The sequence below is a fragment of the Micromonospora sp. NPDC005707 genome (assembly GCF_040631005.1).
Classification (GTDB): Bacteria; Actinomycetota; Actinomycetes; order Mycobacteriales; family Micromonosporaceae; genus Micromonospora.
In genome coordinates, this window is record NZ_JBEXYR010000013.1 from 56,265 (window position 1) to 112,859 (window position 56,595).

Below are 56,595 nucleotides of genomic sequence, written 5' to 3' on the forward strand. Positions count from 1 at the left end.
GCCGCCCGGACGCGTTCCGCCCGCCGACGCGCACGCCCCGCCCGAGCTGACCTGGCCCGGCGGACCGGAGCCACGAGCCCGGAACTGGCCGCTCCCACCGCGGCGCCCGCTGGCTAGCGTCGGCCCATGAGCATCGACCGCGCAGAGCTGTCCCGGCGGTTCGCCGCGCTGACCACCGCCCACGTCGCCGACGCCTGCCTGCGGGCCGCCGTCCCGGTGCGCTGCGCACCGGCCGGCGTCCGGCCGGTGCTGGCCGGTGGTCGGCTGGCCGGGCGGGTGCTGCCGGCCCGGCACGTCGGCAGCGTCGACATCTTCCTGGAGGCGATCGGGCGGGCGGCTCCCGGCGACGTGCTGGTGGTGGACAACGACGGGCGCACCGACGAGGCGTGCGTCGGTGACCTCGTGGTGCTGGAGGCACGGGGCGCCGGCCTGGCCGGCCTGGTGGTCTGGGGCCTGCACCGGGACACCGGCGACATCCGGGCCGTCGGGCTGCCGGTGTTCAGCCTCGGCGCCACCCCCACTGGGCCGCGCCGGCTGGACCCGCGGCCGGTCGAGGCACTGGCCTCGGCGCGGGTCGGGCCCTGGACGGTCGACCCCGGCGACGTGGCCCTGGCCGACGACGACGGGGTGCTCTTCGTGCCGGCCGGCCGGGCCGACGAGCTGTTCGACCTCGCGGAGTCCATCCGGGACACCGAGCGGCGGCAGGCGGACCGGATCCGGGCCGGTGAGCCGCTGCGGGCGCAGGTCGGGTTCGGGGCGTACCTGGCGGGCCGGGCGGCGAACCCGGCGCTGACCTTCCGGGAGCACCTGCGCGCGGTGGGCGGCGCCATCGAGGAGTGAGGCCGGCCGGGCGCTCAGGCGCCGCGGGCCCACAGCGCCAGGCGCACCCGGTTGGGGCTGTCCGTCTTGGTCATGAGGCTGGTGATGTGGGTCTTGACCGTGGTGACGCCGATGTGCAGCCGGTCGGCGATCTCGGTGTTGGACAGGCCCTCGGCCACCAGGTTCAGCACGTCCCGCTCGCGCGTGGTCAGGCCGTGCACCGGCCGGGGCGCCTCGGCGCGCGCGTGCACCGCCCGCTGGACCAGCCGCCGCAGCACCTCCGGGCTGAACGGGCTGTCCCCGGCCGCCGCCCGGCGCACACCGTCGAGCAGGTCGGCGGGCGGTGCGTCCTTGAGCAGGAACCCGCAGGCGCCGGCGGTCAGCGCTGGGTAGAGGTGGTCGTCGTCGCCGAACGTGGTGAGCACCAGCACCCGGGTGGCGGGGCGTTCGGCGAGGATCCGGCTGGTCGCCGTGATGCCGTCGACGCCGGGCATCCGCAGGTCCATCACGACCACGTCGGGCAGCAGCCGCGCGGCCAGGCCGATCGCCTCCCGCCCGTTGTCGGCCTCGCCGACCACCTCCAGGTCGGGCTGGGCGTCGCAGAGCATGCGCAGGCCGGCGCGGATGAGGTGCTGGTCGTCGACCAGCAGGACGCGGATCACGCCGGCTCCGGCGCGTGCGGGCCGGCGGGCCGCGGGCGGGGCGCCGCCGGCTGGTGGGCCGGGGCGGCGGGCGGCCCGTCCGGTGCGGGGACCCCGGCCGGAAGGACGGTCCGGACCCGCCAGCCGGCGCCGGTGGGGCCGGCCTCCAGCCGCCCGCCGAGCACCTCGACCCGCTCCCGCATCCCGGTGAGGCCGTGCCCGCCGCCGGCCGGCACCACGGCCGGCGCCGAGCCCCGCCCGTCGTCCGACACCTCCCAGTGGACGGATCCGTCGACCACCGCCACGGCCAGCCGGGCCCGCGCCGCGGCGCCAGCGTGCTTGGCCACGTTGGTCAGTGCCTCCTGGGTCAGCCGCAGGACCGCCTGGCCCCGCACCGCGTCCAGCGTCCCGACCGCCGGGGCGACGTCGGCCTCCACGATGACGCCGGCCTGGCGGGCCCGGTCCACCGCCGCGTCCAGCGCCGCCGGGAGCGCCGACGGCTCGATCGCGGTCAGCGCGGCGTCGCGGACACCGTCGGGGTCGCGCAGGACCGCCACCAGGCGGCGCAGGTCGTTCAACGCCGCCGTCCCGGTGCCGTGCACGTCGTCGAACACCTCACCCACCCGCGGATCCAGGTCCGGCAGCACGTGCCGGGCCACGCCGACCCGCAGCACCATCGACGCGACGTGGTGCGCCACCACGTCGTGCAGCTCGCGGGCGATGGCGGTGCGCTCGTCGGCGCGGGCGGCGCGGCTCTCCGACTCCCGCCGGCGCTGCTCGGCCGCGGCCCGCTCCTCGGCCTGCCGCGCCAGCTCCCGGGTGGTCCGGATGACCAGGCCGAGCAGCAGCGGCAGGCCCACCTCGACGGTCAGGCCGAAGACACCGGAGAGCATCCGCCGGACCGGGTCACCGATCGAGTCGGTCAGGTCGACCGCGACCAGCAGCCCGGCGGCCAGCCAGACGGTCCGGGGCCGCTCGGCCCACATGGTCAGCTCCAGCAGCGCCCAGCTGGCCCCGACCTGGTTGATCGTCGTGTCGTCGACCAGCGGGAAGGCGACCGCCAGCAGCGCGGCCTGCGCCACCAGGTTCACCAGCGGCCGGCGGTGGAACACCAGCGCGGCGGCGAACGCGAGCAGGGCCAGCGCCCACTGCGTGGCCGTCGGCGAATGGTGGCCCTGGGCGCCGAAGACCAGGTAGCCGAGGCCGCTGAGGTCCAGCAGCAGCATCCGCGCGAGCGTGTCCCGCGCGTCGAAGAGGCGCCCCACCCAGCCCACGACGCCAGCCTAGGCGGTGGGGCCGGCAGCCGGGGTGACGGCCGGCCGGCCACGGCCGGGAGACGGGGTCACGGCCGGCCGGCCCCACGCGGCGCGCAGCCCCAGGTGGACGGCCAGGCCGAGCGGTCCGAGCAGGATGGTCAGGACCAGCACCGGCGCCATGAGCAGCGCCGGCATGCCGCGATCCCGGCTGTCCCGCCACATCCACCGGCCGGCGAACAGGTCGAACCCGACCAGGTGGGCCCAGGCCGCGGCCGCGCCGTCCACACTGCCCAGCAGGTCCCGGACGCCGGCCAGGGTCGGTGCGGTGACCACCGGCAGCACCCGGCCGAACGCCGGGAGGACCAGGATCGCGTAGATCAGCAGAACGGGGAGCACGATGAGCGGCGAGCCGACGATCCGGGCCGTCCACGACCAGCGCGGGGCCAGGATCATCAGCGCCCAGAACGGCGCGGCGACCGCGAACGTCAGGCTGAACAGCGTCCCGGTCACGCGGCCACCACCGTCTCCGGGCGGCGCTGGCCGCGGGCCAGGACCGCACCGGCGGCGGTCGCCGTGGCTGCCACCAGGGCCGCCGCGACGGCCAGGGTGAGCGCGTCCGGGCGCAGCAGCGGCTGCCCGCGCAGCGCCTGCCAGGTGAGCAGCAGCGTGGCCGCGCCGTACGCCGCGCCGGCGACGAGCAGCAGGCGGGCCCGGGTCGGCTCGTCCAGCCGGGTGGCGAGGAACCGGTTGAGCAGGATGGCCAGCAGCGGCAGCACCTGGAGGGCGTGCAGCCCGACGAAGTGCCCGATCCGCAGGTCACCGCCGGTGGTGCTCCAGCCGACCAGGGGCAGCCCTGGCCCGCCGTCGGCCACGCCGACGCTGTGCGCCCCGCTGATCTCCTCGGCCGCCGACTCGGGCGTGCGGGTCACCATGGGGACGGCGACCAGCATGCCGAGCAGGGACAGGCCGAGGCCCAGCCGGACGGCGTACCCGGCGACCCGGTCCGCCGCGCGTCGGATCAGCGCCACGATCCCGATGACCAGTTGGGCGACGAAGAGCACCATGATCGCGATGCCCATGGCCGAGAACAGGGCGGCGTTCAGCGGCGTGGTGCCGTTGAAGTGGCTGGTGGTGCCGCGCAGCACCTGCGTGACGATGATGGCCATCTCCACCACGGCCATCGCGACGATCAGGGTGGCCGCCCACTCGGCGACCCGGCTGCGGCGCGGCAGCAGGGTGAGCATCCAGGCGAGGGTGGTGCCGTAGAGCACGAACGAGATGGCGAACTTCAGCGGCTTGAGCCAGATCGGGGCACCGGTGAGCACCCGGGGGTCGGCCACGACGCCGATGGCCGCGACGACGGTGAGCACCGCCATCGCCGCGACGAACAGCATGAGGGGGCGGTGCCAGTGGGCCGCCCGGTTCAGCACGGTAGTCATGCCTGTAGATGCTCGTGACCGGGCCGCCCGGTCGCGCCCGACCAGCGGCCCCGATGCCGGCCGCAGGTCGGAGACGCCGCCTCCTACCGGGGGAGGAGGCGGCGCGCTCAGGTGGCGTCGGCCGGCAGGGGCTGGACGAGTTGGACGGGGTTGCCGTCGGGGTCGGCCGTCCAGGCGATGAGCAGCCGGTCCAGCCACACGTGCGGGGCGGCGAGAGCCGGCGCGCCGGCCGCGGTCAGCGTCGCGTACGCGGCCGCGGTGTCGTCGGTCCAGAGGATCACGGCGGCGCGCTGCCCGTTCGGCACCGGGTCGAGCCCGTGGTCGTCCCGGGTGGACGCCACCGAGGCGATGCCGATCCGGTAGCCGTCCAGCGTCAGGTCGACGTGGATGGGCGTGCCCTCGGCGGGCACCCGGAAGGTCTCGGTGAAGCCGAGCCCGGCGTAGAAGGCGACGGCCCGGGGCACGTCCTCGCTGAACAGGATCACCTGGGGAGCGCGGAACATCGACATCGGGGGACCGTACCGTCAGTCGGGCAGCATCGGCATCTCGAGTCCGGGGTCGCGCCCGACCAGCACCCCGCGGGTCAGCGCCCGCGACCCGAACCGGTCCCGCACCGCGTCCACGGCCTCGTCCAGCGCGGGCCCCGGGTCACGGGTGAAGGGCAGCGTGAGCTGCACGTGCCCGTCGTCCAGGTTGCCGACGGCGACCCCGATGAGGGTGACGCCCCGGGTCTCGATCTCCGGCAGCGCCGCCCGCAGCAGCGACCGGGCGGCGGCCCGCAGCGGCGCGGTCTGCGCGGTCGGCTTGTCCAGCGTGTGCGCTCGGGTGGCCCGGGCGTAGTCGGCGAAACGCAGCCGCAGGGTCACCGTGCGACCGGTGCGCCGGGCCGCCCGCAGCCGCCCGGTCACCCGGTCGACCAGCCCGGCCAGCACGGCGTCCAGCTCGGCGGGGGAGTGCGGCTCGCGGCCCAGCGCGTGCTGGGCGCCCATCGAGGAGCGCCGGCGGCCGACCTGCACGGCGCGCGGGTCGCGGTTGTGGGCGAGGGCGTGCAGGTGGCGGCCGGCGCCCGCGCCCAGCAGCGACACGAGGGTGGGCTCGTCGAGGCGGGCCACCTGCCCGACCGTGCGCAGGCCCCGCTCGCGCAGCTTCGCGGCGGTGACCGGGCCGACGCCCCAGAGCCGCTCCACCGGCAGCGGCTGCAGGAAGGCCAGCTCGCCCTCCGGCGCGACGACCAGCAGCCCGTCCGGCTTGGCCACCCCGCTGGCCACCTTGGCGAGGAACTTGGTCCGGGCCACCCCCACGGTGATCGGCAGGCCGACCTGCCGGCGTACCTCCCGGCGCAGCTCGGCCGCGATCCCGGCGGGCGGGCCGACCAGCCGGCGCAGCCCGCCGACGTCGAGGAACGCCTCGTCGATGCTGAGCCCCTCGACCAGCGGGGTGGTCCGCCGGAAGATCTCGAACACCGCCCGGCTGGCCGCCGTGTAGGCCGCCATCCGCGGTGGCACCACGACGGCGTCCGGGCAGAGCCGCCGGGCCTGCCGGCCGCCCATGGCGCTGTGCACCCCGCGTGCCTTGGCCTCGTAGCTGGCGGCGAGCACCACGCCGCCGCCGACGATCACCGGCCGGCCGCGCAGCCGGGGGTCGTCGCGCTGCTCGACCGAGGCGTAGAACGCGTCCAGGTCGGCGTGCAGGATGGTGGCCTCGCTCGACACGACCACATGTTCGCACAGATGTTCGAAGAATGTGCTGATCAGGGCATGCTGACCGCGAGCTTGCCCAGGGCGCCGCCGAACTCGGCCAGCGCCCGGGGCACCTCGGCCAGCTCGTAGCGGCGGTCGACGGGTATCCGGACGCGGCCGGCCAGCACGTCGTCGGCGAGCCGGTCGAGCGTCTTCCGCTCGGGCTTGCCGAGGATCGAGACGGCCGCGGGGTGCTGGTCGGGGCCGAATCCGATGGTGGAGGCCAGCCGCCCGTCGGCGGCGAGCAGCCCGGCCAGCGGCGCGCCGTCACCGGCCAGGTGCACCACCGCCGAGACGCCGTCGGGCGCGAGCGCGCGTACCTGCCCGGTCAGGTCGGCGGTGTAGTCGACCACCTCGGCGGCGCCCAGGTCCCGGACGAAGTCGGTGGCGGGCCCGGGGCGGGCGGTGGCGACGACCCGGGCGCCGGCGAGCCGGGCGTACTGGACGGCCAGCGTGCCGACCCCGCCGGTCGCCCCGGCCACCAGGACCGTGTCGCCGGGGCGGACGGCCAGCGCGTCGAGCGTGTCGAGCGCCGTGGCGCCGGCCAGGCCGAGCACGCCCGCCGTGGCGAGTTCGATGCCGTCGGGCACGCGGGCGACGCCGTCACCGCCGCCAACCGTCACGTACTCGGCCCACGTGCCGTCGCCGAGGTAGGAACGCATGAGCACCCCGAACACCGGGTCGCCGACCCGGAACTCGCTGGTGCCGCCGATCGCCTCGATCTCGCCGGCGAAGTCCTTGCCGAGCACCACCGGGTACCGGTAGTCCATGGCCCCCCGCATGGCCCCGTCCGCCGCCTTCCGGTCGAAGGCGTTGATCGAGGACGCCCGCACCCGCACCAGCACCTCGTCCGGGCCGGGGCTGGGACGCGCCAGGTCGTCCCGGGCGGTCGGCGCCGCCCCGTCCCGGTCGAGAGTGATCGCCTGCATCCGCTCGTCCCTTCTCCCGCGCCCGGCGGCGCCCGGCGGCCGCCGGGCCGGGGCGGGTTTCCCGGCGGGGCAGTGGCTACACCCGGCCCACGCGGCGGGTCAGGCGCCGCGGGCGCGGGGCCGGTGGGACAGCGAACTCGGCGCGTTCACGCCGGCGTCGTCGCTCACGCTCATCCCCAGCCGCTCGACCAGTTCGCCGCCGAGCCACCCGGTGAACCCGGCCAGCACGATGCCGGCGAAGCTGCAGATCAGCGCACCGGCGTTCGGGTCCCAGTTGTCCGCGCCCCGGCGCAGCAGCCAGCTCACCGCGAACAACACCAGCACGACCACGTTGCCGAGGCCGTGCGTCGCGCCGACCCGCTTGGCGCGGGTGCCGGCCGGGATGGCCCGCCAGTCGATCAGGCCGAACACCGCCGCGACCAGGCCGCCGATCACGCCGGCGGCGATGGTGTACGCGGCGGACACCTGGAAGCCCGTCCGGTCGGTGATCAGGTACAGGATGTCGAAGATCACCGAGGTGGCGAGCAGTCCGAGCGGAAACACGATCAGGATGGGGTGGATTGCGTGCCCCATCGACTTCGCGCGACTCTCCATGCCGATCCTTCCTTCTCGGCCCCCAGGCGCGGGCGGATTCCCCGTCCCGTGCCGGCTACACCTCCCGGCGGGCGAGGGTGACGGCCTGCCGGGGCGCGCGGCGGACCACCGCGAGCCGGTCGCCGCGTACCCGCACCGAGGTACGCCCGCCGCGCCGCCGCCGCACCGTGAGGTCCACCGTCGCGCCGCCCACCCGTACGCCCTCCAGGCGCAGGTCCGGCAGCCACTCGGGCAGGTGGGGGTCGACGAGGACCGCGCGCAGCGGCGCGGCCGGACGCAGCGCCAGCAGGGCCTGGACCAGCGCCACCACCGCGCTGGCCGACCAGGCCTGCGGGGAGCACGAGTTCGGGTAGACGCCCGGGTGCGGGTGGGCCGCGTCGCGGGGCAGGCCGCTGAGCACCTCGGGCAGCCGGTGCTCGGCGAAGAGCGCCGCCGCGCCGAACATGCCCTCGGCCAGCCGGTGCAGGTGCGGCCAGCAGCCGTACCGGGCCAGCCCCACGCCGATGGTGCCCGCCTCCACCGGCCAGACGCTGCCCCGGTGGTAGCTGAACGGGTTGTAGGCCGGGTGCTCCGCCGACAGGGTGCGCACCCCCCAGCCGCTGAACATGTCCGGCGCCAGCAGCCGGTCGGCCACCCGCTCGGCGACCCGGGCGGGCACGATGCCGGTGGCGAGCAGGTGACCGTCGTTGGAGTTGGTCGAGCGGACCGGCCGCTTGTCCGGCCCCAGCGCCATGGCGTAGCAGCCCCGGTCCGGCAGCCAGTACGCCCGGTGGAACCGCCGGCGCAGCGCCCGGGCGCGGGCCAGCAGGGCGGCGCCCCGGGCCGGGTGGCCGGTCACGGTGAACACGACGGCGGCGTGGCGCAGGGCGGCGTACCAGTAGCCCTGCAGCTCGCTGCTGGCGATCGGGTTCGGCACCACCTCGCCCCGCTCGTCGACGATCGCCGTGTCCGAGTCCTTCCAGCCCTGGTTCTTCAGCCCGCCCGGGGAGCGGCAGTGGTAGTCGAGGAAGCCGTCGCCGTCCGGGTCGCCGTACCGGTCGATCCACGCCAGCGCCCGGCCCGCCGTGGGCAGCAGCTCCCGCACGGTGTCCAGGTCGCCGGTCCAGGCCAGGTACTGGCCGAGGAACACCAGGAAGTCCGGCGCGGTGGACCAGTCGCCGTAGTAGGCCGTGAAGGGGTTCAGCCCGAGCTCGGAGACCGGCCCCTGCCGGGCCTCGTGCAGCGGCTTGCCGGGTTCCTCGTCCCGCCAGTCGTCCAGCCGCCGGCCCAGGTGCTCGGCGTTGAGCCGGAGGCTGTCGGCCAGCATGGTGGGGCCGGCCAGCAGCGCCTGCCAGGAGGCGGTCATCGTGTCCCGGCCGAAGATCTCCTGGTAGATGGGCAGGCCGGCGATCGGCGCGGTCGGGCCGGCCGGCTCGCCCAGCGGCAGCACGGCCAGGTCGCGCACGGCGCACCGCCAGGCCGCCGTGACGTCGAAGTTGCTGCTGGACAGGCGGGCCAGCTCGGCGTCCAGCCGCGCCCGGGCCCGGGCGGCCGGGTCGTCGGGCTCGGCGTAGGTGGCCGGGGGCGCGGGCAGCCGGGTCCCGTCGAAGACCGGCTCGACGAGCAGGTCCACGCCGGCGCTGCCGCCCGGCGGCACGGCCAGGTCGACGGTGAACCCGCCGTCGGCGTACGCCACCGGGGCGTCGGCGCGCAGCCGGACGGCCACCGCCCGGTCCAGGCCCTCGTGCCGGTAGCCGAGCAGCAGCTCGGCCGCGTCCGGATCCCACCGGGCGCGCACCTCGCCGACCTGGAGCCGGCGGCCCGCCTCGGCCTCGCTGGTGTCGGCGAAGTCCGCCTCGACCGCCATCGCCAGCCGGAACCGCAGCGGCTCGGCGGCGTAGCTGACCACGGTGAACCGGCTGCGCAGCCCGGGGCCGACGAACCGCTCGACGGTCAGGTACGCGGCCCGCGACGGCAGCACCTCCCCGTCGCCCAGCTCCGCGTAGGAGAGCTGGGCGTGCCCCCGCACGTTGGCGGTGGCGAACGGCACCGGCTCGCGGCCGTCCACGGTGATCCGCTCCCGGTTGAGCACCCGGGTGTTGCGGGCGAAGAAGCCCTGCGGGTCCGTCCCGGTGATCCGGCCGCGCACGTCGGTGACGAGCGTGCTCCACCCGCTCGCCACGTAGAGCAGGTCGGGCCGGACGCGCAGGTTGCCCACCCAGGTCATCCGCCCGCCGTTACCCGTTGGCGCCCCCGCTACACCGCGGGGTCAGGGCGCGGTGCGGGCCCGGTCACGGACGAGCAGCTCGACGGCCACCGCGATGGCCACCGCCTCCACGGCCAGCAGGGTGAGCAGGATCAGCAGCTGGGTGGCTCCGGCGCGGACCGGACCGGCGCCGCCGAGCAGCACGCCGACGAACGCGCCGGGCAGGGTGACCAGCCCGACCGTGCGGGTCTGGTCGAGCGCCGGGACGAGGGCCTGCCCGGCGGCCGGGCGGCAGATCTCCAGCGCGGCGTCGCGGGGGAGCAGCCCCAGGGCCAGCCCGGCCTCGTACTCGCCGTGCCGGGTGCGCAGCTCGTCGAGGGTCCGCCGGCCGGCCAGGCTGGTCGCGGTCATCGCCCCGCCGATCAGGATGCCGGCGGTCGGCAGCACCACGAGCGGGGTCGCCGGCAGGGCCCGGCTCGCCAGGAGCACGGCCAGGCTGGGCGCCACCCCGGCGGCGATGGCCAGCGGAGCGACCCGGGCCGGCCCCTCGGCGCCGATCCGCCGGCGCGCGGTGAGCGCGGCGACGGCGTACATGAGCAGCACGAACGCGGCGGTGCTCCACCAGGCGCGGAGCACCGCCACGATGACCACCGAGACGGCGCCGAGCTGGACCGTGGCCCGGGCCGCCGCGGTGAGCACCGTCCGGGCCCGGCCGAGCCCGGTGAGCCGCAGCACGGCGGCGCCGGCCAGGGTGAGCGCGGTGAGCGCGACGACCAGCGCCGGGCCGATCGGTACGGTGCCACCGCTCACCCGGTGATCGTAGGCCGGTGGCCGGCCGGCGGGTGCGGTCCCGCCGGCCGGCCGGCCGGTGTCACCGACCGTAGACCTCGAACTCGTAGAGCGAGAAGCCGTACGAGGTGGCCCGCTTGACCCCGTACATCCGCACGTAGCGGGCGCTGACCGGGGCCAGGGTGACGTTGTCCGTCCCGCCGTTGCCGGCCGTGGTGCTGAACACCGGCTGCCAGGCGCTGCCGTCCGCGGACACCTCGATCCGGTACGCGCTGCCGTACGCGGCCTCCCAGCGCAGCACCACCCGGCCCACGGTGCGGGCCGAGCCGAGGTCGACCCGGATCCACTGGTTGTCGTTGTAGCTGCTGGCCCAGCGGCTGCCCAGGCTGCCGTCGACCGCCTTGTCCGGGGTGTGGCTGGTGAGGAACTGGGTGCTCGACGCGGTCGCTGCGCGCCCCTGGGCCAGGTTGGTGACGTCGTCGCCGCGGCGCGCCGGGAACGAGACGACCTGCTGGTAGGTGGGGCGGTTCTGCCAGGCGATCAGCGGGTGGGTGATGCCGCCGAGCCCGGACTGGGCGATGGCGTCGGCGCACCACTGGTCGCCCGCTCCGCACGACTTGTCGCCCGGGTAGACCGTGGTGGCCGGCGCCGCGGCCGCCTGCGCGAGGGTGTCGAGCAGGCTCTGCCGGCAGGCCCCGAGGTTGCCGTTGCCGCAGTACGGCCGGCCCAGCCCACCGGCCACCGGGTCGCCGAGCACGGTGCGGATGTCCTTGTCGACGTAACCCCACCAGCCGTACTGGAAGGAGGAGCCCTTGTGCGGCTGGCCCGCAAGGGCCCAGACGGCGCTGCCGTCGCGGCCGCCGTTCTGGCCGCCGGACGGCGCCTCGTTGACCTCGATGGCGTCCACCAGCGCGGCGTACAGGTCGGGGCCGAGGCCGGGCCGGAACTCCGCGGCGGCCAGCAGCGGCCACCAGGCGTCGAAGATCCGGATGGCGTCGGCGTGCTGGTAGACCTTGGATCCGGGAGCGGTCTCCACCCGGCGGGCGCCGGCCTGCTGCCAGGCCCGCAGCTTGGCCACCGCGTCGGCCAGCCCCGGGTCGGTGACCGGCGCGCTGCCGAGCACCCGGAGCAGGTCGCCGAGGACCTGCTGGCCCCGCAGGTCGGTGACCGCGGCGTCGGCCATGATCCGCACCACGTCGGCCCGGCCCAGCTTGCGCTGGGCGATCGCGGCGCGCACCGGGCCGTCCAGGAGTTGCGCCCGGTGCACGGCCCCGAAGCTGAAGTTGCCGTCGGCGGCGCCGAAGTCCCGGGCCTGCTTGTTGTTCCAGCTGACGTAGTAGTCCTGGTTCATCGACTGCGGGTGGGCGGCGGCCGGGGTGTAGGTGGCCGTGTTGGTGTCCGCGTTCCAGCCGACCCACTCGTTGGCCGCCTCGGCCCGGGTGGGCAGGTTGGGGTCGGCCGTGGACGGCCGGACCGGGTTGGCTCCGGAGTTGAAGTAGGCGGCCTCGGTCGAGTTGACGTAGAACCAGTTGAACGCGTAGCCGACGTTCGCGGCGGACTGCTGGAACGCGGCCGCCGAGCCCATCGCGGCCGGGTCGTTGTACGCCTGGAAGCCGATCGCCGAGTCGGCCTCGTGCCGGTAGGTCGAGCGCAGCTTCGTGAACGCGGTCGGCTGCCCGTTCACCAGCCCCCGGTAGGCGACGAGCCCGTAGCGGGTGCGCAGGGCGCGCAGCGTGTACGAGCCGGCCGGCGTGGAGTCGGCCAGCGTCGGCGACCACGAGTTGCGGTGTTCGATGACCTCCATGGCCACGCACTGCCCGTGCCACAGGTAGCGGGTCGACGCGAGCGTCGGGGCGCTGCCGTCGGTGGTGCACAGCGGCACCGCGTACGTGTCGGTCAGGTCCTGGGCGGCGGAGGTGGCGCTCCACGCGTAGTCCTGGCCCCGGCCGAGCAGCACGTACAGGTTCAGCCCGGCGAAGGCGGCGCCGCGGGCGCTCACCCCCGGCCCCTGCAGTTCCTGGAGCATGAGCAGTTGCGGCGCGAAGTAGCCGGTCTGCGGGCCGAACACGGCGATCGGGTTGCCGGTGGTGGTGTGCCGGCCGGAGACCACCACGGCGTTGGACATCCCGTGGGACCGCAGCCCGGTGAGGCCGCTGAGCAGGCCCTCCGTGCTGGCGCTGCCGCCGCCGGCCCGGGCGGTGGTCGCCCCACCGGTCGGGTCGTAGGCGAGCGGCTCGGCCACGACGCTGCCGGCGTCGGGGAGCACGGCGCCGGTCGCGCCCGGCGGGGTGGCGCCGTACGGGAAGCTCTGCCCGTCGTGGAGGGTCAGCACGGTCTCCGGGTCGTTCTGGGACCGGAACGCCTGCCAGACCCGGTCGCCCTCGGTGGCGCCGTACTTCGCCCGGGCGGCCACCCGGACCAGGGCGGACTGGATCTCGGATCCGCCGCCCCCGCCGAACAGGCCGCCGACGACGCCGGCCGTGGCGATCAGGTCGGTCATGGTGAAGTGCGTCGGCTTGCCGGCGCCGGCCAGGACGTACTCGCCGGGGTAGTTGTCGTCGGCGATGGACTTGTCGACGTAGGCGTTGACACCGGCGATGTAGTCGATGACGTCGTCGTAGAGCTGCTGGCCCCGGGCGCCCTTCTGGCGCAGCGCGTCGACCTGGGCCTGCAGGTCCGCCTCGGTGTAGGGCGAGTTGGCCCAGATGCTCTGCTCCAGCTCGCGGTTGCCGGGAGCGCCGCCGGCGAAGGAGGTGAGCGTGCCCCGGCCGGCGTGCCGCAGCAGGTCCATCACCCAGAGCCGGTCCTGGGCCCCGGCGTAGCCGGCGCCGAACATGGTGCCCGAGCGGGTGGTGCCGGTGACGTGCGGGACGCCGGTCGCCTTGTCGCGCACGATGGTGACGTCGGCGCGGGGCCGCACGGTGCTCTCGACCTGCCCGTCGGGCACGCCGAAGGAGGCGTCGTTGTAGAACTGCGCGATCTGCTCGTCGGTGAGCCCGGCGTAGCCGTAGACCAGGTTCGCGTACTCGTCGAGCTGGTCGCTGGAGTGCGCGGGGCGGGTGCCGAGCGCCTGGTGGGCGAGGATCGCGGCGAGGGTGGCGTTGCCGTTCTCGCCGGGCGGCAGGATGTCGGCGCACTGGCCGAGGCAGTAGTCGCCGGGGGCGAAGGTGGTGGCGGCGAGCGCCGGTGACGGTGGGACGACCGTCAGGGCGCTCGCCGCCGCGGTGAGGGTCGCGACCAGGGCCGCGAGCCGGGCACGGGTGGTGGGACGGGGCATGCGGATCCTCCGGTGTGCGGAGTCGGGCCGGGGCTGCGCCCGGCTACCGCTTGCCGACGTCTCGCCCTCCGTGCCCGGGCGTCACACCCGGAGGTGAGAGTGACTCATGTCTACCTCCGGGTAATGATTGATGGCGTTCCATGCCTCGGGATAGGTGCCGTTCACCAGGCGCGAATGCCGACGTTTCGGATCAACTACGGCAGGGCGAGCACGGCCTGGTGTCCCAGGTGGTCGGACGGCCACCGGCCGGCGGGGGTCTGCCGCTCGGTGCCGAAGACCTCGCTGGACACCGGCACCACCGTGCCGCGGACCAGCACCATGTCGATCCGGTGCTCGACGTCGTCGGCCGGCTCGGTCAGGTCGTCGCCCAGGCCGGAGGTATTGCCGGGATCGCCCGGGTGCAGGATCGGCCAGGTGTCGACCATCCCGCCGGCGACCAGGGCGAGGTATGCCAGCCGGTTGTTCGGGTCGGGCAGGTCTGGCCCGCTGTTCAGGTCACCGAGGAGGATCAGCCGGCCGGGCACGCTCAGCGGGCCGCGCAGCAGCTCCTGGGCCTGCAGCAGGCGTACGCCGGGGTGGAACGCCTCCAGGTGGGTGTTGACGAACCGGAAGGCGCGGTTGCCCAGCGTGGCGTCCACGGCCGTCCAGCCGCGGGTGCTCGTGGCCGTGCCGCCGGTGGCGGCGAGCGGGAAGACCAGGTTGTTGACGAAGTTGCCCGACGAGGTGGCGTTCACCTTGATCCGGCCGCCGTGCCGCACCAGGATCACGTCCCGCATGGTGAGGCGGACGTCCCGCAGGTGCGGCGCCCCGGCCGGGGCTTCCAGGTCCGCCTCGTCCCGCACCACGACGACGTCGTACCGGTGGCCGGACCCGGCCAGCTGCGCCATCAGCAGGGCCAGGTAGTCGTAGCGGACCTCGGTGGCCGGGGCCGGGTCGCCGAGCGGCCCGGTGCGCCAGAGGGCCACCTCCTGGAGGCCGACCAGGTCGGGCTTGCGCTCGCGGATCTCGTCGGCGATCAGGGCCGCCCGGGCCGGGAAGTCGACCAGGTCCACGTGGCTCAGCAGGGCGGCGTTCGCGGCCAGGAACGCCGGCAGGGTCGGCGCCCCGATCGACGGCGTGAGATCGCCGCCCAGGTAGAGGTTGCGGGTCAGCACCGAGACCTTGGGCCCGGCTTCCGCGTGTGCGGGCGGGGCGACGAGGCCCAGGCCGGCCACCGCGAGGGCGGCCGCGGTGGCCAGCCTGGCGAGGCGTCGGAGGTGTGCGCGAAGGCTGCCGTCCATGACTGTCGTCCTTCCCGGCGGGATCCTTGATCGGCGTACGCTAACGCCGGTCACGCCACCGTGGACACCGCCGTTCGGGCCACCTCAGCCCGGCGGTCAGGCCTGGGGCTGACCGATGTCCACCATCCAGGACATGCCGAACCGGTCCACGCACATGCCGAACTCGTCGCCCCACATCTGCTTCTCCAGCGGCATGGTGACGGTGCCGCCCTCGGCGAGCTGCTCCCACCAGCGGCGCAGGTCGTCCGCGTCGTCGCCGCTCAGGCTGATCGCCATGTTGGTGCCCGGGGTGGATTCCATCCCGGGCGGCGTGTCGGAGGCCATCAGCGTGAAACCGCTGGGCGTCTCCAGTTGCGCGTGCATGATCCGGTCGGCCAACTGCGGGTCCGGGTTGCCGAACTCGCCGAAGGTGTTCATCCGCAGGTCGCCGCCGAACACCCGCTGGTAGTACTCCATCGCCTCCCGGGCGTTGTCCCGGAAGCTCAGGTACGGATTCAGTCTGGACGTCATCGTCTCGCCTCCTCGGTGTCGTGACCTGGGCATCGTCGCAGAGGGACGGGCCGCGGCCTACGAGGCGCGACGGGCGAGTGTGGACGGCAACGGTGGGGGTGGCGCCGTTGCCACCCCCACCGTCTTCCCCGCCGGTGCGCCGTCAGTTCTTCTGGAACGACTGACGCACCACACCCCCCACCAGGGCGCACCAGGTGGTGGTGCTGACCTTGCCGTTCGGCGCCAGTCCGTGCAGGCGCTGCAGGTCCTGGAGGGCCTTCTTGGTCGGGTGGTCGTACACGCCGGTGACCGTCACGTCGGCGTAGCCCTTGAGGTTGAGCATGAACTGCACGGCCTGCACCGGGATGCCGGTGGCGTCCTTGTCCAGCTCGGGCGCGAGGGTCTCCCACGTCGGGGCCGTGAGGGTGGCGTCGATGTCGACCGGGATGCCGTTGCGCGCCTGCCAGTCCGCCACGGCCGCCACGGTGGCCGCGTCGAACACGCCGGTGACCGGGACGGTGTAGCCGCGGAAGGTGAGCAGGTACTGCGCCACCTGCACCACCGGGCCGCCGACGAAGCGCCAGATGTCCGGCCAGCGGCGGGCCGGCACGTCGGCCAGGTGGGTGCCGAGCTTGCGGAAGACCCGGCGGCGCAGGGCCGGGAACTCCCGGTAGAACATCGCGCCCGGGCACTGCGTCGCCCGGAAGTCCCAGTGGCCGAAGATGTCGTGCGCGTGCAGGCCGTACTGCCGGCAGATGGCGGTGCAGAGTTTCACCAGCGAGTCGAACAGCTCCTCGGGCGGCGTCTCGGTGACGTAGGTGCCCTCGTTCTCGATGCCGATGGCCCGGCCGTTCTCGCCGGGGCAGTGCGCCGAGATCATCTGCCGGTCGCCGGCCTGCAGGCGCTCCAGGCTGCCGTGCCGTCCCTCCAGGACGTGGCCGCCCCGGCTGACCGTGAAGTGCTGGCCGGTGTCCGACCAGCGGTTGGTGTCCATGTGCAGGTCCTGGCAGTCGCGGGCGAGCTGCTTGGCGTGTTCCTCGGAGTAGTCCGTGCTGTTCGGGAACGCCATGTGGTGCACGATGATCTTGTTGGTCGCGATCGCGCTGATCGACAGCGGGTCCGCCGGCGGGCGGGCGCCCCATTCGTCGCAGCTGATGATCCAGTCGAGGTCCGCGCCCGGCGCGGCCTGCGCGGCGGCGGGGAGGGCGAGTTCGCTCCCGACGACCGCCACCGCGGCGGCGCCGAGGCCGGCCCGCAGCAGGGTACGACGGTCCAGCTCGGGGTGGTCGAAGTGCATGGCATCTCCTCAATGGCCCGACGGGTGTGCGGGCATGTAAAGGAACTCCAACTGCTGCGCGCGAAGTGGAGAATATTGCCAGAATCGGCCGGCGCGCCAGAGGACAAATGCGACTATCGCTGATCGCGGGACCTTCTCTCCTACCGCGGGAGTAGGCGATGTCACGTCCGGTGGCTGGGACGGCGAGCCCTCCGCCGCCGGTCGCCGTGGCAGCCTGGAGCCGTGCAGCCGCCCCGCCTGACCGGTGTCCTGGTGCTCGTCGCGGTGCTCGCGACCGCCGCCGCCTTCGGCTGGTGGCGACGCCGCCGCGACGGCCGGCTGCGGGCCGTGTCCCCGGCCGGCCACGCGCCGCACCGGGCCGCGCTGGCCGCTCTCGGGGTCCGCCCCGGTGTGGTCACGCTGGTCCAGTTCTCCGCCCCGGTCTGCGCGCCCTGCCGGGCCGCCCGCCGGGTGCTCGAGGACGTCGCAGCGCGGCTCGACGGCGTCACCCTGCTGGAGGTGGGCGTCGAGGAGCACCTCGACCGGGCCCGCGAGCTGGACGTCTGGCGTACCCCGACGGTGCTGCTGGTGGACGGCGGCGGCCGGATCGTCCGGCGGGCCGCGGGCGTCCCGGACCGGGCGGACCTGCTCGCCGCGCTCGCGCCGCTCACCGCCGGGGCGGGGGCGTGACCGGGGTCCGGTTGATCCGGCGGCGGGTCGTGGACCACGGGCGGCTCGCGGCGAGCCTCTGTGCGCCGATCGCCACCGCCTGACCGACCCCCACGCCACCGAACGGAAGCCCTCATGCTGCTCGACCCTCGCGGGCCGCGGTTCGCCGCCGCCGTCACCACCGTCGTCCTCGCCGTCGCCCTGGTCACCGGCTCCGGCTGGCTCGTCCTGGCCCAGGCCGTCGTCTTCGCGCTGACCGCCGCCCACCCGCGGACCGGCCCGTACGGCCTGCTCTTCCGTGCCCTGGTCGCGCCCCGGCTGGCCCCGCCGGCCGAGCTGGAGCCGGCCGCCCCGGTCCGCTTCGCCCAGCTCGTCGGCCTCGCCTTCGCCACGGCCGGCGCGATCGGCTGGCTGGCCGGCGTGCCGCTGCTCGGGCTGGTCGCCACCGCGGCGGCGCTCGCCGCGGCGTTCCTCAACGCGGCGTTCAGGCTCTGCCTCGGCTGCGAGGCCTACCTGGCGATCCGCCGCCTCACCGGCCGCCCGCTCGCCGCCCACACCCCGGCAGCCCGACGCTGACTTGCCGCCATCTCGCCGAGCTGGCGGGGTCGGGGCCGGCGGGATGCCGCTACCTCGGCGACCTGAAGTGGACCTAGCTAGGCCAGCACTGTTGGAAACGTTTTCGTAACGAGCCCTTGACCTCGTCGTTCCGTTGGGCGCAGACTCCCGGAAACGTTTACAGCAAGCAGCTGGAGGTGCGGGGCGTGGGTCGTAAACGTTTACAGGAGTCGGCCGACGGCCGGCCCACCGTCCACACCGTCGCCGCCCGCGCCGGTGTCTCCATCGCCTCCGCCTCGCGCGTGCTCAACGGCGTCGGCGGAAGCCCGGAGACCATCCGTAAGGTGCGCGAGGCCGCGGCCGAGGTCGGGTACGTGCCCAACGCCATCGCCCGCTCCCTCCAGTCGCAGCGCACCGGCCTCGTGGCGCTCGCCGTCGAGGACATCGGCAACCCGGTGTACGTCGAGATGATGCGGGCCATCGAGTCCGTGGTCGCCGCGTCCGGCCGGCAGCTCCTGGTGCACGCCACCGGCGGGCGGATCGACAACGAGACCGCCCTGCTGCGCCGGCTGGCCCACCGCTACGTCGACGGGATGATCGTCTCGCCGATCCGGGTCACCGACGACCACCTCGCCGCGCTGGTCGACAGCCCGGTGCCGGTGGTCGTGGTCGGGCAGCTCGCCGCCGACGCGCCCGTCGACAACGTCCGCACCGACTCGCGTACCGGCGTGGGGTTGGCCGTCGACCACCTGGTCGCCGCCGGACGGCGGCGGATCGGATTCGTCAACGGCCCGCTCGACACCGTCCCGGGCGCGGCCCGCGACGCCGGCTTCCGGGCCGCCCTCGCCCGGCACGGCATCGCGCTCGACGAGCGCCTCGTCGAGGTCGGCGACTTCCGCTACGCGGCCGGTCGGGCCGCCACCGAACGCCTCCTCGCCCGGGCCGCCCCCGACGCGCTGGTCTGCGCCAACGACCTCATCGCCGTCGGCGCGCTGCACGCCCTGCTCGCCGCCGGCCGGCGCGTCCCCGACGACGTGGCGCTGGTCGGCATGGACGACACCGAGCTGGCCCGGATGACGTTCCCGCAGCTCTCCAGCGTCTCCCTCGGCTCGGCCGAGCGCGGTCGCCGCGCCGCCGAACTGCTGCTGTCGCGCATCGCCGACCCGGCCCTGCCGCCGCGCCGCGAGCAGGTCGCCCCCAGCCTCGCCGTGCGCGCCTCCAGCGCAACGGCACCGCTGTCCGTTCCCGCGCCGGCCGAGCCGGCGCCCGCGCCGCGTACCCCGGAGGTGACGGCATGACCACGGTGGCCGAACGGCCCGACGTCGCCCGCGCCGACGGGCCCCGCAAGGCCCGGTCCCGCTCCGACCGGCTCGGCATCTACCTGCTGCTGCTCCCGTCCCTGCTGCCCATCGTGGTGCTGTCGGTCTTCCCGCTGGTGCGGGGCATCTACCTCGGCTTCACCGACGCCCGGGCGGGCCGCAACGTCGAGATCAGCTTCACCGGGCTGGCCAACTACCGGGAGCTGCTCGGCGACGAGCTGTTCTGGAACTCGTTCAAGATCGGCCTGCTCTGGGCGGTCGGGGTGACCGTGCTCCAGTTCGTGCTCGCCCTGGGCCTGGCGCTGCTGCTCAACCAGCAACTGCGCTTCCGCGGCCTGGCCCGGGTGCTGGCCGTGGTGCCGTGGGCGATGCCCCCGGTGGTGGTCGGGATCCTGTGGAAGCTGGTCTACCACCCGGACGCCGGCCTGCTGAACGAGTTCTTCCACCGGGTCGGCGCGGACGGGCTGCGCACCAACTGGCTCGGCGACTTCAGCACGGCGCTGCCCGCGGTCATCCTCGTCGGCGTCTGGGCCGGCATGCCGCAGACCACCGTGGTGCTCCTCGCCGGCTTGCAGGGCGTGCCGCGCGAGCTGCACGAGGCGGCCGCCGTGGACGGCGCGAGCACCTGGCACCGGTTCCGCAACGTCACCCTGCCCGCCATCGCGCCCGTCGTCGTGGCGATCACCTCGCTGGACTTCATCTGGAACTTCAACTCGTTCGGCCTGGTCTACGTGCTCACCGCGGGCGGGCCGGGCGGCAAGACCATGCTGCCGATGCTCTTCGCCTACGAGGAGGCGTTCCGCTACGGCAACTACGGCTACGCCGCCGCCCTCGGCAACGTCATGGTCGTGATCATCGTCGCGCTGCTCGCGGTCTACCTGCGGCGCCGACTCCGGGAGGCGAACTGACATGTTCGGAAAGCCGAGCCGCACCGGGCGGACCCTCCAGTACGTCGCGCTGACCGGCTACCTGATCTTCCTCGGGTTCCCGCTGGTCTGGCTGCTCTCCACCGCGTTCAAGCCGCCGCGCGAGCTGGTGCGGCTGCACCCCACGCTCATCCCGAGCAACCCCACCGTGCAGAACTTCGTGCAGGCGTTCACCGAGCAGCAGCTCGGCCGGGCCGCGCTGAACAGCCTTCAGGTGTCGCTCGCCTCGGCGGTGCTCACCGTGCTGGTCGCGCTGCCCGCCTCGTACGCCCTCGCGCGGTTCCGGACCAGGCTCGGCACCGTCGCGCTGGGCTGGGTGCTGCTGTCGCAGCTCTTCCCGTTCGTGCTGCTGATCATCCCGATCTTCCTGATCCTGCGGCAGGTCGGGCTGGCCAACACCCACGCCGGGCTGGTGCTGATCTACGTGGTCTGGGCGCTGCCGTTCGCCCTGTGGATGCTCCAGGGCTTCGTCCGCAACATCCCGCGCGAGCTGGAGGAGGCGGCCAGCGTCGACGGCGCCAGCCGGCTCCAGGTGCTGCGCCGGGTGGTCTTCCCGCTGCTCGCGCCGGGCATCGTGGCGACCGCGCTGTTCTCCTTCATCTCCGCCTGGAACGAGTTCTTCTTCGCGCTGGTGCTGGTCAAGACACCCGAGCTGGCGACCCTACCGGTCGCCCTGGCCCGGTTCGTCGGCATCGAGGGCACCGCCCGCCTGGGCCCCCTGGCGGCCGGTTCGCTGCTGGCCACCCTGCCGAGCCTGATCTTCTTCGCGGTCATGCAACGCCGCCTCTCGTCCGGGTCGCTCGCCGGCGCGGTCAAGGGCTGACCACCACATCCCCCACACCCATCACCAAGGAGGAATCCCCCATGCTCCGTAGCAGGTTCCGTCGACTCGCCGCGGCCGCCGCGGTCGCGGTCGTCGGGCTCGGCGCCCTCACCGCGTGCGGTGACGGCGGCGGTGAGGACGAGAACTCGTCCGGCCCGGTCAAGCTGCGCTTCCTCAGCCTCGCCTGGCAGAAGGAGTCGCTGCAGGCCAACAAGGACCTGGTCGCCAAGTGGAACGCCGAGCACCCGGACATCCAGGTCGAGTACGTCCAGGGCGACTGGAACTCCATCCACGACCAGCTCGTCACCTCGTTCGAGGGCGGCGACGTGGCCGACGTCGTGCACTACGAGGCCTCGGCGATCGGCGAGTTCAGCAAGCAGGGCTACCTGACCGACGTCTCCAAGCTGCTCAGCGACGACTTCAAGGGCCAGATCGACCCGGGCGTCTGGGACACCGCCACCTTCGACGGCAAGGTCACCGGCGTGCCGTTCCTGCTGGAGTCGCAGGTCGTCATCGCCAACAAGAAGCTCCTCGACGCCGCCGGGATCGCCGTGCCGCCCGCCGACGGCGGCTGGACCTGGGACGAGTTCCAGGCCAACGCCCAGAAGCTCACCAAGCCCGGCCAGTACGGCGCCGCGTGGGCGCTCAAGTCGCCCACCAACCGGGTGCTGAACCTGGCGCTCAACTACGACGGCAAGTTCTTCTACAGCGACGGCGGCAAGACCGAGGTCAAGGTCGGCGACGCGGAGAAGGAGGTGCCGAAGCGGATCCACGACATGCTCTACACCAGCAAGTCGGCCTCCCCGGAGGCGCTGGGCATGAGCGGCGCGGACACCCTGCCCGGCTTCTTCGGCGGCAAGTACGCCATGCTCCCCGGCTCGGTCTCGCTGCGCCAGCAGATGGTCGAGCAGGCCCCGGCCGGCTTCGAGTGGGTGACCCTCCCGCCGATCAAGGGCCTCTCCGCCAAGCAGGCGGCCAACCCGCAGACCCTGTCCATCGCCGAGGACAGCAAGCACAAGAAGCAGGCCGCGCAGTTCCTGGAGTGGTTCCTGAACCCGACCAACATGGCCGCCCTGGCCAAGGGTGACTGGCTGGTGCCCACCGGCAAGCAGGCCAACCAGGAGCTGGTCAAGCTCACGAACGGCAAGCAGGGCTGGGACGTCGCCGCGGACAGCGCCGCCGACCTGACCGTCGCCCCGTTCCAGAAGGCCGACGGCTACCCGGAGTGGAAGACCAAGTACGCCACCCCGGCCCTCCAGCAGTACTTCGCCAACAAGATCACCCTGGACCAGCTCGGCACGCAGCTGGTCGACGGTGGCAAGCAGGTTCTGAGGTAACCATGTCACTCTTGCTCGACACGTCGGTCGGTTGCCTGGTCGGCGCCGCCGTGGGCGACGCCCTCGGCGGGGCCACCGAGACGGCACTCCCGGAGCAGATCCGCGCCCGCTTCGGCGGCTGGGTCGAGGGGATCGTCCCCCCGTACCACGCCGACTGGGCCACCGCGCGGCCACTCGCGCCGTACCACAAGGGCGACGGGCACATCACCGACGACACGTTGATGACCCACGCCCTGGTCCGGGCGTACGCGGCCAAGCGGGACCACCTCGACGCGTACGACGTGGTGGAACTGCTCGTACCCGACCTGATCGAGCGGGTGGTGTACATCCCGGACCTGGAGCGGGAGGGGGTGACCTTCCACCGCCTGGCCGCGGCCGAGCGGTGGTTGGTCACCCGCCTGCACCACGCCCACGCCGACCCGCGCGAGGCGGGCGTCGGCAACATCGTCAACTGCGGCGCCGCCATGTACATGGCGCCGGTCGGCATCGTCAACGCCGGCGACCCGGCCGGGGCGTACGCCGAGGCCGTGGAGATCGCCGGGGCGCACCAGCACAGCTACGGCCGGGAGGCCGCGGCGGTCTTCGCCGCCGCGGTCGCCGCGGCCGCGACCCCCGGCGCGAGCGTCGACGACGTCGTGGCCGCCGCCCTCGACCTGGCCCGCGACGGCACCCGCGCCGCCATCGACGCGGTGGTCAAGGAGGCCCGCGGCCACGACGACTGGAAGGCCGCCATCCCGGCGCTGCGCGCCGCGGTGGCCCCCTACGACACGGTGGGGGAGGAGTACCGCAGCCCCGGCCTGGGCGCCCGCCGCCCGAGCCGGCTGCACGCCATCGAGGAACTGCCGGTGGCGCTGGGCATGCTCGTCGTGGCCGGCGGCGACTACCGGGCGGCCGTGCTCGGCTCGGTCAACTACGGCCGGGACGCCGACTCCACCGCCACCATGGCCGGCGCCATCGCCGGTGCGCTCGGCGGCGCGACCGCCGTGCCGGCCGAGTGGTCGGACGTCGTCGCGACCGCGTCCCGCACCGACCTGATCGAGCCCGCGAGGGTCCTCGCCGAGGTCGCCACCGAGGTGTTCGACCGCGACCGGGAGCGCTTCGCCCGGCGCGCCGAGCGGTTCGGCGGGCTGGCATGAGCGCTGCCGGCGCGGCGGCCGCCGGCCGGCCGAGGGGGACGGCCGGCGGCCTGCGGCTGACCTGGGTGCAGCCGGAGGACCTGCTGCCGCACGAACTGGCCGCGAGCCGCGACGAGGGCCGCGACGTCACCGCCCTGGCCGACCGCTGGGCGGCGGCCGGCGGCGACGTCACGGCCCCGGTCAGCGGGGCCTCGCCGGTGCCGGCCCCGCCGGCGTTGCGGGCCCTCGCCGTCGACCTGCTCGACGCGGCCGACGCGCTGCCCGGCCCGGACGCGACCGACGAGCCCGACGACCTCGACGGGGTCCGCAAGACCTGGCCGGGCGCCTGGGACCTGCCGACCACCGTCGAGCGGGACCGGCTGCACGGCGGCTGGCTCGGCCGGGCGGCCGGCTGCCTGCTCGGCAAGCCGGTGGAGAAGATCCCCCGCCACGGGATCCGGGAGATCCTCACCGCCACCGGCCGGTGGCCGCTGCGCGACTGGTTCACCGCGCAGGGGCTGCCGGCCGACGTGGCCGCCCGCTGGCCGTGGAACCGGCGCAGCGCACCGACCAGCCTCGCCGAGAACATCGCCGGCATGCCCGAGGACGACGACCTCAACTTCCCGCTACTGGCGCTGCGGGTCCTGGAGACCCACGGACCCGGCTTCACGAGCGCCGACGTGGCCCAGGCCTGGCTGGACTGGCTGCCCGCCGGGCGGGTCTTCACCGCCGAGCGGGTCGCCTACCGCAACCTGCTGCTCGGCCTCACCCCGCCGGACACCGCCCGCCGGCACAACCCGTTCCGGGAGTGGATCGGCGCGCAGATCCGCACCGACGTGTACGGCTGGACCAACCCGGGCCGCCCCGACCGGGCCGCCGAGGCCGCCTGGCGGGACGCGGCCGTCAGCCACGTCCGGGCCGGGGCGTACGGGGCGATCTGGGTGGCCGCCCTGGCCGCGGCCGCGCCGGTGGCCGGTGACGTCGACGCGGTGCTGGACGCCGGCGAGTCGGTGCTGCCCCCGGGCAGCCGGTTCACCGCCGCCGTCCGTGAGGCGCGCGCCCTGGGCGCCGCCGGTGACGACTGGGAGAGCATCGTGGACACCCTCTACGCGCGGCACGGCCACCTGCACTGGGTGCACGTCCGCAACAACGCGGCCCTGGTCGCGGCGGCCCTCGCGTACGGGCGGGGCGACCTGGAACGGTCCATCTGCGCGGTGGTCGCCGGCGGCTGGGACACCGACTCCAACGGCGCCACCGTCGGCGCGGTCACCGGCGCGCTCACCGGCGCCGCCCGGCTGCCGGGGCGCTGGGTGGCGCCGCTGCGCAACCGGCTGGCCAGCAGCATCGCCGGCTTCGACGGCATCGGTTTCGACGCCCTGGCCGACCGTACCCTCGCCCTGGCCCACCGGGGTGCGGCGTGAGCGCGAGGAGTGAGCCGGGCCTGCGAGCCCCGCAGTCGCGAACAGAGCCGACCCGGAGCGCCCGGGTGGTCGTGGTCGGCAGCGCCAACCTGGACCTCGTGGTCACCGCGCCGCAGCTGCCCCGCCCCGGCGAGACCGTGCTCGGCGACGACTTCCGGATGGTGCCCGGCGGGAAGGGCGCCAACCAGGCGGTCGCCGCCGCCCGGGCCGGCGCCGACTGCGCCTTCGTGGGCGCGATCGGCGGCGACGGGTTCGGCGGGCTGCTGCGGGACAACCTGGCCTCCGCCGGCGTCGACGTGGCCGGCCTGCGCACCGTCGACGGGCCGTCCGGGGTCGCGCTCATCGCCGTCGACCACGCGGCGGAGAACTGCATCGTGGTCGCACCCGGCGCGAACGGCGCGCTGACCCTCGACGACGCCGACCGCGACGCGGTGGCGGCGGCCGGCGTGCTGCTGCTGCAACTGGAGGTGCCCCTCGCGGAGGTCACCCGGGCCGCCGGCTGGGCCCGCGCCGGCGGCGCCGCCGTGGTGCTCAACGCCGCCCCGGCCCGGCCGCTGCCCGCCGAACTGCTCGACCTCGTCGACGTGCTGGTGGTCAACGAGCACGAGGCCGCGGTCGTCGCCGGGGTGTTCACCGACAAGCCGGCGGCGCTGCTCGACACGCTGGTCGGCCTCGTGCCCCGGGTGGTGCTCACCCTCGGCGCGCGCGGGGCCGCCTACGCCGACCGGGACGGCGCCCGGATCGAGGTGCCGGCCCCGAAGGTCGACGCGGTGGACACCACGGCCGCCGGTGACGCGTTCACCGGCGCGCTCGCGGTCGCCCTGGCCGAACGCGGCGGGCTCACCGGGGACACCGCCACGGCCGTGCTGCGCTGGGCGTGCGCCGCCGGCGCGGCCTGTGCCGAGCGACCCGGCGCCTCCACCGCCCTGCCCGAGCGGGCCGCCATCGACGCGCTCGCCGCCGCCACCTACGGAGAGGTCCAGTGAGTTTCAACCCGTACGTGCCGCGGCCGATCGACCAGCCCACCGAGGTCCCGCTCGGCGGGCACGCCGACCTGACCACCCTGGACGAGGCGAAGATCTTCGCCGCTCCCGACGACCCCGCCGACTGGCCCGCCTGGCGGGAGCAGCTCACCCGGTGGCGGGCCGACGCCCGCGCCCGGCTCGGCTACACGGGCGCGCACTACGACGAGATCGCCGGGGACTGCTTCAGCGTCTGCCTCGCCTGGCTCTGGGACGAGACGCTGTACGACCACGACCGCGGGGAGTTCACCGTCGAGGCGTTCCTCGACGCGGCGCGGCGCGACTTCGGCGGCTTCGACGGGGTGGTGCTCTGGCACGCGTACCCGGTGATCGGCCTGGACGAGCGCAACCAGTTCGACTGGTACCGCGACGTGCCGGAGCTGCCCGAGGTGGTCCGCGCGTTCCAGGCCGCCGGGGTCCGGGTGTTCGTCGACTACAACCCGTGGGACACCGGCACGCGGCGGGAGCCCGGCGCCGACGCCGAGGAGGTAGCCGCGCTGGCCGACCGGCTCGGCGTCGACGGCGTCTTCCTGGACACCCTCAAGGAGGGCGCGGGCGAGCTGCGCAAGGCCCTCGACGCGGTCCGCCCCGGCCTGGTCCTGGAGGGGGAGAGCCGGGTGCCGCTGGCCCGGATCGAGGACCACGCCATGTCCTGGGCGCAGTGGTTCGCCGACTCCGACACCCCCGGCGTGCTGCGGGCCAAGTGGTTCGAACGCCGGCACGTCCTGCACCACACCCGCCGCTGGCACCGCGACCACCTCGACGAGCTGCACTCCGCCTGGCTCAACGGCTGCGGCGTGCTGGTCTGGGAGAGCGTCTTCGGCGTCTGGGTCGGCTGGAACGAGCGGGACCGGGCCGTGCTGCGGGCCATGCGCCGGGTGCAGGCCAGCCACACCGCGTGGTTGCGCGCCGAGGACTGGGTGCCGCTCGCCGACCACCCCGGCGCCGGCCAGGTTTACGCGTCCCGCTGGACCCACGACGACCAGCCGCTCTGGACGGTGGTCAACCGGGGCGCCGACCACGACGGCCCCTGGCTGCTCACCGACGCCCGGCCGGGGCGTTTCGTCGACCTGGTCACCGGCGCCGAGCTGACCGTCACCGAACAGGAGGACGGCCGGGTCGCCGTCGGCGGGACGCTGCCCGCCGGGGCGATCGCCGCCGTGGTCGCCACCGAGACGCCGGTGCCCCGGCACGAGCCGCCGACCGGGGACCCGTCGTTCCCGGCCCGCGCCGCCGTGCGCGCCCGCACCCCCTGGTCGCCCCTCGCGGCCCTGCCCGACGGCATGGTCACCGTCCCCGGTGGCCGGCACGAGCTGACCGTGCGTCACCGGGTCCGGGAGACCGGCCTCTACGGCGAGGCCCCGTACGTCGACGAGTGGAAGCCGCTGCCGCCGCGCCTGCACCACACCGGCACCCTGCGCCGGCAGGTCCGGCTCGGCCGCTTCGCCATCGACACCCACGAGGTCACCCACGGCCAGTACGCCCGCTTCCTCGCCGCCACCGGCTACCGGCCGGTCCGGCCCGAGCGGTTCACCGCCGGGCAGGGGCCCGCCGACGCCCCGGTCACCGGGGTCGACCTCGCCGACGCCCGGGCGTACGCCGACTGGGCCGGGCTGCGGCTGCCCACCGAGGACGAGTGGCAGGTGGCCGCCCAGGCGGGCCTGCTGGCCCGGCGGGAACCCCTCGTCTGGAACCTTACCGAGAGCGAGCACTCCGACGGGCGTACCCGGTTCGTCATCCTCAAGGGCGGCTGCGCCTACCGGGCGGAGGGCTCCGACTGGTATCTCGACGGCGGCCCGCAGCCGCCGGACGTGTCGGTGAAGCTGCTGCTCACCGGCGCCGGCCTGACCCGCTCTGCCTCGATCGGCTTCCGCTGCGCCGCCGACCTGCCCCAAGGAGCCCTCGGATGAGAAGAGCCTGGCGCCCCGGCGCCGCCCTCGTCGCCCTGCTGACCGCCGTCGGGCTCGCCGGCCTCGCGCCGGAGACCGCCGTCGCCGGCAAGGAGCGGTCCGGCACCCTCACCACCGCCGCCGCCCCCTCGCCGGCCCTCGGCGCCGACATCGACTACACCGTCTACCTGCCGCACGGCTACGCCGACGCGGCGAACGCCGGCACCCGCTACCCGGTGCTCTACCTGCTGCACGGGCGCGGCGACACCATGCAGGCGTGGACCCGGGTGAAGAGCGACCTGGACCGGCTCATCGCCGACGGCGAGGTGCCGCCGGTGATCGCCGTGCTGCCGGACGCGCCGTGGAGCGAGCGCGGCAACTGGTACGTCGACTCCGCGTACACCGGCGCCGACCGCCCCGGCCGGCCGGTGGAGACCGCGCTCACCCGCGACCTCGTGGCCCACGTCGACGCCACCTACCGCACCGCCGCGCACCGCGACGCCCGGCTGGTCGGCGGCTACTCGATGGGCGGCGCCGGCGCGCTGCGCTACGCGCTCGCCCACCAGGACCTGTTCGCCAACGCGCTGGTGCTCAGCCCCGCCGTCTACCGGCCGCTGCCGCCGGCCGACTCCTCGGCCCGCGAGTACGGCGCGTTCGGCGACGGCGACCAGCCCTTCTCCGACGAGGTGTACGAGCGGCTGAACTACCCGGCCCTGCTGCCCGGCCTCGACCCGGAGTCGCCGGTGCGGATGTTCATCGCCGTGGGCGACGACGAGTGGGCCAACCCCGACCCGGCCGACGCCGCGCACGACCTCGACTACGAGGCGGCGACCCTCTACAACACCGTTCGCCGCGCCGACGGCGTCGCCGCCGAGTTCCGCGTCCTCGACGGCGGGCACGACTGGGACGTCTGGCGGCCCGCGTTCGTCGACGGCCTGAAGCACCTGGCCGCCACGCTCAGCGTCACCCCGCCGGCCGGGCTGCCCGCCCCGGTGCACGGCACCGCCGGCGCCGACTGGGCCGGCGGGGTCGCCGCCCACGCCGACGGCGACGTCACCCTCGGCTACGCGGCCTCCGGGGCCGTCGCCGGCCAGCCGTACGCCGGCGGCCTCGACGCCGTGGTCACCCGGCTCGCCGCCGACCACCGTACGGTCCGCTGGACCAGCCAGTTCGGCACCACCGCCAACGACCGGCTCTACGGCACCGTGCCGCTGCCCGACGGCGGCGTGCTCACCGCCGGGTACACCCGCGGCGACCTCGACGGCCGGCACCCGGGCAGCCCCGCCGACGACGCGTTCGTGGCGAAGCTGACCGCCACCGGGCAGCGGGCCTGGCTGACCCAGGCCGGCGATCCCGCCAAGGCCGACCGGTTCTACGCGATCGCCGCCGCCCCCGACGGCGGGGCCTACGTCGCCGGCTACACCAGCGGCGCGTTCGGCGGGACGAGCGCCGGCGACAAGGACGCCGTGCTCGCCCGGATCGCCCCGGACGGCACCCTCGCCTGGACCCGGCAGTTCGGCGGCCCCGGCGAGGACAAGGCGTACGCCGTCGCGGCCGACGCGAACGGCGTCTACGTGGCCGGCGGCACGTCCGGCGCGCTGCCCGGCACGACAGCGCTCGGCGGCGCCGACGGCTGGCTCGCCCGGTTCACCCCGGACGGCACGCGCGACTGGCTCACCGTGGCCGGCGGCACGGGCGACGACCTGCTCGGCGGCGTCACCGTCACCGGCGCCGGCCAGGTCGTGGCCACCGGCGCCACGGCGGGCGACGTGCTCACCGTGGCGTACACCGCGAAGGGCGCGCAGCGCTGGCGGACCGTCACCGGCGGGCGCGGCGCGGACGCCGGCACGGACGTGCTGGCCCTCGCCGACGGCACCGTCGCGGTGGTCGGCTTCACCGGCAGCACCCTCGGCGTGCCGGCCGGCGGCGCGGACGTGCTCACCCTGCGCCTCGACGGCAAGGGCCGGCAGGTCGCCGTCGCCCAGTACGGCACGGCCCGCGACGACGCGGCCGACCCGTTCGGCGAGGAGAACGTCTACGCCACCGTCGGGCCCGACGGCCGGCTGCTGGTCAGCGGCCGCACCGCCGGCACACCCGCGGGCGGCGCCGCGCTCGGCAACGGCGACGTGTTCCTGGCCGCCGTCGACCCGGTGAAGGGGACGCCATGACCACGACCGCCCCGCTGCACGGCGTCAAGGTCGTCGACCTGGCCACCCTCTTCGCCGGCCCGCTGGCCGCCGCGTTCCTCGGCGACTTCGGCGCCGACGTGGTCAAGGTGGAGCATCCCGCCAAGCCGGACCCGTCCCGGGGGCACGGCCCCGCGAAGGACGGCGTCGGCCTGTGGTGGAAGGTGCTCGGCCGCAACAAGCGGACCGTCACGCTCAACCTCTCCGACCCGCAGGGCGCCGAGCTGCTGCGCCGGCTGCTCGCCGACGCCGACGTGCTGGTGGAGAACTTCCGCCCCGGCACCCTGGAACGCTGGGGTCTCGGCCCGGACGAGCTGCACGCGGTCAACCCCCGGCTGGTCATCGCCCGGATCAGCGGCTTCGGGCAGATCGGCCCGTACGCGCCCCGGCCCGGGTTCGGCACCCTCGCCGAGGCGATGAGCGGGTTCGCCGCGGCCACCGGGGAACCCGACGGGCCGCCCACGCTGCCCCCGTTCGGGCTGGCCGACTCGGTCACCGCGCTCGCCGCCGCGTACGCGGTCATGCTGGCCCTGCGCGGCCGCGACCTGACCGGCCGGGGCCAGGTGGTCGACCTCGCCATCATCGAGCCGATCATGGCGATGCTCGGCCCGCAGATCACCTGGTACGACCAGCTCGGCTACGTGCAGCCCCGGCTGGGCAACCGGTCCAACAACAACGCCCCGCGCAACACCTACCGCTGCGCCGACGGGCGGTGGGTGGCCGTGTCCACCAGCGCGCAGAGCATCGCCGAACGGGTGGTCCGGCTCGTCGGCCGCCCGGAACTGGTCGACGAGCCGTGGTTCGCCACCGGCAGCGGCCGGGCCGCGCACGCCGACGAACTCGACGCTGCGGTCGGTGCGTGGGTGGCGAAGCGGGACCGCGACGAGGTGGTGGCCGCGTTCGAGGCGGCCCAGGCCGCCGTGGCCCCCGTCTACGACGTGCGGGACATCCTCGCCGACCCGCAGTACGCGGCGCTCGGCACCGTCGTCACCGTCCCCGACGAGGAACTGGGCGAGGTGCGGATGCAGAATGTGCCGTTCCGGATGTCGGAGAGCCCGGGGGAGATCCGGCACGCCGGCCGCCGGCACGGTCAGGACACCGACACGGTGTTCGGCGCGCTCGGCCTGACCGGCGACGAACTGGCCGCGCTGCGCGAGCGCGGGGTGATCTGATGCTGCTCACCTGGCTCTACGTGCCCGGCGACCGGCCCGACCGGTTCGCCAAGGCGGTCGCCGCCGGGGCCGACGCGGTCATCCTCGACCTGGAGGACGCCGTCGTCGCCGGCCGCAAGGCGTACGCCCGGGACGCCGTCGCCGAATTCCTCGCCGACCCGCAGCCGCTGCCTGTGCAGGTGCGGGTCAACGAGCTGACCGGCCCGGACGTCGACGCCGACCTGACCGCCGTCGCCGGCCGGCCGGGGCTGGCCGGGCTGCGCCTGCCCAAGGTGGAGTCACCGGCGACCGTGGCCGCGGTGGCCGCCCGGGTCGACGCCCCGCTGCACCCGCTGGTCGAGTCGGCCGTCGGGCTGGAGTCCGCGTACGCCATCGCGGCCGCCCACCCGGCGGTGGCCTCGCTCGGGCTAGGCGAGGCCGACCTCCGCTCCGACCTGGGCGTCGCCGACGACGACGGCCTGCTCTGGGCCCGCGGCCGGATCGTGGTGGCGGCCCGCGCGGCCGGCCTGCCGCCGCCGGCCATGTCGGTGTACGCCGACGTGGCCGACCTCGACGGGCTGGCCGCCTCCTGCGCGGCCGGCCGGCGGCTCGGCTTCCTCGGCCGGGCCGCCATCCACCCGCGCCAACTGCCGGTGATCGCCGCCGCGTTCCGCCCCGCCGGCCGCGAGGTGGACCGGGCCCGGGAACTGCTCGACGCGGTCGCCGACGCGCAGCTGCGCGACTCCGGCACCGTGGTGCTGCCCGACGGGCGGTTCGCCGACCGCGCCATGGTGGCCGCCGCCCGCCGCGTGATCGACCTGGCCGCCCGCTACGCCGCCTGAACCCGCAGTCCTTTACCGATCGCTACGCGGCCCGGCCCTTCGCCGCCCGCTACCCGCACTGGCCCGCCGTGCTCCGCGGTCCGCACGATCGCCGGATGCCGGGCCGGCGCGGACGTCCGTACGCTGGCCCGGGCCGGCACGGGGAGCGGGGGAGCGGCATGGGCGAACGGGCGCGGCTGGACCGGCGGAGCCTCCTCGCCGCCGCCGGTGGCCTCGCGGTCGCCGGGATCGGCGTGCCGGTCGGCCTGGCCGCCACCGGCGACCCGCCGGCGCCGGCCCGCGGACGGCGGCCGATCAGCATGGCCATGCACCTGCACGCCTCGTTCAGCGAGGGCGTCGCCAGCTACGCCGCCCACCTCGACCAGGCCCGCCGCAACGCCGTCGACGTGCTCTGGTGGACCGACCACGACTTCCGCGTCGCCGCCCACGACCACCGCCGGACCGTCCACTTCGACGGCCCGGAGGAACCCGAGGGCGGGCTGGCCTGGACCTGGAAGGCGTCCACCGAGGGCCGGCTCACCGCGTCCGCCGCCGACTTCGTGCCCGCCCCGCACGCCGACGGCGACCCCGGCCGCGCGCTGCGGCTCACCGCCGCGGGCGCCGGCATTCTCTGGTACGCCGGCAAGGCGTGGAACTGGACGCACACCGGGAACATCTCCGACACCACCCTGCACCTCGACGTCCTGCCCGAGGCCGCCGGCCCGGACGCCACGCTGATCGTCGAGATCGCGTTGTCCCACCACCCGGCCGGCGCCGGCCGCCCCGCCGGCCAGCTCGTGCTCCGCTATCGCCTCGGCGCGGCGGCCGAGCCGCGGCACCGGGCCGACGGGCGGCACGGCACCGTCGACCTGCCCGCCGCGGCTGGCGCCTGGCGGCGGCACACCCTCGACCTGCTGGCCGACGTGCGACGGCTCTGGCCGGACCTGGTGGCCGGGGACAACTCGCTGCGCGGGCTGCGCCTCGGGGTGCAGGTCGCGGCCGGCGCGCGCGGGGCGTTCGTGGTCGACCGGCTGGTCTTCGACCGGGCCCGGCGCGCCGGGCAGGGCGGCGAGGAGCTGCGGGCCGAGGTGCTGCGCGGCTACGCCGGGGCGTACCCGGGCGTCACCCACCACCGCGCGTACGAGGTGTCGATGGTCCGGCACCTCAACTGGTTCGGCGGCGACCAGACGCTGCCACCCTTCCCGTCGCCGCCCTACCGGGACAACGACGCCGGGGCGACCGAGCGGATGGTGGAGTTCCTGCACGGCCACGGCGGGGTGGTCTGCTGGAACCACCCGCTCGACGTGGAACGCCGCGAGTCCCTCGCCCGGCTGCTGGTGGAGCGGCACGCACTCGGCGTCGACCTGATCGAGATCGGACGCAACCCGGTCGACGACCACCTCTGGGCGTACGACGTGGCGGCCCGCAACGCCATCCCGGTCACGGCCGTCGGGGTGACCGACGACCACGACGGCACCGACTGGCGGGCCGGGCGGGAGCGGCACGTCACGTACGTCTGGGCGGCCTCAACCGGCCGCGACGACCTGGTGGCGGCGCTGCGCGCCGGGCAGGCCTGGTTCACCGACCTGGCGCGCTACCGGGGCGCCCTCGACCTGGAGGTCGGCGGCCGCAGCGCGATGGGCGCCGTGGTGCTCACCGACGCCGACCCGACCGTCCGGCTGCGCGCCACCGACCTGCCGGCCGGCGCGACCGTGGAGGTGGTCACCGGCACGGTCGACCGGGCCGGCGTCGCGGACCCGACCCCCGCGATCCGGACCGGACAGGTGCCGTGGCGGCAGCTTCGCGAGGGCTGGCACGACCTGTCCGTCGACGTCGGCGCCGGCGTGTACGTCCGCACGCAGGTCCGGGGACGCGACGGGGAGATCGTCGGCGCGAGCAACCCGGTCTGGCTGCTACGCCAGGCCCCACCGCACGGCATCCCGATCGACCGCCGCTTCTGAACCGCCGCGACGAGGGCTCACTCGACCAGCCGTCGCCGTGTCCACCCCACAAACCGCACGTACAAGGCATCCGCGCCGGGCATGTCGTCGGGGTTGAGGCGGTACAGGTCGCTCGCGGCGTCGAACAGGCAGCCGGCCATGTGTACGGCCAGTCCCACCGGATCGCCGTCGTAGCTCGCCCGCAGGGCAAGCCTCGCCGTCTGGCACGGCCAGGTCCCGCAGCCTCGTCGGCAGTGCCAGAGCGGACGGATCGCCTGGTGCGCGAGCAGGGCGGGAAGGGCATGGACGCCGGGTGATGTGTCTAGCCGGGGCATGCCCCCATGCTCCCCGTCGCTGTAGTCACATGTCAACGTCTCGTGACGTTGGCGCTCGCATAACACACGCCGCTGTCTACCGTCAATGTCATGGACCTCGTCGGCGCGGCGGAGATTCGGGACATGCTCGGCGGCATCAGCCGCCAGCGCGTCAACGTCATCACGAACGCCAAGGGATTCCCCGACCCGGTCGCCGTTCTCCAGATGGGCAAGGTCTGGCGCAAGCGGGACGTGGAGCGGTGGATCGCCGAGCACCGCCCGATGCAGGACTGACCAGGGCGCACACTCCGATCTTGGAGAGTTTCCGTTCGCTGCAGACGGTAAGTCGCCAAGATTCGCGGCCGCGGCGGCGGGCGGGCGGACCGGTGCGGGCCCTGCGGCAGGCGTGAAGTGCGGGGGAGCGGGTACGCGCGCGGCCGGGAGGCGGGCGCCTCCGGGATCGAGGGGGACCATGGCAGCCGCCGCCGTCGTCGTGCTGGTCATCGTCATCGTGCTCGTGGTGCTCGTGGCCTCGCTGAGCATCCGGCTGGTGCAGCAGTACCAGCGCGGCGTCGTGTTCCGCTTCGGCCGGGTGCTGGAGCGCATCCGGCAGCCGGGATTCCAGCTGATCATCCCGGTTGCCGACCGGATGGTGCGGGTGAGCATGCAGACCACGGTGATCGGGGTGCCCGCGCAGGGCGTGATCACCCGGGACAACGTCACGCTCACCGTCGACGCGGTCGTCTACTACCGGGTGGTCGACCCGGTGAAGGCGCTCGTGAACGTCCGTGACTACCCGTCGGCGGTGCTCCAGGTCGCGCAGACCGCGCTGCGGTCGGTGATCGGCAAGGCGGACCTGGACACCCTGTTGCGCGACCGGGACCGGATCAACGCGGAGCTGAAGACGGTCATCGACGCGCCCACGGAGAAGCCGTGGGGCCTGCTCATCGAGCGGGTGGAGGTCAAGGACGTGTCGCTGCCGGAGGGGATGAAGCGGTCGATGTCCCGCCAGGCCGAGGCGGAGCGGGAGCGCCGGGCCCGGGTGATCGCGGCGGACGGCGAGTTCCAGGCGTCGCGGCGGCTCGCCGACGCCTCGCGGGCGATGGCGAACACGCCGGGGGCGTACCAGCTCCGGCTGCTCCAGACGGTGGTGGACGTGGCGGCGGAGAAGAACAGCACCCTGGTCATGCCGTTCCCGGTCGAGTTGCTGCGCTTCTTCGACCGGCTCGCCGGCGAGGGCCGCGAGCAGGCCGGTCCGGGCGGGCAGGCCGGTCCGGGCGGGCGCACCGGAGCGGGCCCGACGGAGCAGGCGACGCCGGTCGGGCCGGTGCTCGGGCCGGTCACCGAGAGCGTCGCGGCGGCCGCCGAGGGGGACGGCAGCCGGCCGGCCAAGTGACGGTACCGCGTATATGCCGATAGTCGGTATATGCTCGCCGGCATGACCGACAGTCCCCTCCGGGAACCGACGTTCCTGGTCCTCACCGCGCTGGCCGAGACACCGCGGCACGGCTACGCGGTCATCGAGGACGTGCTGCGCATCTCCGACGGGCGGGTCCGGTTGCGCGCCGGCACCCTCTACGCCGTCCTCGACCGGCTCCGCGCCGACGGTCTCATCGAGGTCGACCGCGAGGAGGTGGTGCAGACCCGGCTGCGCCGCTACTACCGCCTCACCGCGCTGGGCGCGACCCGGCTCGCCGACGAGGTGACCCGGCTGCGCCGCAACGCCGACACCGCCGGCCGCCGGCTGCGCGCCGCCGGCCTGCTGCCGGGGGGAGGGGTGGCGTGAGCGCCGCCGAGCTGGAGCGCCGCTACCGCCGGCTGCTCGCCGTCCACCCCTGGGAACACCGCCGGGCGTACGAGGAGGAGATGGTGACGGTCCTCCTCGCCGACGCGCGGCCGGGGCAGACCCGGCCCGGGCTGCGGGACACGGTCGACCTGGTCGGGGCCGGTCTCCGGGCCCGGCTGCGGGTGGGCGCACGGGGGTTCACCGAGCCGGCCTGGGTCGACGCCGCCGCCGTCACCGGCGTCCTGCTGGCGCTGATCCTCTGCGCCGCGGCCGGGCGGAACCTGCTCGACCAGCTCCTGGTCGACCCGTCCCTGCCGCCGCCGATGCGCGGCGTCGGCCCCGATCTCGTCGACTGGCTGCGGGTGGCCGGCTGGGCGGCGGTGGCGGTGACCGCGCTGGCCGGGTTGCCCCGGGTGGCCGCCGGTCTGGCGTGGGCCGGGGTGGCCGGCTGGGCGGTGCTGGTCGGGCCCGGCGTCGTCGACCAGCCGACGTACGTCGTCGACACCCTGCCCCAGTTCGTCCTCGCCGTGGTGGCCGCCGCCGCGCTCACCGTGCCCGCGCCGCCGCGCCGGGCGCCCGCGGTGCTCGGGCCACGGCGGCTGGCCGCCCTGGTGGCCGGTCCGGTCGTGGCGCTCGCCCTGCTGGAGCTGAATCGGGTGACCAGCCCGCTGTTCGAGGTGCGGGACGGCCTGACGAGCTACCAGAGCTTGTACGGGCTGGAAGCCCGCAGCGAGCTGGTGATCTGGCTCTACGTGGCCGGGCTCGGTGCCGCGGCCCTGGCCGTCGTGGTCGCCGTGGCGACGCTCGCCGCGCCGGTGCGCCGGCGGATCGCCGTGCTGCTGGCGCCGGTCGCCGCGCTGGCCCTGGTCATCGACACCACGCTGGCCGGCTGGTCGGTGTCCACCATGCACATGGGACACACCATCCCGCTGGTGCCGGCCCAGTGGCTCATGCTGGTGCTCGTGCCGCCGGTCGCCTTCCTGGCCGGGGTGCTGCTGGTGCGCCGGCGCGAGGAGACGCTGCGGATGGTGGCGCTGGGCCGGGCCGCCGACCGGGAACGGGCCGCCGGCTGAGCCGTCGCCGGTGGCCCCGCGCTCAGGCCGGGGCCACCGCCGCGCGCTCGCCCGCCTGCTCTGGCACGGCGGCTGTGGCGGCCGGCCTCGGCAGGGTGAAGACGAACCGGGCGCCCTCGGCGTAGCCGTCGTCCAGCCGCAGCGAGCCGCCGTGGTACTCGATGATCTTCTTGCAGATGGCCAGGCCGATCCCGGTGCCGTCGTAGGCGCCGCGCGGGTGCAGCCGCTGGAAGATCAGGAAGATCTTGTCGGCGTAGCGGGGGTCGATGCCGATGCCGTTGTCCGCCACGGCGAGCTCCCAGCCGGCCTCGTCCTCGGTGACCGCCACCCGGATCCGGGGTGCCCGGTCGGACCGGCGGAACTTCACGGCGTTGCCGAGCAGGTTCTGCCAGAGCATGGTGAGCAGCGTCGGGTCGCCGTGCACCACCGGCAGCGGGTCCGCCACGATCTCGGCGCCCGCCTCGGCGATCCGGTCGGAGAGGTTCGACTCGGCCTGGGCGAGCACGGCAGCCAGGTCCACCTCCCGGTCGTCGCGGTAGACGCGGCCGATCCGGGAGAACGCCAGCAGGTCGTTGATGAGGTTCTGCATCCGGGTCGCCCCGTCCACCGCGTAGTCGATGTACTGCCGGGCCCGGTCGTCGAGCTGGCCGGCGTAGCGGCGGTGCAGCATCTGGCAGAACGACGCCACCTTGCGCAGCGGCTCCTGGAGGTCGTGCGAGGCCACGTAGGCGAACTGCTCCAGGTCCTCGTTGGACCGGCGCAGCTCGGCGGCCTGCTGTTCGAGGGCGTCCCGGTGCCGGCGGCTGGTGTGCAGCGCGTCGACCACCCGCTGCCGCATGGTCTCCACGTCGGCGGTGAGCCGGGCGATGTCGGCCGGCCCCTCCGGGGCGAGGCGGTGCTCGAAGTCGCCGCCGGCCACCCGGCGCACCGAGGCGCCCAGCCGGTCCAGCGGGCGCAGCACCGTGGTGCGGACCAGCACCGAGATGACGATGCTGGACAGCAGCAGGGTGGCCAGGATCGCCACGAAGAGAAGGTCCCGCAGCGCGCGGGCGCCGTCGAGGTCGGCCCGGCCGGCCACCTGTTCCCGGTCCAGCCGCGCCTCCAGGCCGGTCAGCCCTGCCTGCGCGGCGTCGAACGCCACCCCGCCCTGCCGTACCACCGGCGCCAGCTCCGCCGCGCCCGCGCCGGCCCGCCGGCCGGCGATCAGCCGGGCCGGGTAATCGGCCCGCCAGCGCTCCGCGAGGACGAGGGCGGCGTCCAGCTCACGGCGCGCGTCCGGCTCGTCGGCGAGCAGTTCGCGGGCCCGCCGCGCGGTCGCGCGCTCGGCGGCCACCCCTTCCTCGTACCGGCGCAGCAGCTCCGGGTCGCCGCTGATGACGTACCCCCGGACCGCCGCCACCTGCTCCAGCAGGCCGCTCTCCAGCCGGCTCACCGCGGTGCGGGCCGGGGAGATGGTGTCGGCCAGCCGGTTGGAGACCGCGGCGGTGTGGGACAGCGCCACCGCGCCGATCCCGCCGCCGGCGAGCACCAGCACGGTCATCCCGAGCATCATGACGCTCAGCCGCCGGCTCGTGGTCATCCGCGCCCGGCGTCCCTCGTTGACGGTCGTCGCTGCGCTCACGCCAGCACAGTAACCGAGCGCCGGTCCGTGGCGCGGACGCGCTCAGTCGAGCAGCCCGCCGCCGGTGGGCAGCGGCAGCTCGGGCAGCGGCAGCCCGGAGATCGACACCGACGGCAGCGGCAGCGGCAGCCGGGGCAGCGGCAGCAACGGACTGCCGGCCGGTGCCGGCGAACCGCTCGACCCGGGTCTCGGCGTGCCGCCCCGGGTGGCGGGGGCCGGCCGGGGCGTACCGGTGACGGTCGGGCTCGGGACGGCGGTGGGCGCGGGGGTGGCCGGGCCGGTCGTGGCGGCCGGCGCCGTGCTCGGCGGCGCCGTTGCCGCGCGGGCCGCCGCCAGATCGCTGGCCAGGACGTCGAGCGCGGCGCCCAGCCGGGCGACGGCCGCCGGGTCCTCGACCCGGGCGAGGTCCCGCCGGCCCTGCGCGACCAGCGCCTCGGCGTCGTCGAGCCGGCCGGCGTCCAGGGCCGCGCGGGCGCGGTCCACGGTGTCCTCGATGCCGCGCACTTCGGCCTGCTGCGGGTGCAGCAGCCGGGTCAGCGACCAGAGCGGGCTGCCCGGTCCGGCGTCGCGGCTGCCGATGCCGAGCCCGGAGACCAGGGCCAGCAGCGCCACGGCGGCGGCCGCCAGCCGCAGCGTCCAGGGGCGGGGGCGGCGGACCGCCCGTCGCGCGGGCACCTCCTCGGCGGGCGCGGGCGCGCCGGGGCGTACCGCGGTGGCCGGCTCCTCGGCGAGCTCGGCCCGCCAGAGGGCGAGCATCCCGGCGAGCGCGTCGCCCTCGGGCGCGGCCTCGCCGCGGCCGAGCGCGTCGAGCAGCGCGTCGTCGCGGGCGATGGTCCCCAGGTCCATCGCCTCGTCGCCGTCGCCCGGCATCCGCCCGGTCATGCCGCCACCTCGTCCAGTGAGCCCCCGGCCAGGGTACGGAGCCGGGCCAGCGCCCGGGACTGGGCCATCCGGACCGCGGCCGCCGACATGCCGACGATGCCGCCGACCTCCTCCGCGGACAGCCCCGCGGCGACCCGCAACAGGATGATCTCCCGCTGCGCGTCGGGCAGCCGGTCGAGCAGCGCGGAGAGCCGCCGGGCCAGGTCGCTCGCCACGGCCTGCTGTTCAGGACCGGGCGCGGCGTCCGGCCGGTCGACGGGGGTGTCGGTGGGGCTCACCGCGGCGTCGCGGACGGCGGAGCGCTGGGCGTCGGCCACCTTGTGCGCGGCGATGCCGTAGACGAACGCGGCGAACGGGACGCCCTGCTCGCGGTAGCGGGGAAGGGCGCGCAGCACGGCCACGCACACCTCCTGGGCCACGTCGTCGGCGGTGGTGTACGCCCCGCCCACCCGGCCAAGCCGGGCCCGGCAGTAGCGGACCAGCCCCGGCCGTACGCCGACGAGCAGCTCCTCGACAGCCGCCGGGTCGCCCGCGGCGGCCCGGCGGACGAGCTCGGACTCGATCACTGTCGTCATGGCGTTCGTGGAACATCCTCATCGCCGGCCGTTTTCCGGCACGTTATCGACACCTCCGGGGTTTTGCATAGCTCGCCGGTCGTCCCGAAGAGGTGACGGAAAGTAGTTGTTGCGTCCGGCCGGCCCCGCCCGATGTCCCAGTGGGACACGAAGGGAGGGGAACGATGGGCGTCGAGGTCGCGGTACGCGGACTGACCAAGTCCTTCGGCGGGCACCCGGTCTGGTCGGACCTCACCCTGACCCTGCCCGCCGGGGAGATCTCCGTCCTGTTGGGACCCTCGGGTACGGGCAAGTCGGTGTTCCTCAAGACGCTGGTTGGTCTGCTGAAGCCCGACCGGGGCTCCGTCCTCATCGAGGGCCGGGACCTGCCGAGACTCTCGGAGCGCGAGCTGTACGAGGTGCGCAAGCTGTTCGGCGTGCTGTTCCAGGACGGCGCGCTGTTCGGCTCGATGACCATCTACGACAACGTGGCGTTCCCGCTGCGCGAGCACACCCGCCGCTCCGAGTCGGAGATCCGGGCCGTGGTCACCGAGAAGCTGGAGATGGTCGGCCTGGTCGGCGCCGAGCACAAGCTGCCCGGCGAGATCTCCGGCGGGATGCGCAAGCGGGCCGGGCTGGCCCGGGCGCTCGTCCTCGACCCGCGGATCGTCCTCTTCGACGAGCCGGACTCCGGGCTGGACCCGGTGCGCACCGCCTATCTGAACCAGCTGATCGTCGACCTCAACCAGCGCACCGGGGCGACCTTCCTGATCGTCACCCACGACATCAACACGGCCCGGACCGTGCCGGACAACATCGGCCTGATCTACCACGGGCACCTGGCCATGTTCGGGCCGCGCGAGATGCTGCTGTCCAGCACCGAGCCGGTGGTCCGGCAGTTCCTCAACGCCCAGCGCATCGGCCCGATCGGGATGGCCGAGGAGAAGGACGCCGAGGAGCTCGCGGCCGAGGCGCAGGCCGGCGTGGAACTCCCGCCGCTGCCGCCGATCCCGCTGCAACTGCCCCCGTCGGACGGGCGGCCGCGCCGGGCCGAGCGCCCGCCGGGGCAGTGGTGCCGCGAGCACGGCGTCACCCCGCCGCCCGGGTCGTTCGAGGGCCGCTGGGCCGCCGACCCGAACGAGGAGGTGGTGGTATGAACGCCCCTGCCGCCGCCGTCCGGAACACCGGCGAGTTCTTCGCGTTCTGCCTGGACACCCTGCGCGGGCTGGGCCGCCGGCCGGTGCAGGTCCGCGAGTTCGTGCAGCAGGCCTGGTTCATCAGCTCGGTGTCCATCCTGCCCGCCGCGCTGGTCTCCATCCCGTTCGGCGCGGTGATCGCGCTCCAGCTCGGCTCGCTGGTCCGCCAGCTCGGCGCGCAGTCGTTCACCGGCGCCGCCTCGGTGCTCGCCGTGGTCCGTGAGGCCGGCCCGATCGTCACCGCGCTGATCATCGCCGGCGCCGGCGGCTCGGCCATCTGCGCCGACCTCGGCGCCCGGAAGATCCGCGAGGAGCTGGACGCCATGCAGGTGCTCGGGATCGACCCGATCCACCGCCTCGTGGTGCCCCGGGTGCTCGCCTCGATGCTGGTGGCGGTGCTGCTCAACGGCCTGGTCAGCGTGGTCGGCGTGACCGGCGGCTACGCGTTCAACGTGGTGCTCCAGGGCGGCACGCCCGGGGCGTACCTGGCCAGTTTCCAGGCCCTCGGCCAGCTGCCCGACCTGGTGGTCGGCGAGGTGAAGGCGCTGCTGTTCGGTGCCGCCGCCGCGCTGGTCGCCAGCCATCAGGGAATGACCGCGAAGGGCGGGCCGAAGGGCGTCGGCGACGCGGTCAACCGCAGCGTGGTGATCACCTTCATGTTGCTGTTCGCGCTGAACTTCGTGGTCACGGCCGTGTACTTCCAGGTCGTCCCGCAGAAGGGGAGCTGACGTGGCGGTCCTGCGGTATCTCGACGACCTGGGCGGGCAACTCGCCTTCCACCTGCGCGCCCTGGCCTGGGCGCCGCGCACCCTGCGCCGCTACCGGCGCGAGGTGATCCGGCTGCTGGCCGAGGTCAGCTTCGGCACCGGAGCGCTCGCCGTGCTCGGCGGCACCGTCGGGGTGATCTGCTTCCTCACCTTCTTCACCGGCACCGAGGTCGGGCTCCAGGGCTACCAGGCGCTCGACCAGATCGGCAGCAGCGCCTTCACCGGCTTCGTCTCGGCGTACTTCAACACCCGCGAGATCTCGCCGCTGGTCGCCGCGCTGGCGCTGTCGGCCACGGTCGGCTGCGGGTTCACCGCCCAGCTCGGCGCCATGCGGATCTCCGAAGAGGTCGACGCGCTGGAGGTGATGGGGGTGCCCTCGCTGCCGTTCCTGGTCACCACCCGCATGATCGCCGGCTTCATCGCGGTCATCCCGCTGTACGTGGTCGGCCTGCTCGCCAGCTACCTGGCCACCCGCACCATCGCGGTCGGCTACTTCGGACAGTCCGCCGGCACCTACGACTACTACTTCCACCTGTTCCTGCCACCCGAGGACGTGCTCTGGTCCTTCGGCAAGGTGCTGGTGTTCAGCGTGATCGTCGTGCTCGTGCACTGCTGGTACGGCTACACCGCCAAGGGCGGGCCGGCCGCGGTCGGCGTCGCCGTCGGCCGGGCCGTGCGGACCGCGATCGTCGCGGTCAACGTCGTCGACTTCTTCCTGTCCCTGGCCATCTGGGGCGCCACCACCACCGTCCGGATCGCGGGGTGACCATGCGACACCGTCTGCTCGGCCTCGTCTTCGTCGCCCTGCTCACCGCGGCGCTGACCGCCGCCGTGCTCCAGTACCGCGGGGCGTTCACCCCGGTCGACCGGGTCACCCTCCGCGCCGACCGCGCCGGCCTGCACCTCCTGAAAGGCGCCGACGTGAAGGTACGCGGCGTGGTGGTCGGCGCCGTCCGCTCGGTACGCAGCGACGGGCACGGAGCGGTGATCGGGCTGGCCCTCGACCCGGCCACCACCGGCCGGATCCCCGCCGACGTGACCGCCCGGCTGCTGCCCAAGACCCTCTTCGGCGAGCGGTACGTGGAACTCGTCCCGCCACCGGGCAGCTCCGCCGGGCCGATCCGCGACGGCGCGGTGATCACCCAGGACCGCAGCCGCACGGCCGTCGAGCTGGAACGGGTGCTCGACGAGGCGCTGCCGCTGCTCCAGTCCGTCCGCCCCGACCAGCTCGCCACCACCCTCGGCGCGATCACCACCGCCCTGGAGGGGCGCGGCGACCGGCTCGGCGTGAACCTGGTCCGGCTCGGCGCGTACCTGCGGCAGCTCAACCCGCAGCTGCCGACCCTCACCGAGGACCTGCGCCAGCTCGCCACCGTGCTGGACAGCTACGACGCGGCGCTGCCCGACCTGATCGCCCTGCTGCGCGACGTGACCGTCACCGCCCGCACCGTCGGCGACCAGCGCGACCAGCTCGCCGCGTTCCTCGCCGACACCACCGACACGGCCGACACCGCCCGCGGCTTCCTGGACCGGCACGGCGACCAGCTCATCCGGCTCGGCCAGGTCAGCCGCCCGGTGCTGGAACTGCTCGCCGCCTACGCGCCGGAATACCCGTGCCTGGTGCACGGGCTGGTCGACCTGCAACCGCGCGTCGAGGAGGTCTTCGACGGCGGCCGGATGCACATCACCCTGGAGGTGACCCGCGACGGCGGCCCGTACGAGCGGGGCCGCGACGAGCCCGCCTACGCCGCCCACGACGGCCCCGACTGCCGGGGCCTGCCGAACCCGAAGGTGCCCGCACCGGAGGTGGCCGTCGCCGACGGCTACGACTACGGCGGCACCCGTACCCCGAAGCCCCTGCCCGTGGGGGTGCCGGCCGGCGGGGCGCCCGCGGCGCCGGCCTCCCCGGCGATGGGCCGGGCCGGCACCGGCGAGGAGCGGGCGCTCGTGAAGCCGCTCGTCGGCGGGCTCACCGGGACGCCACCCGCCGAGGTGCCCGACATCGCGGTGCTGCTCTGGGGCCCGCTGCTGCGCGGAGCGGTGGTGACCGCACGATGACCGGGAAGACGACCCCCGCGCTGGTCAAGCTGCTGGTGTTCGCGGCGGTCACGCTGCTGGCCACGGGGCTGCTCGCGCAGACCCTCGGCGCGTTCCCGCCCGGCGGCACCACCTACCGGGCCCGGTTCACCGACGTGACCGGCCTGCTCTCCGGCGACGACGTGCGCATCGCCGGGGTGCGGGTGGGCAAGGTGGCCGGCATCCGGGTGGTCGACGACACGACCGCCGAGGTGGCCTTCACCGTCGACCGGACGGTGCCGGTGGCCGTCGGCGTGCGCGCCGCCATCCGCTACCGCAACCTGGTCGGCCAGCGCTACCTGGCCCTGACCGAGGGTCCCGGCGACCCCCGCCCGCTGCGCCCCGACGGTCTCATCCCGCTCGCCCAGACCAGGCCGGCGCTGGACCTGACCGTGCTGTTCAACGGCTTCCGGCCGCTGTTCACCGCGCTCGACCCCGCCGAGGTCAACAAGCTGGCGTACGAGATCGTCCAGGTGCTCCAGGGCGAGGGCGGCACGGTGGCCAGCCTGCTGCGGCGCACCGCCTCGCTGACCAGCACCCTGGCCGACCGGGACGCGGTCATCGGCCGGGTGGTCACCAACCTCAACGAGGTGCTGGGCACCCTGGCGAGCCACGACCGGGAGTTGGACCAGAGCGTCGTCCAGCTCCAGCAGTTCGTCTCCGGGCTCTCCGCCGACCGCACCGCCATCGGTGAGGCGCTGGTCAGTCTCGGCGAGCTGACCGACACCACCGCCGGGTTGCTGCGCCAGACCCGGCCGCCGCTCGCCGCCGACGTCCGCGCCCTCGACGACCTGGCCGGCACGCTCAACCGGAACTCCGCCGTCATCGACGCCACCCTGGGCCGGCTGCCGGAGCGCTACGAGTCGCTGACCCGCGTCGCCTCCTACGGCTCCTGGTTCAACTTCTACCTCTGCGACTTCGACGGCCGGCTCGCCGTCGACGGCCACGCGCCGCTCACCGTGCCCGGCGTCGACGCCACCGCCGCCCGCTGCGCCACCGGAGGTGCCCGGTGAGGCCGTTCCGCGAACGCAACCCGGTGGTCGTCGGCGCGATCGGGCTGACCGTGCTGGTGGCCGCCCTGCTCGGCGCGTTCCAGCTCGACCGGATCGCCGCGCTCACCGGCCGGTCGTACGCCGCCGCGTTCCACGACGCCAGCGGCCTGGCCACCGGCAACGAGGTCCGGGTGGCCGGGGTACGGGTCGGGCAGGTCACCGCCGTGGAACTCGCCCGCGACCCGCAGCCGCACGTGCGGGTCCGGTTCCGGGTCGACGACGACGGCGTCCGCCTCGGCCGGGACACCGGCGCGACCATCCGGATCAAGACGGTGCTCGGGCAGAAGTACCTGGCGCTCGCCCCGGCCGGCCCGGGGAAGCTGCCCGAGCGCGCGCAGATCCCGCTGGACCGCACGGCCGCCCCGTTCGACGTGGTGCAGGCCGTCACCGGCCTCGCCGACACCCTCGACAAGGTCGACACCGACCAGCTCGCCCGGGCGTTCGCCACCCTGTCGGAGACCTTCGCCGACACCCCGCCGAGCGTGCACACCTCGCTGACCGGGCTGTCCCGGCTGTCCCGCACCGTCTCCTCCCGCGACGCCGAGCTGCGCACCCTGCTGTCCCGGGCCCGGGGCGTCACCGGCGTGCTCGCCGAACGGGACGAGGAGTTCCGCAAGCTGGTCACCGACGGGGAGAAGCTGCTCGCCGAGGTCAGCCGGCGGCGGGACGCCATCCACCAGCTCCTGGTCGGCACCGACCAGCTCGCCACCCAGCTGTCCGGGCTGGTCGCCGACAACCGTACCCAGCTGCAACCGGCGCTGCGCAAGCTGCGCGACGTGGTCGCCGTGCTGCAACGCAACCGCGACGACCTGGAGCAGACCATCCGCCGGATGGGCCCGTTCGTCACGGCGTTCGCCAACGTGGTCGGCAACGGGCGTTGGTTCGACTCGTACGTCGACGGACTGCTCCAGCCGTACCTGCCCGCCGCCACCGGAGGTCGCTGATGCCCGGTCGGATCCAGCGCTGGCGGCGACCGCTCGCCGCGGCCACCGTGCTGCTCACCGCCGTCGCCGTCGGCGCGGCCGTGTGGCGCCACGAACCACCCGACCGGCGGGTCGTCGCCTACTTCACCCGCGCCGTCGGCGTCTACGCGGGCTCCGACGTGCGGATCCTCGGCGTCCGCGTCGGCGAGGTCGAGAAGGTGGTGCCGCAGGGGCGGATGGTCCGCGTCGAGATGCGCTACGACCCGGAACTGCGGCTGCCGGCCGGCGCGCAGGCGCTGATCGTCCCGCCCAGCGTGGTCAGCGACCGGTACGTGCAGCTCACCCCGGCGTACACCGGCGGCGCCGCGCTCGGCGACGGCGCGCAGATCCCGGTCGACCGGACCGCCGCGCCCATGGAGATCGACGACATCTACGCCGCGCTCGACGAGTTCAACCGGGCCCTCGGGCCGCGGGGCGCCAACGCCGACGGTGCCCTGTCCGGCCTGGTCGCCACCGGCCGCGCCAACCTGGAGGGCAACGGCGCCGACCTGCACGACACCCTCGACGGTGCCTCACGCGCGCTGACCACCCTGTCCGCCGGGCGCGGCGACCTCTTCGGCACGGTGGTCAACCTGCAACGCTTCACCACCACCCTGGCCCGCAGCGACCAGCAGGTACGCCGCTTCCAGCAGCAACTCGCCGACGTCGCCGAGCAGCTCGCCGGGGAGAAGGAGGAGCTGGCGCGGGCGCTGCGCAACCTGGCCGCCGCGCTCGGCGACGTGACAACCTTCGTCCGACAGAACCGGACCGCCCTGACCTCGAACGTCACCGCGCTGACCGACATCACCCGGGTCCTGGTCCGCCAGCAGCAGGCGGTCATCCAGATCCTCGACGTGGCGCCGCTCGCCATCGGCAACCTCAACCTCGCCTACAACCCCCGCTCCGGCACCCTGGACACCCGGGACAACCCGCTCGGCCCGTACGACCCGGCCACCTTCGCGTGTTCGCTCATGGTCGACCAGCTTCCCGTCGCCCAGGTGCCGGCGATCTGCACCAAGCTCGCGCAGACCCTGCGCCAGCGCGGGCTGCCCCTCACCGATCAGCTGCGCAAGCTGCTCAAGCTGCCGCCCGGCGCCCCGGCGGGAGGCGGGTCCTCACCGGGATCCGTCAGCTCCCCCGGTGCGCCGACCGCCGACGAGGCGCCGGGCGGCTCCTCCATCCCGAGCGACCCCACGCTCGGCGGCATCCTGCGGGGCCCGGCGTGACCGCCCGGCCGACCGGCGCGGGGGTCGCGGCCCGGTTGCTGGCCGGCGCGCTGGCCGTGGCCCTGCTACCCGCGGGCTGCGGCCTGCCCGAGGTGGCCGACCTGCCGCTGCCCGGCGGGCGGCCGGCCGGGCCCGGCTACACGGTCACCGCGGAGTTCGGCGACGTGCTGGACCTGGTGCCCCGGGCCGCCGTCAAGGTCGACGACGTCACCGTCGGCAGCGTCGAGAAGATCTCCCTGGACGGCTGGCACGCCCGGGTCCGGCTGCGCATCGACCGGGCGGTACGGCTGCCGGCCAACGCCACCGCCGCCGTCCGCCAGAGCAGCCTGCTCGGCGAGAAGTACGTGGCGGTGGCCCCGCCGCCGGCCGAACCGGCCCGCGGCGACCTGGCCGACGGCGACCTCATCCCGCTGTCCCGCACCACCCGCGGCGCCGAGGTCGAGGAGGTCCTCGCCGCCCTGGGCCTGCTGCTCAACGGCGGCGGCCTGGCCCAGCTGCGCACCATCAACGCCGAGCTGAACCGGGCCCTCGCCGGGCGCGAGCCGGCGCTGCGCGACACCCTCACCCAGCTCGACACCTTCCTCGGCGGGCTGGACCGGCAGAAGGCCGACATCGTCCGCGCCATCGACGCCCTCGACCGGCTCAGCGGCCGGCTGGCCCGGCAACGCCAGGTCGTCGGCGACGCGCTGGACTCCCTGGCCCCGGGCCTGACCGTGCTGGCCCGGCAACGCGCCCAGCTCACCAAGGCGCTCACCGCGCTGGGCCGGCTCGGCACCGTCGGCACGCGGGTGGTGCAGCGCAGCCGGGCGGACACGGTGGCCGCCGTGACCGCCCTGCAACCGATCCTGGAGCAGCTCGCCCGGGCCGGCGACGACCTGCCGAAGTCACTGGACTTCATGCTCACGTTCCCGTTCCCGCCGAACGTCACCGGCGCGATCGTCGGCGACTTCGTGAACCTGTCCATCACGGCCGACCTGGACGCCGCCAGCATCCTGGCCAACCTGGTGGCCGCCGCGCCCGCCCCGGCGCCGCGGACCACCCGGCCGGCGACCCCGACCGCGCCCCGACCGCCCGCCAGCGGCGGCCCGAGCCGGCCCGGCACCAAGCCCGGCGGCGGCATCCTGCCCGGCCTGCCCGACCTGCCGCTGCTCAAGTGCCTGCCGGACCTGAAGAACTTCCCGGCCATCTTCACCCCGCCGAAGGAGTGCGGCCTGCCGGAGGGCTGCAAGCTGCTCAAGCCCGGCTCCACCGTGCCGCTGGGTGGCCTGCTGCTGCCCAAGGGCCTCGTGCCGCGGGGCACGGCGCTCCCCGTCGGCACCGAACTGCCCGACGGCACCGTGCTCACCGCCCAGTGCGTGCTCCCGCTGACCGGCGCCGTCACCGGACAGATCGGCGACCTGACCGACGTGCTCGGGGGAGGGCTGATCCCGTGATCGGACGCACCGTGAAGCTCCAGGTGCTCGCCTTCGTGCTGGTGAGCATCCTCGGCGTCGGCTACGTCGGCGTCCGCTACGTCGGCCTCGGCGAGCGGCTGTTCCACACCGGCTACGTCGTCCACGTCGACCTGACCCGCGCCGGCGGGCTGTTCGCCAACGCCCCGGTCACCTACCGCGGCGTGCCCGTCGGCCGGGTCACCGCGGTCGACCTGCACGGCGACGGGGTCCGCGCCGACCTGCGCCTCGACCGGGGCGTCCGGGTCCCCGACGCGCTGCGCGCCGTGGTCGCCCAGCGCTCCGCCGTCGGCGAGCAGTACCTCGACCTGCGTCCCGAGCGCGACGGCGGGCCGTACCTCGCCGACGGGGCGGTGATCCCGGCCGACCGGACCGGGCTGCCGCTGGCCCCGGAGACCCTGCTGACCAACCTGGACGCGCTGGTCCGCTCGGTCGACCCGGACGACCTGACCGTGCTCGTCACCGAGCTGGGCACCGCGTTCGAGGGCAACGAGCAGGCCCTGGCCCGCATCCTCGACGCCGGGGACGCCCTGCTCGCCGAGGCGGACCAGCGGCTGCCCGAGACCCTCGCGCTGATCCGCGACGCGCGCACGGTGCTGACCACCCAGGCCGAGTCCACCGAGGCGCTGCGCCGCTGGTCGGCCGGGCTGGCGCAGCTCGCCGCCACGCTCCGCTCCGCCGACCCGGACCTGCGCCGGCTGCTGGCCGGCGGGCCGCCCGCCGGGGTCGAGCTGCGGGCGCTGCTGCGCGGCCTGGAACCCGACGTCGGCGTGCTGCTCGGCAACCTGGTCACCGTCAACGGGATCGCCGCCCGGCGGCTGCCCGGCATCGAGCAACTGCTCGTCGTGTACCCGATCGCCGTGGCCGGCGGGTACACCGTCACCCCGGGCGACGGCACCGCCCACCTCGGCCTGGTGGTCAACGTGGGCAACCCGCCGTCCTGCGTCTACTCCGGCGGCGCCACCGGCTGCGACTCCGGCGAGCGGGCCGCCGGGGCGAGCGTGCGCGGCGCCGGGAACGCGCCCCGGCCCGGCGGCGCCGACCCCGCACCCCCGCCCCAGGCCGAGCAGGGCGGCGACCCCGGGTACGACCCGGCGACCGGCCTGGTGCTCGGCGCCGACGGCCGCCCCCTGCAGTTCGGCGGCACCGGCGGCCAGTACCGCACCGCCGGGGCCCAGTCCTGGAAACAGCTGTTGCTCGCCGGGGTGACCCCGTGACCGGCGTACCCGAGGAGGTGGCGGTGCCCAGCCGCAGGAACACCACGTTGAAGGTCATCAAGGGCGCGAAGGCCGGCCCGGCCACACCGCGCCGCCGCCTGGTCAACCGCGCGGTCCCCGCACCCGCCGAGCCGATCGAACGGGTGCTGGAACGACTCGACCGGGAGCCGGTCGAGGACCCCACCGAGGCCGGGGACCTCACCGTCGTCGGCGACCCGGCCGAGGTCGAGGACCTGCCCGAGCCCGATCCGGAGCCCGCCGAGCCGGACGCCGACGCCGAGCCGGCCGGCACCGCCCCGCCCCGGCGGCGTCGGGCGCTCACCGCGCTGCTCGTGTTGCTGCTGGCCGCCGCCCTGGCCGGCGCCGGCGTACAGGGCCACCGCTGGTACGTCGACCGGGCCACCGACCAGGCCCGCCGGGAGGCCGTGGCCGCCGCCCGGCAGGCCGCGGTCAACTTCGTCTCGGTCAGCGCGGCCAGCGTCGACCGGGACCTGAGCCGGATCACCGCCGGCGCCACCGGCGACTTCAAGGACGAGTTCACCCGCGGCCAGGCCCAGGTCCGCGCCGCCGTCGTGGAGAACAAGGTCCAGTCGCAGGGCACCGTGCTGCGCGCCGGGATCGTCTCCGGCGACCGGCGGCGCGCCGTGGTGCTGGTGGCGGTCGACGCCACCGTCCGCAACGTGAAGGCGCCCGACGGGCGGCCGTCGCACTACCGGGTCCAGCTCGACCTGGTCCGGGACCGGGACTCGGGGGACTGGCTCGTGACCAGGCTCCAGTTCGTCGGATGACCGACAGGAGAAGACCGATGCGCCTACCGACCGTCCTGCGTCGACCCCGGCTGCGGCTGCGGCTGCGGCCCGTGCCGCTGCTCGTCGTCGCGCTGCTGCTGGCCGCCGCCGTGGCGGTGGCCGGCTGGACCGCCGACCGCCGCGCCGGCCAGCGCGACCAGGCCGTACGCCAGGCCCTGGCCACCGCGCCGGCCGCCGCCAAGGCCCTCTTCTCGTACGACTACCGCACCTTCGACGACAGCGTCGCCAACGGCCGCACCTTCGCCACCGGCGCGTTCGCCGACGAGTACGCGCAGACCACCACGGCACTCAAGGCGACCGCCACGAAACAGCAGGCCGTGGTGCTCGCCGAGGTGTCCGCCACCGGCGTGGTCGACCCCGGTCCGGACCGGGTGGAGCTGCTGCTCTACCTCAACCAGTACCGGCGCAACGTGACCACGGCGGGGGAGAAGGTGGACCAGAACCGGGTCGTGCTCACCCTGGTCCCGGTGCACGGCGAGTGGAAGGTCGTCCAGGCCACCGCCATCTGACCGGCGGGCTTGCCCGGGTCTGCTAGCAGTGGCGGTGTGTCCGTTCTCGACCATCCGCCGGCCGACCGGCCCGCCCCGCCCACGACCGGCCCCGGAACCGGCCGGCACCCCGGTTCCGGGGCCGCCGTCCGGCGTGCGGAAGCATCCGTTGCGCCGATGGACGGCGGCGCCGGCGCGACCAGAATGACCAGCGAGGCGGAGGCCGACACCCGCCCCTGGAACGCCGTGGAGGCCGTCGCATGAGCGGCTGGCAGCTGTCCGGCTACACGCCGGTCCGTCGGCTCGGCGCCGGTGCGTCGGGCAGCGTCATGCTCGCGACCCACGACGCCACCGGCACCCCGGTCGCCATCAAGTACCTGGTGCGCGACATCGGCGCCGACCCGTCCTTCCGGACCGCCTTCCGGGAAGAGGCCCGGCTGCTCGGCGAGATCGACGACCGGCACGTCAGCCGCCTCTACGAGTACGTCGAGTCCTCGCACGGCGCGGCCATCGTGATGGAGCTGGTCAACGGGGTCTCGCTGCGCCAGATGCTGCGCGCGCACGGCCCCACCACCCCCGAGGCGGCGCTCTGCGTGCTGAAGGGCTCGCTCGCGGGCCTCGCCGCCGCGCACGCCCGTGGTGTGGTGCACCGCGACTACAAGCCGGAGAACGTGCTGGTCACCGGGGAAGGGCTGAGCAAGCTCGCCGACTTCGGCATCGCCATGCCGGTCGGCCAGGGCTCCGACACCACCGTCTCCGGCACGCCCCGCTACATGGCCCCGGAGCAGTGGACCGGCGCGCCCGCCAGCCCGGCGTGCGACATCTACGCGGCCACCGCCACCTTCTTCGAATGCCTCACCGGCCGGCCCCCGTACCCGGGACCCGACCTGTTCAGCCTGCGCGAGCAGCACGCCTCCGCGCCCATCCCGACGGACCCGGCGCCCCCGCCGGTGCACGAGCTGCTCCGGCACGGCATGGCCAAGAGCCCCGACGAGCGGCCCCAGCCCGCCCAGGTGTTCCTGGAGATCCTCGACCGGGTGGCCGGCGCGGGATACGGCGGGGAGTGGGAGGAGCGCGGGCTCCGCGAGCTGGCCCGCCGAGCCGCCCTGCTCGCCGCACTCTGGCCGTTCCCCGACGGCGCGGGCGGCGCCACCAGCCTCGCCAGCACCACGCTCGGCGCGGCGGCGGGGCGCGGCGGCCGGCTCCGCCGGGGCCGGGCGCGAACGGCGCTGGCCGGCGGCGCGCTGGTCGCCGCCCTGGTCGCCGGCGGCGCCGGCTACAGCTACGCCGCCAACGACGGACCCGCCGCGGACGACCCGACCGGCCCGGCCGTCGCCGGCCCCACGGTCACCGACCCGACCGGCGCCACCCCGACCGGCGCGCCCGCGCCGACCGCGACCGCCGTCCCGTCCGCGTCGGCCACCCCGTCGGCGACGCCGAGCGCCACCCCGAGCGGCTCCCGGTCCGCGACGCCCACCCGCTCACCGGTACGCACCAGCGCGCCCGCACCGACCCCGTCGACCAGCACCTCGCCGCCGCCCCCGCCCGACGTGACGGCCCCCGCCGTCGACGGCGTCGCCGCCGACCCGGGCCAGCTGGAGCCGCAGGGCTGCCCGTACGGCTACAAGACCAGCACGGTCACCGCCACGGTCAGCGACGACCGCAGCGGCCCGGCCGCCCTGAAGGTCACCTTCCGCTACACCCTGGAGGGCGCCACCCGCACGGGGTCGATGGCCTCCGCCGGGCGCGGCGTTTTCCGCGGCACGCTCGGCCCGTTGCCCGCGCCGAAGCAGAGTAGCCGCATCCCGATCCAGGTCACCGCCGTCGACGCCGCCGGCAACGCGACCACCTCGGCGTCCCCAGTGTACGTGACGCTCTACAACTACTGCACTCCCGGCTAGGAGTCGTGACCGTGCCCGTAGCCCAGACCCGCACCCTGACCCGGGGACGGCCGGCGTGACCCGGCCGGAGGAGCCGACCGAGGCGCTGCCCACCCGGGCGCTGCCCGCCGATCCCGGCGCGACCGTCGACCTGGGTCGCGACCCGGACCCCGCACGTGGTGACGCGACCGTCCACCTCGGCCCGCCGGCCCGGCCCGCCCCACCCCTGAACCCGGACGCGACAGCGCACCTGGGCGCCCCGGCCGTGGACCCGCCGGCCACGGCCGACCCGACCGTGCACTTCACCGCCAGGCCCGAGCCGACCAGACCGTTCGGTGCGCCGGCCGTCGGCGCTCCGGGCGGTGCCGAGCCGACCGTGCACTTCGGTGCGGCGCCGGAGCCGACCAGACCGTTCGGTGCGCCGGCCGTCGGTGCTCCGGGCGGTGCCGAGCCGACCGTGCACTTCACTGCGCCGCCCCGGCAGCACGGGCCGGCCGCCGCGGCCGGAGGCGGGGCGACCTCCGGGGCGTACCGAGGGGCGACGGCGGACGCGCGGGCGGGGAGCGGCGCCGCGGCGCCCGGCGGGGAGCTGCGGTTCGGGCCCGGCGTGCCGGCCACCCCGCCGCCGGCCCCGGCGTGGCCGGCGATGCCCCCGGCGCGGCGGTCCCGCCCGGTCTGGCGCCGGGTCGTCTCCGTGCTGTCCACCCTGCTCACCGCGGCGCTGCTGGTGGCGGTCGGGCTCTACCTGTGGCAGCGGCTGCGCCCGCTGGAGGTCGAGGGCGTCACCGTGGCGGTGCCCCGGCCGCCCGGCGTGGCCTGCGACGTCACCGTCGACGTGGTGGCCACCGTGCGGACCAACGGGCGCGGCGGGGTGATCCGCTACCAGTGGTTCCGGTCAGACGCCCCGCCGGGCGGCCTGCTCACCGAGCGGGTCGGCCGCGGCCAGCGGACCGCCACCCTCACCCTCAAGTGGACGTTCAGCGGGGTCGGCGCGACCACCGGGATCGCCACCGTGAACATCATCGAACCGTCGCCGGTGCAGGCCGGCGCGCAGGTCCGCTACCGCTGCCCCGGCGGCTGACCGCGTTTCCCCGAGGGCCGCGCAGGGTAGCTCCAGGCCAACCGAACCTGACCCTGTGCGTGGAGGCCCTTCGATGAAAGACAACTTCGGGGACGCGGTGGGCGACGCGTTCCGCTCGGTGATGCTGTTCCTGCCCAAGGCGGTCGCCTTCGTCGCCATCCTGGTCGTGGGCTGGCTGGTCGCCAAGGCCGTGCTGAAGATCGTGGACAAGGTCCTGGAGCGGGTCCACTTCGACCGGGCCGTCGAGCGCGGCGGGATCAAGACCGCCCTCGCGCGCTCGAAGTACGACGCCAGCGACATCGTCGCGAAGCTGGCCTACTACGCGGTGCTGCTGGTCACCCTCCAGCTCGCCTTCGGGATCTGGGGCCCGAACCCGATCTCCGACCTGATCACCGGCGTCGTCGCCTGGCTGCCCCGGGCGTTCGTCGCCATCGTCATCGTGGTGGTGGCCGCGGCCATCGCCCGGGCGGTGAAGGACATCATCTCCAGCGCCCTCGGCGGCCTCTCCTACGGCCGGGTGCTCGCCAACATCGCCTCGGTGTTCATCCTGGGCCTCGGCGTCATCGCCGCGCTCAACCAGATCGGTGTCGCCACCACGGTGACCACCCCGGTGCTGATCGCCGTGCTCGCCACCGTCGGCGGCATCCTGGTCGTCGGCGTCGGCGGCGGCCTGGTCCGCCCGATGCAGAGCCGCTGGGAGAACTGGCTGGCCCGGGCCGAGGAGGAGTCGCGGACCATCGCCACGCACGCCCGGGCGTACCAGGCCGGGCGGCGGGACGTCGAGGCGCGGTTCGGCGGGACGGCCGGCCCGTACGCCGAGGCCGAGCTGACCCGCCCGGTGGCCGGCGAGACCGAGGCGGACCGGACCCAGCCGGTCGCCCCGTACGGCGCGGCGGAGCCGACCCAGCCGGTGCCGGCGTACGCCGACCCGGACCGCACCCAGCCGACCACCCCGCGGCAGCCGACGGCCGAGCAGGCCGCGGACAGCGAGGCCACGATGGTCATCCCGCAGGCGGACGTGGACCGGTCCCGCCGCTGACCGACCCGCATTCCGACCGGGGTGGGGCCCTTCCGGGTCCCACCCCGGTCCGTGTGCGCGGGGCGGCGCGGGGGCCGGCCGTCCGGTTACGATCGGCGCATGCACTGGCGACATTGATGCCCTGCCGAGGGTCGAGCCCGCGGGCCACCGCGGACACCGCACGTCCGGTGTCCGTCACGTCCCCGTGGGAAGGCCCTCATGCTCGTCGTCTCCGCGCGCGTGCCCGCCGAGCGCAGGCTCGCCGTCACGCTCTACGCCTACGCGTTCCTCACCGACCTGGTCCTGCTCTATCCGGTCTACACGCTGCTCTTCGCCGACACCGGGCTGTCGGTCGGGCAGATCTCCTCGCTCTTCGTGCTCTGGTCGGCCGCCGGCATCCTGCTGGAGGTGCCCTCGGGCGCCTGGGCCGACGCGGTCTCCCGGCGGCTGCTGCTCTGCCTCGCCCCGCTGCTGACGGCCGCCGGCTTCGCCCTCTGGGTGCTCGTCCCGTCCTACCCGGCGTTCGCCGTCGGCTTCCTGCTCTGGGGCGCGGGCGGCGCGCTGCGCTCCGGCGCCCTGGAGGCGCTGGTCTGGACCGAGCTCGACCGGCTCGGGGCCGCCGGCCGCTACGCCCGGCTGACCGGCCGGGCGAGGACCGCCGAGCTGCTGGGGGTGGTCGGCGCCATGGGGTTGGCCGCGCCGGTGCTGGCGCTCGGCGGCTATCCGGCGGTCGGCGCGGCGAGTGTGGCGGCGTGCCTGGCGGCCGCGGCGGTCGCCACCCGGTTCCCCGAGCACCGGCCGGGTCACGGCCCGGGAAACCACCGCCAGGCCGGCGCGGACCAGCCCGGCACCGATCAGCGCGGCACCGACCGGCCCGGCAGCGACCAGCGCGGCACCGACCAGCCCGGCGGAGACCAGCCCGGTACCGACCGGCCCGGCGGGGACCAGCTCGACGCGGCCGAACCCGGCTGGCTGGCCAGCCTGCGTGGCGGCCTGGCCGAGGCCCGCGCCGACCGGTCGGTGCGGGCGGCGCTGCTGCTGGTGCCGGCGGTCGCCGCCGTCTGGGGCGGCCTGGACGAGTACACGCCGCTGCTGGCCCGGGACACCGGGGTGCCGGCGGCGACCGTGCCGCTGCTGCTCCTGCTCGTGTGGGCCGGCACCACGGTGGGCGGGCTGCTGGCTCCGGTGGGGGAGCGGCTGACCGACCGCGGCTTCGCGGCCCTGCTGGCCGGTGCGGCCCTGGCCCTGGCCGCGG

Annotated in this window: 53 protein-coding genes (2 of these 53 running past the window's edge); 35 read left to right on the top strand and 18 right to left on the bottom strand. The window is 75.2% G+C overall.

The window, feature by feature from the left end; all coding sequences use genetic code 11:
- On the top strand, positions 1-50 hold the end of the coding sequence (locus ABZ452_RS24145; RefSeq protein ID WP_357946940.1) for an FUSC family protein. The gene continues 1,273 nt to the left of window position 1, outside the view; 50 of the gene's 1,323 nt are visible here — the last part of the coding sequence; its start codon lies off the left edge, out of view; it ends in the stop codon at positions 48-50.
- Positions 51-126: 76 nt separating this feature from the next.
- Complete coding sequence (locus ABZ452_RS24150) at positions 127-840, top strand: RraA family protein (protein WP_357946943.1); 714 nt, start codon at positions 127-129, stop codon at positions 838-840.
- Positions 841-854: 14 nt separating this feature from the next.
- Here the strand turns inward: ABZ452_RS24150 and ABZ452_RS24155 are convergent, their stop codons facing one another.
- From ABZ452_RS24155 to ABZ452_RS24220, 14 genes are all read right to left on the bottom strand, one after another.
- Positions 855-1,481 carry a response regulator transcription factor gene (locus tag ABZ452_RS24155; protein WP_357946945.1) on the bottom strand — a complete coding sequence of 209 codons (627 nt, stop codon included), beginning with the start codon at positions 1,479-1,481 and terminating at the stop codon, positions 855-857.
- Positions 1,478-2,734 (bottom strand): histidine kinase, encoded by a 1,257-nt coding sequence (locus ABZ452_RS24160; RefSeq protein ID WP_357946948.1) that lies wholly within the window; start codon positions 2,732-2,734, stop codon positions 1,478-1,480. Before ABZ452_RS24160 ends, ABZ452_RS24155 begins: the two co-directional genes overlap by 4 nt.
- A gap of 9 nt (positions 2,735-2,743) precedes the next feature.
- Positions 2,744-3,226, bottom strand: a complete 483-nt coding sequence (locus ABZ452_RS24165) for an ABA4-like family protein (protein WP_357946951.1) — start codon at positions 3,224-3,226, stop codon at positions 2,744-2,746.
- A complete protein-coding gene (locus tag ABZ452_RS24170; protein ID WP_357946954.1) occupies positions 3,223-4,155 on the bottom strand; it encodes a hypothetical protein in 933 nt (310 codons plus the stop codon). The genes ABZ452_RS24165 and ABZ452_RS24170 overlap by 4 nt, the downstream gene beginning before the upstream one ends.
- A 107-nt stretch (positions 4,156-4,262) precedes the next feature.
- Positions 4,263-4,664, bottom strand: coding sequence for a VOC family protein (locus tag ABZ452_RS24175; RefSeq protein ID WP_357946957.1), 402 nt, complete (start codon positions 4,662-4,664; stop codon positions 4,263-4,265).
- Between the two features lie 15 nt (positions 4,665-4,679).
- Positions 4,680-5,867, bottom strand: a complete 1,188-nt coding sequence (dinB, locus tag ABZ452_RS24180) for a DNA polymerase IV (protein WP_357946959.1) — start codon at positions 5,865-5,867, stop codon at positions 4,680-4,682.
- Between the two features lie 38 nt (positions 5,868-5,905).
- Positions 5,906-6,823 (bottom strand): NADP-dependent oxidoreductase, encoded by a 918-nt coding sequence (locus ABZ452_RS24185; protein WP_357946962.1) that lies wholly within the window; start codon positions 6,821-6,823, stop codon positions 5,906-5,908.
- 99 nt (positions 6,824-6,922) lie between these two features.
- On the bottom strand, positions 6,923-7,417 hold the full coding sequence (locus ABZ452_RS24190) for a DUF2231 domain-containing protein (RefSeq protein ID WP_357946964.1): 495 nt from the start codon (positions 7,415-7,417) through the stop codon (positions 6,923-6,925).
- 55 nt (positions 7,418-7,472) lie between these two features.
- Positions 7,473-9,623, bottom strand: coding sequence for a glycogen debranching N-terminal domain-containing protein (locus ABZ452_RS24195; protein WP_357946967.1), 2,151 nt, complete (start codon positions 9,621-9,623; stop codon positions 7,473-7,475).
- Between the two features lie 42 nt (positions 9,624-9,665).
- Positions 9,666-10,412, bottom strand: a complete 747-nt coding sequence (locus tag ABZ452_RS24200; RefSeq protein ID WP_357946969.1) for an ABC transporter permease — start codon at positions 10,410-10,412, stop codon at positions 9,666-9,668.
- Positions 10,413-10,473: 61 nt separating this feature from the next.
- The gene (locus tag ABZ452_RS24205; RefSeq protein ID WP_357946971.1) at positions 10,474-13,668 is read right to left on the bottom strand and encodes a penicillin acylase family protein; all 3,195 of its coding nucleotides are present in this window, start codon (positions 13,666-13,668) and stop codon (positions 10,474-10,476) included.
- A gap of 194 nt (positions 13,669-13,862) precedes the next feature.
- Entirely contained in the window at positions 13,863-14,948 is a 1,086-nt protein-coding gene (locus tag ABZ452_RS24210) for an endonuclease/exonuclease/phosphatase family protein (protein WP_357946973.1), read from the bottom strand.
- 96 nt (positions 14,949-15,044) lie between these two features.
- Positions 15,045-15,458 (bottom strand): VOC family protein, encoded by a 414-nt coding sequence (locus ABZ452_RS24215; protein WP_357946976.1) that lies wholly within the window; start codon positions 15,456-15,458, stop codon positions 15,045-15,047.
- Positions 15,459-15,600: 142 nt separating this feature from the next.
- The gene (locus ABZ452_RS24220; RefSeq protein ID WP_357946979.1) at positions 15,601-16,734 is read right to left on the bottom strand and encodes an N-acetylmuramoyl-L-alanine amidase; all 1,134 of its coding nucleotides are present in this window, start codon (positions 16,732-16,734) and stop codon (positions 15,601-15,603) included.
- A 222-nt stretch (positions 16,735-16,956) separates the two neighbouring features.
- Here ABZ452_RS24220 and ABZ452_RS24225 point away from each other — a divergent pair, with 222 nt between their 5' ends.
- The 14 genes from ABZ452_RS24225 (at position 16,957) to ABZ452_RS24290 (ending at position 33,908) form a co-directional block, all read left to right on the top strand.
- Positions 16,957-17,403, top strand: coding sequence for a thioredoxin family protein (locus ABZ452_RS24225; RefSeq protein WP_357946982.1), 447 nt, complete (start codon positions 16,957-16,959; stop codon positions 17,401-17,403).
- Positions 17,404-17,517: 114 nt separating this feature from the next.
- Positions 17,518-17,958, top strand: a complete 441-nt coding sequence (locus ABZ452_RS24230; protein ID WP_357946985.1) for a DUF4395 domain-containing protein — start codon at positions 17,518-17,520, stop codon at positions 17,956-17,958.
- A 185-nt stretch (positions 17,959-18,143) separates the two neighbouring features.
- Positions 18,144-19,235 (top strand): LacI family DNA-binding transcriptional regulator, encoded by a 1,092-nt coding sequence (locus ABZ452_RS24235; RefSeq protein WP_357946987.1) that lies wholly within the window; start codon positions 18,144-18,146, stop codon positions 19,233-19,235.
- Positions 19,232-20,164 (top strand): sugar ABC transporter permease, encoded by a 933-nt coding sequence (locus ABZ452_RS24240; protein ID WP_357946990.1) that lies wholly within the window; start codon positions 19,232-19,234, stop codon positions 20,162-20,164. The genes ABZ452_RS24235 and ABZ452_RS24240 overlap by 4 nt, the downstream gene beginning before the upstream one ends.
- 1 nt (position 20,165) lies before the next feature.
- The gene (locus ABZ452_RS24245) at positions 20,166-21,005 is read left to right on the top strand and encodes a carbohydrate ABC transporter permease (RefSeq protein ID WP_189196988.1); all 840 of its coding nucleotides are present in this window, start codon (positions 20,166-20,168) and stop codon (positions 21,003-21,005) included.
- A 41-nt stretch (positions 21,006-21,046) separates the two neighbouring features.
- Positions 21,047-22,342 (top strand): sugar ABC transporter substrate-binding protein, encoded by a 1,296-nt coding sequence (locus ABZ452_RS24250; protein WP_357946993.1) that lies wholly within the window; start codon positions 21,047-21,049, stop codon positions 22,340-22,342.
- 2 nt (positions 22,343-22,344) lie between these two features.
- Positions 22,345-23,478 (top strand): ADP-ribosylglycohydrolase family protein, encoded by a 1,134-nt coding sequence (locus tag ABZ452_RS24255; protein WP_357946995.1) that lies wholly within the window; start codon positions 22,345-22,347, stop codon positions 23,476-23,478.
- Positions 23,475-24,878, top strand: coding sequence for an ADP-ribosylglycohydrolase family protein (locus ABZ452_RS24260; protein WP_357946998.1), 1,404 nt, complete (start codon positions 23,475-23,477; stop codon positions 24,876-24,878). The genes ABZ452_RS24255 and ABZ452_RS24260 overlap by 4 nt, the downstream gene beginning before the upstream one ends.
- A gap of 20 nt (positions 24,879-24,898) precedes the next feature.
- Complete coding sequence (locus ABZ452_RS24265; RefSeq protein ID WP_357947301.1) at positions 24,899-25,864, top strand: PfkB family carbohydrate kinase; 966 nt, start codon at positions 24,899-24,901, stop codon at positions 25,862-25,864.
- A complete protein-coding gene (locus ABZ452_RS24270; protein ID WP_357947001.1) occupies positions 25,861-27,810 on the top strand; it encodes an SUMF1/EgtB/PvdO family nonheme iron enzyme in 1,950 nt (649 codons plus the stop codon). Before ABZ452_RS24265 ends, ABZ452_RS24270 begins: the two co-directional genes overlap by 4 nt.
- Positions 27,807-29,957, top strand: coding sequence for an alpha/beta hydrolase-fold protein (locus tag ABZ452_RS24275; protein ID WP_357947003.1), 2,151 nt, complete (start codon positions 27,807-27,809; stop codon positions 29,955-29,957). Before ABZ452_RS24270 ends, ABZ452_RS24275 begins: the two co-directional genes overlap by 4 nt.
- Positions 29,954-31,147 carry a CoA transferase gene (locus ABZ452_RS24280; protein ID WP_357947006.1) on the top strand — a complete coding sequence of 398 codons (1,194 nt, stop codon included), beginning with the start codon at positions 29,954-29,956 and terminating at the stop codon, positions 31,145-31,147. Before ABZ452_RS24275 ends, ABZ452_RS24280 begins: the two co-directional genes overlap by 4 nt.
- On the top strand, positions 31,147-31,968 hold the full coding sequence (locus ABZ452_RS24285) for an aldolase/citrate lyase family protein (protein WP_357947009.1): 822 nt from the start codon (positions 31,147-31,149) through the stop codon (positions 31,966-31,968). Before ABZ452_RS24280 ends, ABZ452_RS24285 begins: the two co-directional genes overlap by 1 nt.
- A 158-nt stretch (positions 31,969-32,126) precedes the next feature.
- Positions 32,127-33,908 (top strand): hypothetical protein, encoded by a 1,782-nt coding sequence (locus ABZ452_RS24290; protein WP_357947011.1) that lies wholly within the window; start codon positions 32,127-32,129, stop codon positions 33,906-33,908.
- Between the two features lie 17 nt (positions 33,909-33,925).
- Here the strand turns inward: ABZ452_RS24290 and ABZ452_RS24295 are convergent, their stop codons facing one another.
- Positions 33,926-34,222, bottom strand: coding sequence for a hypothetical protein (locus tag ABZ452_RS24295; RefSeq protein WP_357947014.1), 297 nt, complete (start codon positions 34,220-34,222; stop codon positions 33,926-33,928).
- Positions 34,223-34,312: 90 nt separating this feature from the next.
- Between ABZ452_RS24295 and ABZ452_RS24300 the strand changes: the two genes are divergently transcribed.
- The 4 genes from ABZ452_RS24300 (at position 34,313) to ABZ452_RS24315 (ending at position 37,060) form a co-directional block, all read left to right on the top strand.
- On the top strand, positions 34,313-34,495 hold the full coding sequence (locus ABZ452_RS24300) for a hypothetical protein (RefSeq protein WP_357947017.1): 183 nt from the start codon (positions 34,313-34,315) through the stop codon (positions 34,493-34,495).
- Between the two features lie 178 nt (positions 34,496-34,673).
- Positions 34,674-35,597 carry an SPFH domain-containing protein gene (locus tag ABZ452_RS24305; RefSeq protein WP_357947020.1) on the top strand — a complete coding sequence of 308 codons (924 nt, stop codon included), beginning with the start codon at positions 34,674-34,676 and terminating at the stop codon, positions 35,595-35,597.
- Between the two features lie 42 nt (positions 35,598-35,639).
- Positions 35,640-35,987, top strand: coding sequence for a PadR family transcriptional regulator (locus ABZ452_RS24310; RefSeq protein WP_357947022.1), 348 nt, complete (start codon positions 35,640-35,642; stop codon positions 35,985-35,987).
- Positions 35,984-37,060, top strand: coding sequence for a hypothetical protein (locus ABZ452_RS24315; protein WP_357947025.1), 1,077 nt, complete (start codon positions 35,984-35,986; stop codon positions 37,058-37,060). The genes ABZ452_RS24310 and ABZ452_RS24315 overlap by 4 nt, the downstream gene beginning before the upstream one ends.
- A gap of 22 nt (positions 37,061-37,082) precedes the next feature.
- Here ABZ452_RS24315 and ABZ452_RS24320 read toward each other — a convergent pair whose 3' ends face one another.
- The 3 genes from ABZ452_RS24320 to shbA are packed head-to-tail and all read right to left on the bottom strand — an operon-like array spanning position 37,083 to position 40,138.
- The gene (locus ABZ452_RS24320; protein WP_357947028.1) at positions 37,083-38,681 is read right to left on the bottom strand and encodes an ATP-binding protein; all 1,599 of its coding nucleotides are present in this window, start codon (positions 38,679-38,681) and stop codon (positions 37,083-37,085) included.
- A gap of 42 nt (positions 38,682-38,723) precedes the next feature.
- A complete protein-coding gene (locus tag ABZ452_RS24325; RefSeq protein WP_357947030.1) occupies positions 38,724-39,563 on the bottom strand; it encodes an anti-sigma-D factor RsdA in 840 nt (279 codons plus the stop codon).
- Positions 39,560-40,138 carry an RNA polymerase sigma factor ShbA gene (gene shbA, locus ABZ452_RS24330; RefSeq protein WP_357947033.1) on the bottom strand — a complete coding sequence of 193 codons (579 nt, stop codon included), beginning with the start codon at positions 40,136-40,138 and terminating at the stop codon, positions 39,560-39,562. The genes ABZ452_RS24325 and shbA overlap by 4 nt, the downstream gene beginning before the upstream one ends.
- A gap of 164 nt (positions 40,139-40,302) precedes the next feature.
- Between shbA and ABZ452_RS24335 the strand changes: the two genes are divergently transcribed.
- From ABZ452_RS24335 to ABZ452_RS24405, 15 genes are all read left to right on the top strand, one after another.
- Positions 40,303-41,274, top strand: coding sequence for an ABC transporter ATP-binding protein (locus ABZ452_RS24335; RefSeq protein ID WP_357947035.1), 972 nt, complete (start codon positions 40,303-40,305; stop codon positions 41,272-41,274).
- Positions 41,271-42,041, top strand: a complete 771-nt coding sequence (locus tag ABZ452_RS24340) for an ABC transporter permease (protein ID WP_357947037.1) — start codon at positions 41,271-41,273, stop codon at positions 42,039-42,041. Before ABZ452_RS24335 ends, ABZ452_RS24340 begins: the two co-directional genes overlap by 4 nt.
- 1 nt (position 42,042) lies before the next feature.
- Positions 42,043-42,846, top strand: a complete 804-nt coding sequence (locus tag ABZ452_RS24345) for an ABC transporter permease (protein ID WP_357947039.1) — start codon at positions 42,043-42,045, stop codon at positions 42,844-42,846.
- Between the two features lie 2 nt (positions 42,847-42,848).
- Positions 42,849-44,138: an MCE family protein gene (locus tag ABZ452_RS24350; RefSeq protein ID WP_357947304.1), complete on the top strand. Its 1,290-nt coding sequence runs from the start codon at positions 42,849-42,851 to the stop codon at positions 44,136-44,138.
- Positions 44,135-45,169, top strand: coding sequence for an MCE family protein (locus tag ABZ452_RS24355; protein ID WP_357947042.1), 1,035 nt, complete (start codon positions 44,135-44,137; stop codon positions 45,167-45,169). The genes ABZ452_RS24350 and ABZ452_RS24355 overlap by 4 nt, the downstream gene beginning before the upstream one ends.
- Positions 45,166-46,152 carry an MlaD family protein gene (locus ABZ452_RS24360; protein WP_357947045.1) on the top strand — a complete coding sequence of 329 codons (987 nt, stop codon included), beginning with the start codon at positions 45,166-45,168 and terminating at the stop codon, positions 46,150-46,152. Before ABZ452_RS24355 ends, ABZ452_RS24360 begins: the two co-directional genes overlap by 4 nt.
- Entirely contained in the window at positions 46,152-47,396 is a 1,245-nt protein-coding gene (locus ABZ452_RS24365; protein WP_357947048.1) for an MCE family protein, read from the top strand. The genes ABZ452_RS24360 and ABZ452_RS24365 overlap by 1 nt, the downstream gene beginning before the upstream one ends.
- Positions 47,393-48,829: an MCE family protein gene (locus ABZ452_RS24370; RefSeq protein ID WP_357947051.1), complete on the top strand. Its 1,437-nt coding sequence runs from the start codon at positions 47,393-47,395 to the stop codon at positions 48,827-48,829. Before ABZ452_RS24365 ends, ABZ452_RS24370 begins: the two co-directional genes overlap by 4 nt.
- Positions 48,826-50,064 carry an MlaD family protein gene (locus tag ABZ452_RS24375; protein WP_357947054.1) on the top strand — a complete coding sequence of 413 codons (1,239 nt, stop codon included), beginning with the start codon at positions 48,826-48,828 and terminating at the stop codon, positions 50,062-50,064. The genes ABZ452_RS24370 and ABZ452_RS24375 overlap by 4 nt, the downstream gene beginning before the upstream one ends.
- Positions 50,061-50,852, top strand: a complete 792-nt coding sequence (locus tag ABZ452_RS24380; RefSeq protein WP_357947057.1) for a hypothetical protein — start codon at positions 50,061-50,063, stop codon at positions 50,850-50,852. Before ABZ452_RS24375 ends, ABZ452_RS24380 begins: the two co-directional genes overlap by 4 nt.
- Before the next feature lie 17 nt (positions 50,853-50,869).
- On the top strand, positions 50,870-51,382 hold the full coding sequence (locus tag ABZ452_RS24385) for a hypothetical protein (protein WP_357947060.1): 513 nt from the start codon (positions 50,870-50,872) through the stop codon (positions 51,380-51,382).
- 239 nt (positions 51,383-51,621) lie between these two features.
- Positions 51,622-53,262: a protein kinase gene (locus ABZ452_RS24390; protein ID WP_357947063.1), complete on the top strand. Its 1,641-nt coding sequence runs from the start codon at positions 51,622-51,624 to the stop codon at positions 53,260-53,262.
- A 55-nt stretch (positions 53,263-53,317) separates the two neighbouring features.
- Positions 53,318-54,322: a hypothetical protein gene (locus tag ABZ452_RS24395; protein WP_357947066.1), complete on the top strand. Its 1,005-nt coding sequence runs from the start codon at positions 53,318-53,320 to the stop codon at positions 54,320-54,322.
- Positions 54,323-54,395: 73 nt separating this feature from the next.
- Positions 54,396-55,361, top strand: coding sequence for a hypothetical protein (locus ABZ452_RS24400; protein ID WP_357947068.1), 966 nt, complete (start codon positions 54,396-54,398; stop codon positions 55,359-55,361).
- Positions 55,362-55,559: 198 nt separating this feature from the next.
- Positions 55,560-56,595 carry the 5' portion of an MFS transporter gene (locus ABZ452_RS24405; protein ID WP_357947071.1) on the top strand. The gene runs 335 nt beyond the window's last position, so 1,036 of the gene's 1,371 nt are visible here — the first part of the coding sequence; its start codon is at positions 55,560-55,562; the stop codon falls past the right edge of the window.

Bases quoted from the DNA above. Each gene is read 5' to 3' on its own strand.
- ABZ452_RS24150 (WP_357946943.1), top strand. From the start codon at position 127: ATGAGCATCGACCGCGCAGAGCTGTCCCGGCGGTTCGCCGCGCTGACC.
- ABZ452_RS24170 (WP_357946954.1), bottom strand. From the start codon at position 4,155: ATGACTACCGTGCTGAACCGGGCGGCCCACTGGCACCGCCCCCTCATG.
- ABZ452_RS24175 (WP_357946957.1), bottom strand. From the start codon at position 4,664: ATGTCGATGTTCCGCGCTCCCCAGGTGATCCTGTTCAGCGAGGACGTG.
- ABZ452_RS24185 (WP_357946962.1), bottom strand. From the start codon at position 6,823: ATGCAGGCGATCACTCTCGACCGGGACGGGGCGGCGCCGACCGCCCGG.
- ABZ452_RS24190 (WP_357946964.1), bottom strand. From the start codon at position 7,417: ATGGAGAGTCGCGCGAAGTCGATGGGGCACGCAATCCACCCCATCCTG.
- ABZ452_RS24195 (WP_357946967.1), bottom strand. From the start codon at position 9,623: ATGACCTGGGTGGGCAACCTGCGCGTCCGGCCCGACCTGCTCTACGTG.
- ABZ452_RS24205 (WP_357946971.1), bottom strand. From the start codon at position 13,668: ATGCCCCGTCCCACCACCCGTGCCCGGCTCGCGGCCCTGGTCGCGACC.
- ABZ452_RS24210 (WP_357946973.1), bottom strand. From the start codon at position 14,948: ATGGACGGCAGCCTTCGCGCACACCTCCGACGCCTCGCCAGGCTGGCC.
- ABZ452_RS24215 (WP_357946976.1), bottom strand. From the start codon at position 15,458: ATGACGTCCAGACTGAATCCGTACCTGAGCTTCCGGGACAACGCCCGG.
- ABZ452_RS24220 (WP_357946979.1), bottom strand. From the start codon at position 16,734: ATGCACTTCGACCACCCCGAGCTGGACCGTCGTACCCTGCTGCGGGCC.
- ABZ452_RS24230 (WP_357946985.1), top strand. From the start codon at position 17,518: ATGCTGCTCGACCCTCGCGGGCCGCGGTTCGCCGCCGCCGTCACCACC.
- ABZ452_RS24240 (WP_357946990.1), top strand. From the start codon at position 19,232: ATGACCACGGTGGCCGAACGGCCCGACGTCGCCCGCGCCGACGGGCCC.
- ABZ452_RS24245 (WP_189196988.1), top strand. From the start codon at position 20,166: ATGTTCGGAAAGCCGAGCCGCACCGGGCGGACCCTCCAGTACGTCGCG.
- ABZ452_RS24250 (WP_357946993.1), top strand. From the start codon at position 21,047: ATGCTCCGTAGCAGGTTCCGTCGACTCGCCGCGGCCGCCGCGGTCGCG.
- ABZ452_RS24255 (WP_357946995.1), top strand. From the start codon at position 22,345: ATGTCACTCTTGCTCGACACGTCGGTCGGTTGCCTGGTCGGCGCCGCC.
- ABZ452_RS24260 (WP_357946998.1), top strand. From the start codon at position 23,475: ATGAGCGCTGCCGGCGCGGCGGCCGCCGGCCGGCCGAGGGGGACGGCC.
- ABZ452_RS24275 (WP_357947003.1), top strand. From the start codon at position 27,807: ATGAGAAGAGCCTGGCGCCCCGGCGCCGCCCTCGTCGCCCTGCTGACC.
- ABZ452_RS24280 (WP_357947006.1), top strand. From the start codon at position 29,954: ATGACCACGACCGCCCCGCTGCACGGCGTCAAGGTCGTCGACCTGGCC.
- ABZ452_RS24285 (WP_357947009.1), top strand. From the start codon at position 31,147: ATGCTGCTCACCTGGCTCTACGTGCCCGGCGACCGGCCCGACCGGTTC.
- ABZ452_RS24290 (WP_357947011.1), top strand. From the start codon at position 32,127: ATGGGCGAACGGGCGCGGCTGGACCGGCGGAGCCTCCTCGCCGCCGCC.
- ABZ452_RS24295 (WP_357947014.1), bottom strand. From the start codon at position 34,222: ATGCCCCGGCTAGACACATCACCCGGCGTCCATGCCCTTCCCGCCCTG.
- ABZ452_RS24300 (WP_357947017.1), top strand. From the start codon at position 34,313: ATGGACCTCGTCGGCGCGGCGGAGATTCGGGACATGCTCGGCGGCATC.
- ABZ452_RS24305 (WP_357947020.1), top strand. From the start codon at position 34,674: ATGGCAGCCGCCGCCGTCGTCGTGCTGGTCATCGTCATCGTGCTCGTG.
- ABZ452_RS24310 (WP_357947022.1), top strand. From the start codon at position 35,640: ATGACCGACAGTCCCCTCCGGGAACCGACGTTCCTGGTCCTCACCGCG.
- ABZ452_RS24325 (WP_357947030.1), bottom strand. From the start codon at position 39,563: ATGACCGGGCGGATGCCGGGCGACGGCGACGAGGCGATGGACCTGGGG.
- shbA (WP_357947033.1), bottom strand. From the start codon at position 40,138: ATGACGACAGTGATCGAGTCCGAGCTCGTCCGCCGGGCCGCCGCGGGC.
- ABZ452_RS24335 (WP_357947035.1), top strand. From the start codon at position 40,303: ATGGGCGTCGAGGTCGCGGTACGCGGACTGACCAAGTCCTTCGGCGGG.
- ABZ452_RS24340 (WP_357947037.1), top strand. From the start codon at position 41,271: ATGAACGCCCCTGCCGCCGCCGTCCGGAACACCGGCGAGTTCTTCGCG.
- ABZ452_RS24350 (WP_357947304.1), top strand. From the start codon at position 42,849: ATGCGACACCGTCTGCTCGGCCTCGTCTTCGTCGCCCTGCTCACCGCG.
- ABZ452_RS24355 (WP_357947042.1), top strand. From the start codon at position 44,135: ATGACCGGGAAGACGACCCCCGCGCTGGTCAAGCTGCTGGTGTTCGCG.
- ABZ452_RS24365 (WP_357947048.1), top strand. From the start codon at position 46,152: ATGCCCGGTCGGATCCAGCGCTGGCGGCGACCGCTCGCCGCGGCCACC.
- ABZ452_RS24385 (WP_357947060.1), top strand. From the start codon at position 50,870: ATGCGCCTACCGACCGTCCTGCGTCGACCCCGGCTGCGGCTGCGGCTG.
- ABZ452_RS24390 (WP_357947063.1), top strand. From the start codon at position 51,622: ATGAGCGGCTGGCAGCTGTCCGGCTACACGCCGGTCCGTCGGCTCGGC.
- ABZ452_RS24400 (WP_357947068.1), top strand. From the start codon at position 54,396: ATGAAAGACAACTTCGGGGACGCGGTGGGCGACGCGTTCCGCTCGGTG.